Annotated in this window: 45 protein-coding genes (2 of these 45 cut by a window edge); 23 read left to right on the forward strand and 22 right to left on the reverse strand. The window is 49.7% G+C overall.

Annotation, left to right across the window (positions count from 1 at the left end):
• The 10 genes from dnaG to recJ form a co-directional block, all read right to left on the reverse strand.
• Positions 1-1482: the 5' portion of a DNA primase gene (dnaG, locus tag BQ8005_RS14135; RefSeq protein ID WP_075318490.1), read on the reverse strand. Its footprint begins 624 nt before the window's first position; 1482 of the gene's 2106 nt are visible here — the first part of the coding sequence; the start codon lies at positions 1480-1482; the stop codon falls past the left edge of the window.
• A gap of 121 nt (positions 1483-1603) precedes the next feature.
• Positions 1604-2377, reverse strand: a complete 774-nt coding sequence (locus BQ8005_RS14140) for a prephenate dehydrogenase/arogenate dehydrogenase family protein (RefSeq protein ID WP_075318491.1) — start codon at positions 2375-2377, stop codon at positions 1604-1606.
• Positions 2378-2501: 124 nt separating this feature from the next.
• Complete coding sequence (locus tag BQ8005_RS14145) at positions 2502-3569, reverse strand: bifunctional 3-deoxy-7-phosphoheptulonate synthase/chorismate mutase type II (protein WP_075318492.1); 1068 nt, start codon at positions 3567-3569, stop codon at positions 2502-2504.
• 144 nt (positions 3570-3713) lie between these two features.
• Positions 3714-4910, reverse strand: a complete 1197-nt coding sequence (locus BQ8005_RS14150) for a pyridoxal phosphate-dependent aminotransferase (protein WP_075318493.1) — start codon at positions 4908-4910, stop codon at positions 3714-3716.
• The gene (locus BQ8005_RS14155; protein ID WP_021847841.1) at positions 4891-5739 is read right to left on the reverse strand and encodes a prephenate dehydratase; all 849 of its coding nucleotides are present in this window, start codon (positions 5737-5739) and stop codon (positions 4891-4893) included. Before BQ8005_RS14155 ends, BQ8005_RS14150 begins: the two co-directional genes overlap by 20 nt.
• Positions 5740-6014: 275 nt before the next feature.
• Entirely contained in the window at positions 6015-6773 is a 759-nt protein-coding gene (locus BQ8005_RS14160) for an endonuclease/exonuclease/phosphatase family protein (RefSeq protein WP_075318494.1), read from the reverse strand.
• A 14-nt stretch (positions 6774-6787) separates the two neighbouring features.
• The gene (locus BQ8005_RS14165) at positions 6788-7786 is read right to left on the reverse strand and encodes a Gfo/Idh/MocA family protein (RefSeq protein WP_075318495.1); all 999 of its coding nucleotides are present in this window, start codon (positions 7784-7786) and stop codon (positions 6788-6790) included.
• 37 nt (positions 7787-7823) lie between these two features.
• Positions 7824-8783: a tetratricopeptide repeat protein gene (locus BQ8005_RS14170; RefSeq protein WP_075318496.1), complete on the reverse strand. Its 960-nt coding sequence runs from the start codon at positions 8781-8783 to the stop codon at positions 7824-7826.
• 37 nt (positions 8784-8820) lie between these two features.
• Positions 8821-10719 (reverse strand): RecQ family ATP-dependent DNA helicase, encoded by a 1899-nt coding sequence (locus BQ8005_RS14175; protein ID WP_075318497.1) that lies wholly within the window; start codon positions 10717-10719, stop codon positions 8821-8823.
• 36 nt (positions 10720-10755) lie between these two features.
• A complete protein-coding gene (recJ, locus tag BQ8005_RS14180) occupies positions 10756-12471 on the reverse strand; it encodes a single-stranded-DNA-specific exonuclease RecJ (protein WP_075318498.1) in 1716 nt (571 codons plus the stop codon).
• 656 nt (positions 12472-13127) lie between these two features.
• On the opposite strand from recJ, the gene BQ8005_RS14185 reads away from it, so the two are divergent.
• Complete coding sequence (locus BQ8005_RS14185) at positions 13128-13889, forward strand: YaaA family protein (RefSeq protein WP_075318499.1); 762 nt, start codon at positions 13128-13130, stop codon at positions 13887-13889.
• Here BQ8005_RS14185 and BQ8005_RS14190 read toward each other — a convergent pair.
• From BQ8005_RS14190 to BQ8005_RS14200, 3 genes are all read right to left on the reverse strand, one after another.
• A complete protein-coding gene (locus tag BQ8005_RS14190; protein WP_075319275.1) occupies positions 13879-14991 on the reverse strand; it encodes a DUF2027 domain-containing protein in 1113 nt (370 codons plus the stop codon). The genes BQ8005_RS14185 and BQ8005_RS14190 overlap by 11 nt on opposite strands.
• Before the next feature lie 115 nt (positions 14992-15106).
• Complete coding sequence (locus BQ8005_RS14195; RefSeq protein WP_075318500.1) at positions 15107-15802, reverse strand: response regulator transcription factor; 696 nt, start codon at positions 15800-15802, stop codon at positions 15107-15109.
• Positions 15803-15813: 11 nt separating this feature from the next.
• A complete protein-coding gene (locus tag BQ8005_RS14200) occupies positions 15814-17166 on the reverse strand; it encodes a sensor histidine kinase (RefSeq protein ID WP_075318501.1) in 1353 nt (450 codons plus the stop codon).
• Between the two features lie 1214 nt (positions 17167-18380).
• Here BQ8005_RS14200 and BQ8005_RS17430 point away from each other — a divergent pair.
• From BQ8005_RS17430 to BQ8005_RS14220, 3 genes are all read left to right on the forward strand, one after another.
• Positions 18381-18647 carry a hypothetical protein gene (locus BQ8005_RS17430; protein WP_159436259.1) on the forward strand — a complete coding sequence of 89 codons (267 nt, stop codon included), beginning with the start codon at positions 18381-18383 and terminating at the stop codon, positions 18645-18647.
• Between the two features lie 22 nt (positions 18648-18669).
• Complete coding sequence (locus BQ8005_RS14215) at positions 18670-19347, forward strand: hypothetical protein (protein WP_159436260.1); 678 nt, start codon at positions 18670-18672, stop codon at positions 19345-19347.
• 189 nt (positions 19348-19536) lie between these two features.
• A complete protein-coding gene (locus BQ8005_RS14220) occupies positions 19537-19923 on the forward strand; it encodes a magnetosome magnetite crystal formation protein family (protein ID WP_159436261.1) in 387 nt (128 codons plus the stop codon).
• Positions 19924-19943: 20 nt separating this feature from the next.
• On the opposite strand, the gene BQ8005_RS14225 is transcribed toward BQ8005_RS14220, so the two are convergent.
• The gene (locus BQ8005_RS14225; RefSeq protein ID WP_159436262.1) at positions 19944-21320 is read right to left on the reverse strand and encodes a sensor histidine kinase; all 1377 of its coding nucleotides are present in this window, start codon (positions 21318-21320) and stop codon (positions 19944-19946) included.
• 1197 nt (positions 21321-22517) lie between these two features.
• Here BQ8005_RS14225 and BQ8005_RS14230 point away from each other — a divergent pair.
• From BQ8005_RS14230 to BQ8005_RS14285, 10 genes are all read left to right on the forward strand, one after another.
• Positions 22518-23195: a hypothetical protein gene (locus tag BQ8005_RS14230; protein ID WP_075318507.1), complete on the forward strand. Its 678-nt coding sequence runs from the start codon at positions 22518-22520 to the stop codon at positions 23193-23195.
• A gap of 372 nt (positions 23196-23567) precedes the next feature.
• Positions 23568-24086, forward strand: coding sequence for a hypothetical protein (locus BQ8005_RS14240; RefSeq protein ID WP_075318509.1), 519 nt, complete (start codon positions 23568-23570; stop codon positions 24084-24086).
• Positions 24087-24514: 428 nt separating this feature from the next.
• Positions 24515-24835, forward strand: coding sequence for a hypothetical protein (locus BQ8005_RS17725; RefSeq protein WP_075318510.1), 321 nt, complete (start codon positions 24515-24517; stop codon positions 24833-24835).
• A complete protein-coding gene (locus tag BQ8005_RS14250; protein ID WP_075318511.1) occupies positions 24832-25149 on the forward strand; it encodes a hypothetical protein in 318 nt (105 codons plus the stop codon). Before BQ8005_RS17725 ends, BQ8005_RS14250 begins: the two co-directional genes overlap by 4 nt.
• 23 nt (positions 25150-25172) lie before the next feature.
• On the forward strand, positions 25173-26015 hold the full coding sequence (locus BQ8005_RS14255) for a TlpA family protein disulfide reductase (RefSeq protein ID WP_083610577.1): 843 nt from the start codon (positions 25173-25175) through the stop codon (positions 26013-26015).
• Between the two features lie 17 nt (positions 26016-26032).
• On the forward strand, positions 26033-27583 hold the full coding sequence (locus BQ8005_RS14260; RefSeq protein ID WP_075318513.1) for an O-antigen ligase family protein: 1551 nt from the start codon (positions 26033-26035) through the stop codon (positions 27581-27583).
• A 154-nt stretch (positions 27584-27737) separates the two neighbouring features.
• Positions 27738-28505 carry a hypothetical protein gene (locus tag BQ8005_RS14265; RefSeq protein WP_075318514.1) on the forward strand — a complete coding sequence of 256 codons (768 nt, stop codon included), beginning with the start codon at positions 27738-27740 and terminating at the stop codon, positions 28503-28505.
• Between the two features lie 218 nt (positions 28506-28723).
• A complete protein-coding gene (locus BQ8005_RS14275; RefSeq protein ID WP_075318516.1) occupies positions 28724-30811 on the forward strand; it encodes a hypothetical protein in 2088 nt (695 codons plus the stop codon).
• An 18-nt stretch (positions 30812-30829) separates the two neighbouring features.
• Complete coding sequence (locus BQ8005_RS14280; RefSeq protein WP_075318517.1) at positions 30830-31090, forward strand: hypothetical protein; 261 nt, start codon at positions 30830-30832, stop codon at positions 31088-31090.
• 53 nt (positions 31091-31143) lie between these two features.
• A complete protein-coding gene (locus tag BQ8005_RS14285; protein ID WP_075318518.1) occupies positions 31144-31329 on the forward strand; it encodes a PLD nuclease N-terminal domain-containing protein in 186 nt (61 codons plus the stop codon).
• A gap of 131 nt (positions 31330-31460) precedes the next feature.
• Here BQ8005_RS14285 and BQ8005_RS17440 read toward each other — a convergent pair whose 3' ends face one another.
• Positions 31461-31652: a hypothetical protein gene (locus BQ8005_RS17440; protein WP_159436264.1), complete on the reverse strand. Its 192-nt coding sequence runs from the start codon at positions 31650-31652 to the stop codon at positions 31461-31463.
• A 56-nt stretch (positions 31653-31708) separates the two neighbouring features.
• Between BQ8005_RS17440 and galB the strand changes: the two genes are divergently transcribed.
• From galB to BQ8005_RS14305, 3 genes are all read left to right on the forward strand, one after another.
• Positions 31709-34255: a beta-galactosidase GalB gene (galB, locus tag BQ8005_RS14295; protein ID WP_234984056.1), complete on the forward strand. Its 2547-nt coding sequence runs from the start codon at positions 31709-31711 to the stop codon at positions 34253-34255.
• A 72-nt stretch (positions 34256-34327) separates the two neighbouring features.
• On the forward strand, positions 34328-35551 hold the full coding sequence (locus BQ8005_RS14300) for an S-adenosylmethionine:tRNA ribosyltransferase-isomerase (protein WP_075318520.1): 1224 nt from the start codon (positions 34328-34330) through the stop codon (positions 35549-35551).
• 40 nt (positions 35552-35591) lie between these two features.
• The gene (locus BQ8005_RS14305; RefSeq protein ID WP_075318521.1) at positions 35592-36089 is read left to right on the forward strand and encodes an NUDIX hydrolase; all 498 of its coding nucleotides are present in this window, start codon (positions 35592-35594) and stop codon (positions 36087-36089) included.
• 59 nt (positions 36090-36148) lie between these two features.
• Here BQ8005_RS14305 and glmM read toward each other — a convergent pair whose 3' ends face one another.
• The 3 genes from glmM to BQ8005_RS14320 form a co-directional block, all read right to left on the reverse strand.
• A complete protein-coding gene (glmM, locus tag BQ8005_RS14310; RefSeq protein WP_075318522.1) occupies positions 36149-37537 on the reverse strand; it encodes a phosphoglucosamine mutase in 1389 nt (462 codons plus the stop codon).
• Between the two features lie 35 nt (positions 37538-37572).
• A complete protein-coding gene (locus BQ8005_RS14315) occupies positions 37573-38184 on the reverse strand; it encodes a BamK family beta-barrel-assembly machinery protein (protein WP_075318523.1) in 612 nt (203 codons plus the stop codon).
• Positions 38185-38284: 100 nt separating this feature from the next.
• Entirely contained in the window at positions 38285-39322 is a 1038-nt protein-coding gene (locus BQ8005_RS14320) for a DHH family phosphoesterase (protein WP_021847822.1), read from the reverse strand.
• A 466-nt stretch (positions 39323-39788) separates the two neighbouring features.
• Here BQ8005_RS14320 and BQ8005_RS14325 point away from each other — a divergent pair, with 466 nt between their 5' ends.
• The 4 genes from BQ8005_RS14325 to BQ8005_RS14340 all read left to right on the forward strand — a co-directional run bounded on the left by BQ8005_RS14325 (position 39789) and on the right by BQ8005_RS14340 (position 47287).
• The gene (locus BQ8005_RS14325) at positions 39789-41651 is read left to right on the forward strand and encodes a hypothetical protein (protein WP_075318524.1); all 1863 of its coding nucleotides are present in this window, start codon (positions 39789-39791) and stop codon (positions 41649-41651) included.
• Between the two features lie 65 nt (positions 41652-41716).
• Positions 41717-43936 carry a hypothetical protein gene (locus tag BQ8005_RS14330; protein WP_075318525.1) on the forward strand — a complete coding sequence of 740 codons (2220 nt, stop codon included), beginning with the start codon at positions 41717-41719 and terminating at the stop codon, positions 43934-43936.
• 76 nt (positions 43937-44012) lie between these two features.
• Entirely contained in the window at positions 44013-44903 is an 891-nt protein-coding gene (locus tag BQ8005_RS14335) for a hypothetical protein (RefSeq protein WP_075318526.1), read from the forward strand.
• A 98-nt stretch (positions 44904-45001) separates the two neighbouring features.
• Entirely contained in the window at positions 45002-47287 is a 2286-nt protein-coding gene (locus tag BQ8005_RS14340; protein ID WP_159436265.1) for a hypothetical protein, read from the forward strand.
• 120 nt (positions 47288-47407) lie between these two features.
• On the opposite strand, the gene BQ8005_RS14345 is transcribed toward BQ8005_RS14340, so the two are convergent.
• The 3 genes from BQ8005_RS14345 to BQ8005_RS14355 form a co-directional block, all read right to left on the reverse strand.
• A complete protein-coding gene (locus tag BQ8005_RS14345; protein ID WP_075318528.1) occupies positions 47408-48640 on the reverse strand; it encodes a Cof-type HAD-IIB family hydrolase in 1233 nt (410 codons plus the stop codon).
• A 117-nt stretch (positions 48641-48757) separates the two neighbouring features.
• Positions 48758-49528, reverse strand: coding sequence for an ABC transporter ATP-binding protein (locus tag BQ8005_RS14350; RefSeq protein WP_021847816.1), 771 nt, complete (start codon positions 49526-49528; stop codon positions 48758-48760).
• Between the two features lie 12 nt (positions 49529-49540).
• A complete protein-coding gene (locus tag BQ8005_RS14355) occupies positions 49541-50284 on the reverse strand; it encodes an MlaE family ABC transporter permease (RefSeq protein WP_021847815.1) in 744 nt (247 codons plus the stop codon).
• 77 nt (positions 50285-50361) lie between these two features.
• On the opposite strand from BQ8005_RS14355, the gene lptB reads away from it, so the two are divergent.
• Both lptB and BQ8005_RS14365 read left to right on the forward strand, forming a co-directional pair.
• On the forward strand, positions 50362-51117 hold the full coding sequence (lptB, locus tag BQ8005_RS14360; RefSeq protein WP_021847814.1) for an LPS export ABC transporter ATP-binding protein: 756 nt from the start codon (positions 50362-50364) through the stop codon (positions 51115-51117).
• A gap of 62 nt (positions 51118-51179) precedes the next feature.
• Positions 51180-55160: a two-component regulator propeller domain-containing protein gene (locus BQ8005_RS14365; RefSeq protein ID WP_075318529.1), complete on the forward strand. Its 3981-nt coding sequence runs from the start codon at positions 51180-51182 to the stop codon at positions 55158-55160.
• A gap of 211 nt (positions 55161-55371) precedes the next feature.
• On the opposite strand, the gene BQ8005_RS14370 is transcribed toward BQ8005_RS14365, so the two are convergent.
• On the reverse strand, positions 55372-57671 hold the 3' portion of the coding sequence (locus BQ8005_RS14370; protein WP_075318530.1) for a glycoside hydrolase family 2 protein. The gene runs 613 nt beyond the window's last position; only the last 2300 of its 2913 coding nucleotides appear in the window; its start codon lies off the right edge, out of view — the gene reads right to left on this strand; the stop codon is at positions 55372-55374.

A 57671-nucleotide genomic window follows, 5' to 3' on the forward strand; every position in this document is an offset into this window, starting at 1 on the left:
TGTCGGTATAGAAGAATCGTCGGGGAAGGGGGGGGCATAGGTCTCGGGCGGCAGTTCCTCTGTCGTGGGGGCGGGGATGTTGCCTGCCTGTGCTTGTGTATTGTCAGCCTGCTGTGCGGCAGCTGTACTGCGCCGGCGTTCGCGTTCGCGCTGTTCGGCCTTGCGCTCGGCTTCCTTCTCGCGGCGCTTGGCCACTTCGGAGACGAGCAGGCGGTCTTCCACGTGCAGCAGCTGGGCACATTCCTTGATATATACGTCGCGCACAATGGCTTCGGGGATGACGGAGATGCTCTGCACGATGTTGCCTATCAGTTCGGCCCGGCGGATGGGGTCCTGGCCCGCGTCTTCCATCAGCAGGTTGGTCTTGAAGCGGATGAAGTCCGTCTCGTGCTCGCGGATGAAGGCCTGGAACTCCGTGGAGTTGTGCTTGCGGGCATAGGAGTCGGGGTCGTCGCCGTCGGGCAGGAGGCACACCTTGATGTTCATCCCCTCTTCGAGCAGCATGTCGATGCCTCGGAGGGAGGCCTTGATGCCGGCCGCGTCGCCGTCGTAGAGCACCGTCAGGTTGTTGGTGAAGCGGTGTATCATCTTGATCTGCTGCGTGGTGAGCGCTGTGCCCGACGAGGCTACTACGTTCTCTACCCCGCTCTGATGCATGGAGATAACGTCCGTATAGCCTTCGACCAGGTAGCAGCGGTCCTGCTTGACGATGGCCTGCTTGGCCTGATACATGCCGTAGAGCTCGTTGCTCTTGTGATAGATTTCCGATTCAGGCGAGTTGACGTACTTCACCTTGACGCCCTTGGTGGCGGAGGCCAGCACACGTCCGCCGAAGGCTACCACCTTGCCGCTCAGCGTGTGGACGGGGAAGATGACGCGCCCCCAGAAGCGGTCGCGCAGGCGGTGGTCGTCCGTCTCGTAGCAGAGACCGGTCTTCACCAGATATTCCTGCTTGTACCCCTTGGCTAGGGCTTCGCGGGCCATGGCGTCGTGGCTCTCGGTGCAGTAGCCCAGCTGGAACTTCTCGATGATGTCGTCGCGGAAGCCGCGGCTGCGGAAATAGGCCATGCCGACGTTGCGCCCCTCGTCGGTCTGCCGCAGGGTGCGGCGGAAGTAGTCGCAGGCCCACTGGTTGACGACGAACAGGCTCTCGCGCTCGCTTTGCGCGGCCTTCTCTTCACCCGTCAGTTCGCGTTCCTTGATTTCGATGCCGTATTTCTTGGCCAGGAAGCGCAAGGCGTCGGGGTAGCTGAGCTGTTCGTGCTCCATGATGAAGTGGACGGCATTGCCACCCTTGCCGCAGGCGAAGCATTTGCAGAGGCCCTTGGCGGGCGAGACGTAGAACGAGGGCGTCTTGTCGTCGTGGAAGGGGCAGAGGCCCACGTAGTTGACGCCGCGCTTGCGCAGGGTCACGAAGTCCGACACGACATCGTAAATCTGCGCCGCGTCCAATATCCGGTCTATGGTGGCTTGGTCTATCATACGGAGTACAAAGGTACGGGTTATTTCCGAGATTCCGTCCGGTTGGGGCGAATTTAATGCCTTGTTCGACCCCACTCGTGGGGTACAGTTGCATCCCGCGGGTGGGCCGCGACCGGACCCTTTACTTCAGCTTCTCGCGCAGGCGCGTCAGGTACTGCTTCATGCCGTCGGCATCCTTCTTCTCGATGATTTCGAGCAGGTTCTTCAGCTCCGTGCGGATGTTGGCCACCTGGGCGGGCGTGCGGGGGTTGAAGAGGATTTCCTGCAGCAGGTAGTCGTCCTCGTTCAGCAGGCCGCGGGCAATGGCCATGTGCTTCTTGAAGGTGGTGCCCGGCGCGTCCTGGTGCTTCATCACGGCGGCGAAGACGAAGGTCGACACGAAGGGGATGGACAGGGAGTAGGCCACCGTCTCGTCGTGCTCGTCGAACGTGTATTCGAAGATGTTCAGCTTCAGCGTCTGGTAGAGGTCCTTGAAGAAGATGCGGCCCAGGTGGTCACCTTCGGTGATGATGATGGCGTTCTCCGTGCTCAGGTTGTTGAGGCTGGCAAACGTGGGGCCGAACATGGGGTGAGTGGACACGTAGCGGAAGCCGCTTTCCTTGTAGAAGGCCTTCAGACCGGTCTTCACGGAGGCGATGTCGCTCAAGATACAGTCCTTGGGCAGCACGGGCAGCACCTGGCGGAAGGCTTCGAGGGTATATTTTACCGTGGCGGCGTTGATGACCAGCTCGGGTTCAAATTCCTTTATCTCGTCCAGCGTGGTGAAGCGGTAGGTGTTGTAGACGAAGCGCAGCTGGTGCGGGTTGACGTCGAACACGGCCGTCTCGTGCTGGAAACTCAGTACGTCGTTGAAGAAGGAGCCCATCTTTCCGGCTCCGAGGATCAGGATTCTCATGATAAAATGAAGAATTAAGAATGAAGAATTGAAAATGAAGAATTAAAAATGAAGAATGAAGAATTTTTCTGAGGGCGTTCGGGCACCGCGCAGCCCTAATTCTTCATTCTTCGTTCTTCATTCTTCATTTGTTAATGATTTCCATTTGCTGTCTTACACTTTCTTCGTGTATGGCTTCGAACACTTTTTTGATAAAGTCGGCATCCATGCCGCACAAGGCGCCTTGCGAGCCACGCTTCTCCAGAATCTCGTTGTAGCGGCCCGTCTGAAGGATGGTCATGCCGTGCTCCTTCTTGTAGGTACCAATTTCGCGGGCCACGCGCATACGCTTGGCCAACACTTGGATCAGGTCGTCGTCACATTCGTCAATTTGCTTGCGCAGTTCGTTCAGGTTTTCAGTGCTCTGGTTGGTTTCGCGGATGACGAGCAGGTTCAGAATGTAGTCCAGAATGTCAGGCGTCACCTGCTGTGCAGCGTCGCTCCAGGCGCAGTCGGGGTTGCAGTGGCTCTCCACGATGAGGCCGTCGAAGCCCAGGTCCATGGCCTGCTGGCACAGCGGGGCTACCAGCTCACGCTTGCCGCCGATATGGCTCGGGTCGCACAGGATAGGCAGGTTGGGGATGCGGCGGCGCAGCTCGATGGGGATGTGCCATTGCGGCAGGTTACGGTAGATGCGCTTGTCGTAGGCCGAGAAGCCGCGGTGGATGGCTGCCAGCCGTTTCAGTCCGGCCTGGTTGATGCGCTCCAAGGCACCGATCCACAGCTCGAGGTCGGGGTTTACGGGGTTCTTCACCAGCACGGGGATGTCCACGCCCTTCAGCGCATCCGCTATCTCCTGCATGGCAAAGGGGTTGGCTGCCGTGCGTGCACCTATCCACAGGATGTCGATGCCGGCTTTCAGAGCCTCGAACACGTGCTTGGCCGTGGCCACTTCGGTGGATACGTACATGCCCGTCTCCTGCTTCACTTCCTTGAGCCAGGGCAGTCCGTCCACACCCACGCCTTCGAAGCCTCCGGGCTTGGTACGGGGTTTCCAGATGCCGGCGCGGAATATCTTGATACCGCGTGCGGCCAGTTGGCGTGCGGTTTCCATCACTTGTTCTTCAGTCTCGGCGCTGCAGGGGCCTGCAATCACCAGCGGGCGTTTTTCGTCCACGCCCGGAAGCGTAATTTTCTCTAAGTCGAGTTCCATAACGATTGAATTTAGAATGATGAATGAAGTATGAAGAATTTGCTATGTTGGCCTTTTCGTTCTTACGGATTCATCATTGTATGTTCTTATGTTTATTAATTGTTCTGTGGTTTACGAATGATGCGGTTGGGAATTCTTCGTTCCTCATTCTTCATTCTTCATTTTCCTGATTCTCTCCAGCGCCTCTTCTAGCTTCGCGTCCTTGCAGCAGAGCGAGATGCGGATATAGCGTGCGCCGTTCGAACCGAAGATGAAGCCGGGAGTGATAAAGACGTGGGCCTCGTGGAGCACGCGTTCGGTCAGTTCCTCCACGTCCTTGCACGAGTCGGGAATGCGGCCCCAGAGGAACATGCCCACCTGCCGTTCGTCGTAGGTGCACCCCAGCGTGTGCATGATTTCTCCGGCCAGCCGGCGGCGGTTGCGGTAGTTGCGGTTGTTGCCTTCGTACCAGTCGGCGTCGGCCTCGAGGGCGGTGGCGGCGGCCAGCTGCATGGCGCGGAACATGCCGCTGTCGATGTTGCTCTTCACCTTCAGTACCCACCCGACGAACTGCGGGTTCGAGGCCAGCATGCCGATACGCCAGCCCGGCATGTTGTGGCTCTTGCTCATGGAGTTGAACTCGATGCAACACTCTTTGGCGTCCGGCACGCTGAGGATGCTCAGCGGATGGTCGTTCAGGATGAAGCTGTAGGGGTTGTCGTTCACGATGATGATACCTTTCCGGCGGGCGAAGTCCACCAGACGCTCGTAGAGTTCAGGTGTGGCGGGCGCACCTGTCGGCATGTTGGGATAGTTGGTCCACATCAGTTTGACGCGGCTTGTGTCCAAAGCCTCCAGCTGCTCCCAGTCGGGCATCCAGCTGTCTTCCTCCTTCAGGTTGTAGTTCACCACTTCGGCGCCCAGTATTTTGCTTAGGGAGGTGTAGGTGGGGTAGCCCGGATTGGGTACCAGTACCTGCTCGCCTGGGTTTACAAAGGCCAGCGTGACGTGCAGGATACCTTCCTTCGATCCGATGAGCGGTTGTATCTCGGTCTGCGGGTCGAGCTCTACACCATACCAACGCTTGTACCACGCGGCGAAACTCTTGCGCAGTTCGGGGATACCCACGTAGGGCATATATCCGTGACCGTCGGGGTTCTGTGCCGCTTCGCATAAGGTCTCTATGGTTTTGGCCGAGGGAGGCATGTCGGGGCTGCCGATGCCCAGGCTGATGACATCCATGCCCTGTGCGTTCATCTGGGCTACTTCCTTCAGCTTGCGCGAGAAGTAGTATTCGCTGACCGAGGCCAAGCGGTCGGCCGGCTTGTAGTTTGTAGTTTTATTACAGTGTTGATTTTCCATCTTCGTATTCTCCTAATATCTTTAATTCTTTGGTCAGTGGGCTGATGGCGGCAAGCGCCTGTTTGTATCTCAAGAGTTGGTCGAACATGACGTCAACGTAGAACTGGTATTCCCATTCCCGTCCGATGATGGGCAGTGACTGGATTTTGGTCAGGTTGATGCGATAGAATGAGAGAATGGACAGTACTTGCGAAAGGCTCCCCTCGGTGTGGGGCAGGGTGAATACCAGACTGGCCTTGTTGGGTTCGCGGTTGCGGTGGCGGTTCAGTTCGTCCACCTGCCATGGGTCTGCCACTACAAGGAAGCGGGTGAAGTTGTGCTTGTTTGTTTCGATGCCCTCCTGCAAGACCTTCATGCCGTAGAGTTCGGCTGCGGCTTTCGAGCAGATGGCGGCGTGCCCTTTCAGGTGTTCCTTTTTGATGATTTCGGCACTGAGGGCGGTATCTTCGCCTTCCACCACCTTGATATTCGGATGTTGGCTCAGGAATTCGCGGCATTGCATCAGGGCGATGGGGTGCGAGTTGACCTCGGTGATGTCGTCCCAGTCTTCTTCGGGCAGGCAGACGAAACTGTGCGAGATGCGCAGTTTGTGTTCGCCGATAATTTGCGTACCGCTCTGTCGCAGCAGTTCGTTGTTGTAGAGCAGGCTTCCTGCAATGGTGTTCTCGATGGCCAGCATGCCGATGACCTGGCTGTCGTGGCGGATGGACTTGAACACGTCTTCAAACGTAGCGCAGCAGATCAGTTCGATGTCTTCGCCTTCGAAGTACCGGTGTGCTGCAATGTCGTGGAAGGAACCCAGTGTTCCCTGAATGGCTATTCGTTTCATATCGTTGTATTAACAAAAAATCCCGCTTCCAATCAATGGGAGCGGGATCCATATCTTTTATTTCAGTTCTCTATTCAGTTCTTAAGCGTCACTGTCACTTGACACATACAAACTCCCGCTCTACTTTGTGGCTAAAGTAAAAGTAAAAGAAGAAGTAATATGCGTAAGTAAACAGGTTCATATCTTGCTTTTGTTGTTATTTCGTCGGCAAATGTAATGCTTTTCTTTGAAATGCAAACAATATTCTATGTTTTTTTTTGAAAAACGTATCAATTTTACTTTTTCAGTACCTGCACGTCCACTTGTACGGGGCGGTGGTCCGATGCGACGCTCTCCGGCAGGACGCTCTGTTGCAGCACCTTGAATTCGTATCCGTTTGCCGTATACCCGTAGATGTAGTCGATACAGCAGTCGGGACGGTCGGCTGGGAATGTATATGCAGTGGTGTCGTTCAGTGCGGTGAAGTGTCGGCCCAGTTCGAGCTGGGGGAACTCAGTGGGTTGGGAATTCATATCACCTGCCAGCAGGACGGGTTTGTGGTAGCCTTCCACCGCTTTCAGAATGTTCTGTACAGCTGTCAGCTGGTCTTCGGGCGTCAGTGACTGGTGGGTGGCGCAGAACACGTAGTCCTTGAATTCGGCCACAATCATGGTTCGCTGTTCTTCGCGTCCGGGCATAGAGATTTTCTTGTAACTCAATGGCTGTTCCTTGGACAGCAATCCGATGCCGTAGCTGCCTCCCTGAAAGGGAATGGCTGAGGCAAAAAGGCCGTGCATGCCGGTGAGCGTTTCCAGTTCTTTCAGGGCGTAGACGCCATCGTTGCGTTGGGTTATACTGTCCAGTTCCTGAAGGGCTACTACGTCTGGTGCGGCCTGCTTGATAATGTTCGCAATGCGGTTGTAGTCATGTACGTTGTCCAGCCCGATGCAGTTGTGCACGTTGTAGGACATGATGCGCAAGTTTGTTGGATTTTGTCCGCAGGAACATAGTCCACAACACAGGGCGAATGCATAAACCAATAACTGTTTTTTCATGATTGTTTCTGGGTTTATAAGGTTGCTTCGTTGTCTGCAGGGTAGACTACACCCCATTCCTGCCGGAGCTGGTCGAGCAAACGCATGATTGCAAGCGTTTCGGCATGGGGCATGGCTGGAGTTTCCAACAACCCTCTGCGCAAAGCGTCGATAGAAGCCTGTACCTCGTATTCGTAGCCGCTGATTTGGGGCGGGCAGTCGTAAATCTTCACCAACTGGTGGTCTGTATCGTAGATGGCGGCCTGTTGCGGATTGTTGATATTGTCCACTACGATATATCCCTTTTCGCCTGAGATGATGCCCTGGCGGTCGTTAGCACAGTTGGCTGTGACCTGCATCACGGCCATATTGCCGTCGGCATAGCGAAAAGAAATGCTTTCCTGAAGGTCTACACCGTTGGCGTTTTTCACGCAGTGTGACTGGATATCTTCGATGTCAGTACCGAATATCATGCGGGCGAAGTTGATGGGGTATACGCCCAAGTCGAGCAGGGCGCCTCCACACAATTCGGGTTTGGCGATTCGTTCTTTATAAGCGATGGAGTAGCCCAGGCTGGCGGTCAACATGTGTGGACGGCCGATGACTCCGCTAAATACCAGTTCACGAATGGTGTTGGAGAAAGGCATGTAACGTGTCCAGATTGCTTCGGTGATAAATATGTTGTGTTCTTTGGCCAACCGTAACAGTTCTTCAGCCTGACGTGCATTGGCGGTAAAAGCTTTTTCGCACAATACGGCTTTCCCGTTCAGGATACACAGGCGGGCGTGTTCGTGGTGATGAGAGTGGGGAGTGGCAATGTAGACCAAATCTACCTGAGGGTCAGTAGCCAGCTCTTCATACGAGCCGTAAGCCTGTTTGAATCCCCATTCCTTGGCGAAAGCTTTGGCGCGGATTTGTTCGCGTGATGCAACTGCATAGCAGTTCACGTCTTTCATCTGTTGTAGGGTGGCAGCCATCTTGGCGGCGATATGTCCGGTACCCAGGATGGCTACGTTGTTTCGTTCTTTACTCATAGTGTTTGGTTTTGTTCTCTGATAGCGTATGAAGGGGTTAGAGTCCCAAAATATCGGTTTGTCTTCCTCCGGGCTGGTTGTTGTATTCACCGTTGAATGCTTCGCTTTCCTTCGGGTTTAGCTCCAGCTCCTTTTTCATATCTTCTGTGGCTCCTTCTTTGTCACCGTTCAGTAACTTGGCCCGACCACGTTCATGGTACGCTTTAGCGAAGTTGGGATTCAGTTCGATAGCTTCATCAAAGAGGGCGATCGCTTCTGTCATTTTTTTCTGTCCAATATACAGTTGTCCCAGGTACAGATACGCCTGTTCGTTGAACGGATTGTCTTCTGTCACTTTGCGGAAGTCGGCCTCGGCTTCTTCCAGTTGTCCGTTGGCTTCTTTTATGCGGCCGCGGAGCAATAAAGCGTTCTCTTCATCGGGGTCCTGGCCCAATATGGCTTCGATATCTTCTGCGGCTTCTTTGTATTGTTGCATCTTTATCAGCGCTTCGGCACGCAGCAGACGTGCTTCGGTGAAATCGTCTTTTAGCAGGATCGCTTTTGTCAGATGGGCAATGCACATGATCCCGTCACCCTGTCCGTCTGTCGCTTTGCCTAGCAGATAATGTGCCATTGCGTTGCCTTCTTCGATGGCAATGGCTTTTTGGGCAGCTTCAGCCATGGCCGGATAGTCTTCTTGTACAAAACATACATTGGCCAGGTTCAGGAAGGTATTGGTGTGAGTCGGTTCGATTTGCGCCATGCGTTCCAGCAGACGGCGTGCCTCGGCCAGCTGGTTGGTCTGTATATAGACCTGTACCAGATACCCCATGGTCTCGAAATCTTCCTGCAGGGCCAACGCTTCCTGGAAGCATTTGATAGCATAGTCGGCACGTCCCATGCGTTGGGCACGCATACCGTCGTATTTGAATATATCGAAGTTCTTTTGTTTGTTCTTCTGTTGCTCCTCTTCCGGATTTGAGGGCTTTCCTGAGAAAAATGACTTGAAAAATCCCATAGCTGTTTCTGATTAATTGCGGGACAAAAGTAATGAATTATTTTCTGATTTGCAGCATTCCGTTATGGGTAAATATTTGTTTGTCGTCCATCATTTGACGTAAAGTCTCCGCCAGCAGGTCTTTCTCTACAAGAAGCTGGTCGGCTAAGGCGGCCGGTGTAAGGGAATGGCCGCTCAGGCAGTGTAAGACTCTACCAGACAGACTGTCAGCTTGTTTGTCTGTTGTGATTTTGTGTCTGAGTCTGAGGCAGGTGTCACATTGGCTGCAGTCGTGTTCGTTCTGTTCGCCGAAGTAGTGCAGTAGCATGCGGCTGCGGCAGGCCGTATCGTTGGTGACGTATTCGAGCATCGCTTTGATACGTTGCTCGTAGCGTGCTTTCCGTTCTTCGTAGACGGCAGGCGGGATGTTCAGCCGGTTGCTTTCCACACGTTCGCGTGTATAGATGATGTAAGGTGTCTTTTTGCGGGGGATGTAGCTGACAATACGTCGTCGGGAGAGTTCCTTCAGCATTTCGTAGACCTGCCGCTGTGTAAAACCGGTACGTATGGCCAGTGTCTCTTCACTGATGAAGGCATAGTCTGTAAACAGGCCGGTGTAAGAGCGTAGAGCCGCCTGGATGAGGCGGTCCATGTCCTCTCCCAGTTCGCGTAACCTGTACAGTTCCTCACGCCCAACGCTGAAAAGCAGGCGCGAAGCGTTGTCCTGTTCGTCGGTATATTCCAGGTAGCCGGCTTGTGTCAGGATTTTCAGGGCACTGTCTACGGGGACAGGAAAGTATTTGAACTTGCGGCAGAAGTCCTCGATGTCGAACTCCCTTACACAGCCCAGTCCGTCGCCCATGGCCATCTCATAATAATATTGCAGGTGTTCGTAGACGTCGCGAATGTAGTCTTTTTCCGGAAAGTTGTCGGGGATGCGCTTGCGCAGCGTCGTGCTGTCCGATTGGGCGTAAAGGATAATGGCATAAGCTTTTTGTCCGTCGCGGCCTGCACGGCCCGCTTCCTGGAAGTAGGCTTCGATGGAGTCGGGCAGATCCAGGTGAATGACCAGCCGTACGTCGGGCTTGTCGATGCCCATGCCGAAGGCATTGGTGGCTACCATGACGCGGCTTTCGCCCTTTTGCCACCGCTGTTGGCGGATGTCCTTCACGGCGTCGTCCAGTCCGGCGTGGTAGAAGTCGGCAGTGATGCCCTGCTGTTGCAGCCATTCGGTCACCTCCTTGGTACGCCGGCGGTTGCGTACGTAGAGGATGGCACTACCCTCCATGCGTTGCAGGATATGCAGCAATTCGCTGGCTTTGTTTTCCGTTTGTCGCACCACGTAGGCAAGGTTGGTCCGCTCGAAGCTCATACGGAATACGTTCTCCTTGCGGAACTCCAGTCGCTGTTGGATATCCTTTACCACTTCCGGTGTGGCGGTGGCGGTCAGGGCCAGGATAGGTACGTCCGGCAGCAGGTGGCGCACTTCGGCTATCTTCAGGTAGGCCGGGCGGAAGTCGTATCCCCATTGCGAAATGCAGTGGCTCTCGTCTACCGTAATCAGGCTGATTTTCATTCTGGACAGCTTGATGCGGAAGATTTCCGTGTCCAGCCGTTCGGGTGAGATGTAGAGGAACTTGTAGTTGCCGAAGATGGCGTTCTCCAGCGTTGTGATGATGTCCTGGCGGTTCATACCCGAGTAGACAGCCAAGGCCTTGATACCTCTTCGTTTCAGGTTCTGCACTTGGTCTTTCATCAGGGCGATGAGTGGGGTGATGACCAGACACATGCCTTCCTGTGCCAGGGCAGGCACCTGGAAGGTGACGGACTTTCCGCCGCCCGTCGGCATCAGGCCCAGCGTGTCGCGTCCCTCGCCGATGCTGCGGATGATGTCCTCCTGTATGCCGCGGAAGGAGTCGTAGCCCCAGTATTGCTTTAAGATTGCCTGATAGTCCATGACTGCGAAAATCCGTGTCATCCGTGCCTGCTGAAGTCAGTTCGGCTTGATGTCCTCTATCTGGAGCTGCACTTCGCCCCGCTTGTGGGTATTTTCCTCGATGGTGTAGCAGATGTCGAACGAGCGCTTCGTCTTGATGTAGCGCACGTGCGAACTCTGTCCGAAGGCGATGCCGTTCATCACGTTGTTCGACTTGTTGTCCACCAGCTCCAGCTTGATGTGCTCCTGGTCGCGGCCCACCACCTTGCTCGTGCCGTAGTCGTAGACGTTGTGGGTGCAGAACACCGGCTTTGCGTTCTCCGGCCCGAAGGGGTTGAACTTCTTCAGGTCGCTGAAGAACTTGGGCGTGATGTCTCTGAAGTCTATTTCGGCGTCGATGTCGATCACGGCGCTGGTCTGTTCCGGCAGGATGTGCTGCGACACGAATTCCTCGAACCGTTCGGTAAAGGCGGGCACGTTCTCCACCTTCATCGACAGGCCTGCGGCATAGGTGTGGCCGCCGAAGTTTTCGAGCAGGTCGCGGCAGTACTCGATGGCCTTATAGACGTCGAACCCCGACACGGAGCGGGCCGAGCCGGTGGCCATGTCGTTGGTGCGTGTCAGCACCACGGCGGGGCGGTAGTAGATTTCAGTCAGACGTGAGGCTACGATGCCGATGACGCCCTTGTGCCAGGCTTCGTTGTAGAGCACGATGGAGCGGCGGTCGGCCAGTCCCTCCAGCCCTTCCACAATGTGGTTGGCCTCTTCGGTCATGCTCTTGTCAAGGTCCTTGCGTGTCTCGTTGTACTGGTTGATCTGGCTGGCCTTCTCGCGGGCGGTGGAGAAGTCCTTCTCCGTCAGCAGATCCACGGCTTCTTTGCCGTTCTGGATGCGTCCCGAGGCGTTGATGCGCGGCCCTATCTTGAAGACAATGTCGCCGATGGTCAGTTCCTTGTCCGCCAGTCCGCAGACGTCGATGATGGCCTTCAGCCCGATGCTGGGGTTGCTGTTGAGCTGCTTCAGGCCGTGATAGGCCAGGATACGGTTCTCGCCCATGATGGGCACGATGTCCGAGGCGATGCTCACGGCCACCAGGTCGAGCAGGGGAATCAGGTGATGGAACTCGATACCATTGCTCATCGTAAAGGCTTGCATGAATTTGAAGCCAACACCGCAGCCCGACAAGTGTTCGTAGGGATAGGTGTTGTCTTCGCGCTTGGCGTTCAGAATGGCCACGGCAGGTGGCAACACCTCGTCGGGCACGTGGTGGTCACAGATAATGAAGTCGATGCCTTTCTCCCGGGCATACGTAATTTCCTCTACGGCTTTGATGCCGCAGTCCAGCACGATGATGAGTTTCACGCCTGTCTCCACGGCGTAGTCCACTCCTTTGTAGGATACCCCGTAGCCTTCGTTGTAGCGGTCGGGGATGTAATAGTCGATGTTCGAATAGAACTGTTGGATAAACTTGTAGACCAGTGCCACAGCGGTGGTACCGTCTACGTCATAGTCTCCGTAAATCAGAATCCGTTCTTTCTTTCCCATAGCCTTGTTCAGGCGTGCCACGGCCACGTCCATGTCCTTCATCAGGAACGGGTCGTGCAGGTCGGGCAGTTGCGGGCGGAAGAATTTCCGTGCAGCGGCAGCTGTTGTGATGCCGCGTTCGATGAGCAGTTGGCCAAGTATGGGGCTAATGCCCAGCTCCTGCGCCAGTTGCCGGCTTGCTTCTGCCTGTTCGGGTGTTATGGGTTGATAATTCCATTTGTGAGTCATTTTATATATTATTTTTTCTTTTTCCAGTCTCGGGTGTCGGGGCGGGCGAAAAGTGCCTATTTCTCCAACAAGTCGTAAAGGTAGCAAAAACTCTTGAAAGAAGGATGAAAAGAACATAAAATCTTTCTTAACGGGTGGAAATAGAAGGACGGGAACGGTTGGAAGCGGCTAAAAGGCATGCGAGGAGATAAATATGCCTTTCACTCCCTTATGGTTGCTATCTTGCTGCACAACCTGCTGATTTTCAATGCCGCCACAGATGCCACAGATAGTTGCATTAAAATTATTGAGCCAATTAAATAAATAGGCTGCCTTTAAAGGTAGGTCATTTATTTATTTTCACGCGTAATGTTTACACAATCATCTGTGGCATCTGTGGCGGCATTGAAAATCAGCAGCTTGTGCAGCAGGATGATTTGTCCCTGCTTCTCTATATGTTTTCTCGTTTTTCAAAAAAGGGGTGTTGTGTGCCTTGACGACGTGCTTGCTGACCCTCTGACGCCGTGCTTCGTCAGCCCCTCAGGAAGCACTGCATGACACCCTCACGCAGCACTTCGTCAGGACCTCATGCAGCACTTCGTCAGACGGAGTGGGGGAATCGGGTGGGAATTTCAGTGTTTTTATTATTTTTGCCGGAAAATAAAAATGTTTGTCTTATGCTTGCCTTCATATCCTGTGCCAAGACCATGGCTGCCCGCTGCACCCTGCGCGTGCCGCAGCTGACCACACCCTGCTTTGAAGCCGAGGCGTTGCAGAACGCCCTCAGCCTGTCGCAATACTCCGCTGGCGAGCTGGAGACCCTGCTGCGGGTCAACGCGAAGATAGCCGCCGAAAACCGCCTGCGCTACCACGACTTCTGCTCGGAAGAGAACCGCCCGATGCCCGCCATCGGAGCCTATACGGGGGCGGTGTTCAAGCGCATCGCGCCGCGTGACTTCACGGCCGACGACTTCGCCTTCGCGCAGGACCACCTGCTCATCACCTCCTTCCTCTACGGCCTGCTGCGCCCGCTGGACGGCATCCGGCCCTACCGGCTGGAGGGCGACGTCTGCCTGCCCGAACGGGGCGGGCTGTCGATGTTCGACTACTGGAAACCGCTACTGACGGACGTGTTCATCGAAGCCGTCAGGCAGCAGGGCGGCGTGTTGCTCAACCTGGCCAGCGGCGAGATGAAGAATCTCTTCGACTGGCGGCGCGTGGAGCGCGAGGTGCAGGTCGTGACGCCCGAGTTCCAGGTGTGGAAGGGCGACCGGCTGACGACGGTGGTCATCTATGCCAAAATGTGTCGGGGCGAGCTGACGCGCTTCTTCCTGAAGAACCGCCTCACCCGCCCCGAAGAGTTGCGTGGTTTCGAATGGGAGGGTTTCGCGCTCGACGAAAGCCGGAGCACGGACACCCACCTGCTGTTTACTGCCTGATGGTGACCATTGTGGCGCCGAACCCGTATTCCTGGAAGGAGGCATCCTGCGCCTTGCAGGCCGGGTACTTGCGCTTCAGCTCGTCCAGCAGCGCACGGCGCAGCACACCGTCGCCCTTGCCGTGGATGAAGACGATGCGCTGCTCGCGCTTGTTCTTGTATTGCTCCATCACCTCGCGGAACTTGTCCAGCTGGTAGTTCAGCATCTCGCCGTTGGTCATGCCGCGGGTGTCGTCCAGCAGTTCGCCGATGTGCAGGTCCACCTCGATGATGTCATTCTTGCCTCCTCGCTTGGCTACAGTCTGCGGCTTGCGGGGCGCGTTGTCGACAGCCCGTTTCTGTAATAAGGCTTCCTGAATGTCTTCGGCCGACACATATACCTGCTTGGCGGGCTGGTCGTCCTTGACTACGTCGTAGAGCAGGGCCGGTGTCTCGAAGAAGTCGGTCTGTTGGAAGGTATGCAGCTTGTAGAACTTCACCACATCGATGCGCAGCTCCACGCTGACGGCAGGCTTCAGCTGGAAGGAACGGCGGTCCTTGAAGGCCACTAGCTGCACGGCCACGCGCTCCAGGTCGTTGAGCGAAGCCTTCTCGAACTCTTCGAGCAGCAGCTTCGTGTTGGGCTCTATCAGTCCGTGCGAACGTACGGTCCATGCCTTGCCCTCGGCGCCCAGGTAGGTGTAGTAGAGGTAATAGTTGCTGTCGTTTATCAGGTAGCTTTCGAAGGACGTGGTACTCACCGCCTTGCTGTCGGTGGGTACAAAGGCCAGGTGGACGTTGAGCGTGTCGCCGCCCTTCATCTCCGGTTGGCGGTAGACCGACACCTGAGGCTTCTCCACACGGTGCAGCGGCTGTTCGGCCGGTTGCGGTGCGGCCGGGCGGGCCGGCTGTTCCTCGGCCTTCTTCTGTTGGGCCTTGGCGGCCTTCGAGGCGGGAGTCGGTACGTTGTAGTCGTCCGTCTCTATCACCACCACTTCACTGATGTGCATCGGGATGTCGAACCCGTCGGCGTCTTCCACCAACACGATGTCCTTTCCCTGAAATCCGGTGACCTTTCCGCCACCCACTTCGCTCAGAAAGCGAACTTTGTCTCCTATCTTTATCATATCTTTTCTGTTTTAAGTGTAATCCGGCAAGAGGCTGTTTACCCTGTCTGCTTCTCTTCGGGGCAAAGGTACGGCAAACGCGGGGAAAGACAAAGCGGAAACCGAAGTTTCGTCATTCTTCCTGTTCCGGACGGAGTACGTAGCCTTGCTTGGGCAGGAGGGCAATCTCCATTCCGCTGTCTGCTGCCAGGTATTTCCGCAGGTGGCTTATGCAGTTCATCAGGCTCTGTTCATTGGGCGTTTCCGTCTTTTCCCACAAGGTTGCTTCGATGAGTTTTTTCTCTACTGCCTGTTCCCGATAGGCAGCCAGCAGTTTGAGCAGCCTGTATTCCATGTGGCTCAGGCATTTGACGGGTTTCCCGCTCCGGCTGTCAGTCAGTTCCCGTGTGCGGCAGTCCAGCCTCAGTCTGCCTATGGGGATGGATGTATGGCTGGTACGGACGGCATACCGCCGGATGTATCCGGTCAGCTCCTCCATGTCGAACGGTTTCTTCAGATAACTGGTGGCACCGGTCTCCAGTCCTTGCCGGATGGTGGTTCCATCCGTGTACGAGGATACAAAAATCAGGGGCACGTCGGGTAACAGTGCACGCAGCCGGGGCGCCGTTTCGATGCTGCTTTCCGTCCCTATCTGTACGTCCAGAAAGATGATGTCGGGCATGCAGGCGGTCGCTCTGGCCGTCAGTCCCTCCAGCGAGTTCTGGTAGAACACATCATAACCTTCCGCCTGGAGCGCGGTGCCCACCACCTGCCCCAGCAGGAGGTCGTCGTCCACGAACAATACTTTTATTTTTTCTGTCTTTTCCATTTCTTTTATTGTCAGGGTCTGTTTGTCTGTCTGCGGGGCAGGCGTATGCTGAAGGTACTGCCCGTTCCTTCCCGGCTTTCCACCCGGATATCTCCGCCGTGGGCACGGACCACGTAGCGGGCATAGGTCAGGCCGATGCCGTAGCCCTTCTGCGCGCGGCCTTCCTCGCGGGGCACCTGATAATATTCTCCGAAAAGCTTCTTCAGGCATTTGCGGGGGATGCCCCATCCGTTGTCCGTCACGCTGACCGTCACCCATCCTTCAGCGTCCTCTTCGAGTTTCACCGTGATGCGTACGCCTTCGTCCGAATACTTCAGGGCGTTTTCCAGCAGCTGGGCGAAGACGTTGCGCAGGCAGGCCGGGTCTGCCTCCACCTGTCCGTCCGCCAGCCGGTTGTCCGTCTCCAGCGTGTGCCGCTTGGCGGGCAGGCAGGCCCGGGTGTCCGCCGCAGCCTGTGCCAGCAGCGTGGGCAGGTCCGTCGGCTCCTTGTGCAGCACGAGCTTCCTCCGTCCGCCCCTTGCGGCGGTCAGGATGCGTTCGATGTCGTTTCTCAGCCGCTTCAGCCGTTCTTCCGCCTGTTGCAGGAAAGCCTGCTTCTGGCTGTCCTTCTCTTCCTTCTTCAGCCATCCCACGAGGGTGACCACGCCTGCCAGCGGTGTTTTCAGGTCGTGCACGGTGCCGTTCACCGCCGCCTCCCGTTGTTTCAGCAGCAGGTCCTTGCGCAGGATGACGAGGAATTGCCACACCAGGCAGCCCATCACCAGCACGGCCAGCGCGGCGGACAGCAGTACGGCATAAGTCATTTGCCGGAAGATGTCTGCCGAGGGCTTTTCCGAGAAGAGGCGGAGATAGAACCGGTCTTGTGTCCCGATGGGAATCGGAGGGGTGGACAGGCTGTGGGAGGAGGCGAGCAGGGTGGTGTCGCCGGCGTGGTCAAGGATTTGCTGTTTGTCGTAAAGGCAGATGCAATGACGGACTTTCTCTTTCATGCCTTTCTGATAGAGGCTGTCCAGTTTGTCCGCTTGCGGATAACTCCCTTGCTTCAGGAGCAGCATCTGGAAAAGTTGGGTTATTCCTTCGGATATACTATTTATTCTTTTCTTTTTTTTGATGGTAGCGATATCCGTACTGTCTCCCACTAAATTTTTGATTTCATCCGGACGGATGGGCTGGCTATCAGACAACCGTTTCTCATGCAAATCGTTTTTTCTTATTAACACTTCTTTTTCAATGGCTTGTGTGAAGCATGTCTCCATTTGATCTTCAAATTCCGATACGTGGGAGCGATACATCTTCTGAAGCCAGAACAGTTGTAATGCGATAATGGCAAAGATAGCGAGGGTTGTACCTAAAGCGTATTTCATGATATTGGGCAAGTCAGTTGGTTTTGTGGTTCCAAAAGTAGGAATAAGGAATGTAAAAAGCAACGGATGATTCCGTTTTTTTCTAAAACAGTTGAACTATAGCCAAAGCCTAATCAAAATAGTGAATTTTGATTAGGTAAAGATTAGGTTTTAGTTAGGTATTATGTGGAATGAAGGCCCTATATTTGTAACAGTACTAATATTAAAAATAGTTGTAATATGTGACATTGAGAATTTAGTAGGATGGGTTTAAGGCAATGGCTCAAGAGAGGATTGTAGCTCCTTTACCTACATAGGACGGTTTTAATAATTGCTGTTCGTTGTTATTGGCTCTGCATGTGATAGGAGTCTAAATTAAAAAGAAATGAAAATAAGAGTACTATATAATGTGTTTATTGGATTGGCTATACTTTCCGTGTTGCTTATGGTAATTAACAAGCAATCCAATTATGTAATTAATGAATGGTATATCTCAGGGGGTTACATTATGATGTGGTTCTTTCTGTTCCTCTATACTGCAAGCAAAGCGTTTGAAGAAAAAAGGAAGGAAATGAAAGGTTATGTCCCCTGTATCCTTACTTTTTTAGTATTCTTATTGAATGTCGTTTATGCATTTTGTTTGAAGCCTTAATTACAGCTTATTGTTAGGGCACCTGTTTTGCCAGGCTATTCCTTTGTCGTTTCTGATTTCTCTTTATAATATTCCGTTTAAGAAAGTGTATAAATCGTTCTTTGGATAGAAGAGATACTAATCTAGACTTAATCTTTACCTAATCAAAATAGTGAATTTTGATTAGGTGAAGATTAGGTTTTAGTTAGGTGTTATATGGTTGATAGCCTGTATCTTTGTGGAAGTAATCAGAAAACAGAATAATGGTATGAAAAGTGGAATTTGGTACGCATTGCTCATTGCTTGCAATTTGGTCTTGTGTGGTGTTCTTTTTTATAAGAACGTACAGGTGAGTGAGTGTGTAAAACAGAAATTGGAGTTTGGTGATTCCATACAATCATTGAACTCAGAGAATCTGAGGTTACTTGAACATACATCGCTGTTATATACATACGGCGATTTTAACCGGATTGATAATATCCGGTTGAAAAATGAGAAGGGGAAAATATTGTCACTCTCAGAGTTGGTTTCATCGGGTTACAAATTGATTGTTCGGTTTCGGAGAACTCATTGCCTATTGTGCGTGAAAGAATTCAGTGAACTATTGAACAGACATTTACAGAATGCTGAGCAGGTGGTTTATGTCATTGATGAGGAAGTAAGGAAGAACTTGGATTTTTATAAGACCTATCTGAACTTGAACGGATTGATTTGTGTGACCGAAAAGGTGGACGAACGGATAGACAATGAAGGTCGTCCTTATGTGTTTCGTATAGGGGGTGATTTGTCGGTAGACTATTTGTATTTTCCGATGTCTGGTATGTCCATAGTGTCCAATTTGTATATAGAAGAAGTGGTAAAGGAAATATAGTAAACTAATTAAAAAAAAGCGTATGAAAAAAATTGTTTTTTTAACGGTGTCAGTGCTGGTACTGACTGTCAGTATGGTCATAGTTTCTACTTCTTGTTCGCAAGAAGATGAAATTCCGGTGGTAAATGTAGATCCGGAATTGAATGCCTTTTTCTCCACAAAGGAATATCTGGACTTCCAACGGGATAATTCCTTTATAACGGAGAATATGCTTTTGGATAAGGTGTATGTGGCAACTTTTCCGCGTGATATGAAGCAATATGTAATTCCTGTGATGGTGAACGGACATCTGAAGGGAAAACTGAATGTGTTTTCAAAGAATGGAGGAAAGGTTTACCATAGCCTTTACGAGGATTGGAGCGGCATGTCCGAAGAAACCGGAGGCTTGGTGAAAATCTCTGCCGCGGATGGACAGTATATATCCACGTTGAAATATACGAAGATAGGAGGAAGCAAATTTGAAGTGGTGATACAAGATGTGGCTTCTCCGGTAGGTGGCACAAAGCCGAAAACGCGGGTGGAATTTCCGGATCCAGATACGACGGGATATGCAGATTGTGTTGCACAATGTTATGCAGTTGCTAAAGAAAGTTGTGATAGTGATACGGGGTGCAAATTTATCTGTGATTTGTTAGATGCAATAGGAAAGTCGTGTGCAACTTTGTCAATAATGGCTGCTTGTGCAATTTATTGTGCTTAATAGAAACTAGTCGAGAATGACTCCTTTATCACTTTTTTTTTTCATAATAAAAAACGGAATAGTAAAGCTGAAAAGTATTGTAATAGAATAGAGTTTATATGGAATAAGGAACCAGAACTATTGGTTATCAGTACTCTACAACCTTAATTCGATATAATGTTTATATTCACTTTGAAAATTGTAATAATTATGAATACTAGTCTTGTCAAATTGTATGTAAGTGTGTTGATAGGTGCTTTTTTCCCGTTGGGAACTGTTATAGCTCCTTTCTTGTATTACTCGTTGGCCAAAACGAACGGTGCCGATGAACAGGTTGCTGAACTGCGGAAACACCTGAAGGATATTGTCAATTTCCAGATTCAGCTGTATCTCTTTGTCTTCATTTATATGGTTGTGTTTTGGTATCTCCAAATCTCATCCTATAACGAAAGGCAACATTTCGATGCCGGATGGATGTATGTGCCGGTGGTCCTGTATGTGATTTTTGCGATTTTGTATCCCCTGTTCATTGCCGTACATCTTAAGATTGGTAAACCGGGAAAACGGTATTATTACTCTTTAGTCAGATTCTTTTAGACCTGACTATTTCGTTGTTATCACCTTTTTGTCTGTTTGCGGGGCAGGCGTATGCTGAAGGTGCTGCCCGTTCCTTCCCGGCTTTCCACCCGGATGTCTCCGCCGTGGGCACGGACCACGTAGCGGGCATAGGTCAGGCCGATGCCGTAGCCCTTCTGTGCGCGGCCTTCCTCTCGGGGCACCTGATAATATTCCCCGAAAAGCTTCTTCAGGCATTTGCGGGGGATGCCCCATCCGTTGTCCGTCACGCTGACCGTCACCCATCCTTCAGCGTCCTCTTCGAGTTTCACCGTGATGCGTACGCCTTCGTCCGAATACTTCAGGGCGTTTTCCAGCAGCTGGGCGAAGACGTTGCGCAGGCAGGCCGGGTCTGCCTCCACCTGTCCGTCCGCCAGCCGGTTGTCCGTCTCCAGCGTGTGCCGCTTGGCGGGCAGGCAGGCCCGGGTGTCCGCCGCAGCCTGTGCCAGCAGCGTGGGCAGGTCCGTCGGCTCCTTGTGCAGCACGAGCTTCCTCCGTCCGCCCCTTGCGGCGGTCAGGATGCGTTCGATGTCGTTTCTCAGCCGCTTCAGCCGTTCTTCCGCCTGTTGCAGGAAGGCCTGCTTCTGGTTGTCCTTCTCTTTCTTCTTCAGCCATCCCACGAGGGCAACCACGCCTGCCAGCGGCGTTTTCAGGTCGTGCACGGTGCCGTTCACCGCCGCCTCCCGTTGTTTCAGCAGCAGGTCCTTGCGCAGGATGACGAGGAATTGCCACACCAGGCAGCCCATCACCAGCACGGCCAGCGCGGCGGACAGCAGTACGGCATAAGTCATTTGCCGGAAGATGCCTGCCGAGGGCTTTTCCGAGAAGAGGCGGAGATAGAACCGGTCTTGTGTCCCGATGGGAATCGGAGGGGTGGACAGGCTGTGGGAGGAGGCGAGCAGGGTGGTGTCGCCGAAGCGGTTGACGGTATTCCCTGAGCCGTCTTGCAGGAGAATACATCTGTTCAGTCCTGCATGTTCCGGATGTCTTTCCTGTAGCAGACTGTCTATTGCGGGCAGGACTGGAAGCATACCCCGTTTCAGTAAAGCGTCCTGTTGCAGTTGTCCTATCAGTTCCGCCATGCTTCCGGCTACGTTCTTTGCTTTCAGTCGTTTGTAGTCCAGTGTATCTCCTTTGTGTGACGCTGCTTCTTCCGGAGTCATGTCGGCTTTGCTTTTTACGTAGAAACGGGGACGTTCGGGGTAGGCGAAAGAAGCGTTGCGGATGCCGGCTTCATCCATAATGGCTTCTTCAAAGCTTTGTTGCAGCGTGATTTGCCACTTCTCCAAATGTACCTTATACATTTCCCAAGTCCAAAAAAACTGGGCTGCCAGGATGATCAATATGGCGATTGTAGTAAAGATTGCGCTTTTTTTCATGCATTCATGGATTTTTTCATTAGATGCCTTGTTGAATAATGCGAATGTAGCAGAAATGTGCTTATAGAATACGATAACGGGTAGGAATATATCGTTTTTTAACATATATACTTTATTAATAGTTTCTGCTTGTCTCTTGTGATGAATCAGGTGAAAGATGCTTGTGAATCTTGCTTATCGGCAGTTAAGGGGGGAGTTCTCTTTCCGTTTAGCTCCTTTAACTCGGAATCGTATGAATCAACATGAAGGATGGTGAAGTTTCACGGGAACGGATTGAATGTGAGTGCGTTGCGTTGAAAGCAAGATATGGGCTGGTCGGGTGTCGGCGTAGAGACGCTTACGGTGTATCTCCGTGTGGAGTTTCACGCCTTCACCCCATCTTTCACCAAAACCATTTCATTGACAGCTGTTTAGGGGCTGTGAAACCGTGAAGGAGAAGGAGTACATCAAACAGACTTTTACCACAGATTATCCGAATCTGACAATCAGAGTTTCAGAAACAATCTGTGTGAATCCGAGTAATCTGTGGTGAGTTCTGATGCGTCCCCGTTTCCCCAGCCCAAGCCACCCGTTCAAGCTGGGAAAAGCAATGCTTTAAGCCGGACAAAGCATCGGTTTAAGCCGGACAAACGGTTGCTTTGCCCAGCCTGAACAACTACCTACATGACGACGCCAACTACCTACATTAGCCCGATAATATCCATAGTTAGTGAAATAACATTCCTAGTTAGCCTACACAAGATGGTATCTTGTGCACCCAAAGCGTGCTTGTTATCAGAGGGAACAAGCATGCTTCTCTTCATTATCTGACGCCGTGCTTCGTCAGGTTCTCATGTTGTATCTTGTTTGGGTGTAAGGACGTACCCTCTTGGGAGGTCACGTTGTATCTCGTCGGGCGCGGTGGCGACCTAATCAAAACCTAATCAAAAAAGTGATTTTTGATTAGGTGAAAATTAGGTTTTAGTTAGGGATTGTATCATTGATAGTCTTTACATTTGTGATAGTATTAACATTTAAAGATAATATCATTATGAGAAAGAAATTTTTAGCCCTGCGGGCAATCGGTAACATGGTCATGTATAGCTTGGCCTTGATTTGGGTTCTTATAGATGGTGAGTGGTATTGGATAGAAGGGGTGATGTAGGGATAATATTTTGTGTCATTAAAGTTTTATGTTGGATTAATAAATGAATTAAAATGAAAATATTAAATTTATTAATTGTAGTTTCTCTGTCTTTAATACAATTTTCTTGCCAGAATAATTCTTATAATGAATTGGCTGAGGACATTGAAAAAGCTCCATTGGTTGAAGTGGAAGAGGTGTGTTTGCAAGATTCAACCTCTTTTTTTCGGTTACAAAAATTTCTGGCAGATAATGATTTGAAGACAAAATCCTTATCGGAACTCTCCTTTGATATGGAATCAACAAAGGAGTTTCACATTAAAGGGACTGATATAAATTTCTACCTTGTTCCAGAAAATAGTTATGATATTTCGAAGTCAATGAATTATTCTTCCTGCTATATTGTTCAAGAAAAGCAGATTGTAGGCTTTTTAATTAAAGAGAATTTTGCGGAAAATGGAATAAAGGAAATAACGTATTATGATTTAAATCATAACCCTATAATACAGATAATAATGAACAATGAGAAAAAGAAGATTCAAACGAAGAGTTTTAGTATGCAGAAAAGAATTGTTACAAGATCTGAGTCATTTTCTGATAAAGGAGATTGTGTTGCAAAATGTATAGATTCTGTGTATACAGATAATGGATGGATGAGTGTGATTCTTTTTTGTGCAACAGCTTATTGTCCTAGTATTGTTGCTGGTGTTGCATTATGGTGCCTTGAGACATGTAATGAAATAATGGGGTAATATGAAAAACTTGCTATTACATTATGTAATCCTGTTGTTACCGTTTGGAATTTTACTATTATTGTTTGATTTCATTTCTTCTTATGTTTTTATTTTGTGTCTCTTTTTGTGGGCATTTGTTTATGTTCCTTTATTAAATGGTCGAAGATTATACAAAAAGGGAGTGATAAATAAAATGAAATGGATTCCATTTTTATACCTACGTCCAAAATGGTTTATAGAAGTTTATTTTAGACGTTAGATAATGTTTTCCCAATTTAAATACAGGTTTTATTAATAGCTTTAATTTGATTTGGAAATATACCCCTTTTACAAATCGGTTTTGTTTAGACTATGTAGAACCTGTTTTGTACTATTGTAATAATGGGTCGTATGAAAGGTATAAAGATTGTAATAATTATATTTTTGTTTCCTGGTTTATCCGGATGTCAGCATCGATTGGTACCTGTCTTGAAAGAATATATGGGGAAAGAGGTGCCGATACTGCAATGTCTTGATACATCAATATATGATAAATATAAGGTTGATTCTTTAGATTTTTATTTAATGGTTCATTGGGTTGATTCTACAAACTGTACTAAATGTCAATTACGTTTGGATTCTTGGATGTACCTATTAACGGATATGAATAAGTTATCAAGAAAAAAGGTAAAACTTCTATTCTTGACTTCTTTATATAATTTAGATAAGGTTAAAAAAGAAATAGTGCATACACCATTTTTCGTGGAAAAAATTGATTCTTCTCTTTTTACGAAGATTGGAGGAATGCTGGAGTATAGGGAACTGAATACTTTTCTCATAGATGAAAGACAAATTATAAGAATGATTGGAAATCCGATTAGAAGTCAAGCGATGAGAGATAATTATTTCCGTGTTATATTGGATCAATAAATATTGTATAAATGAGATATGTTTATATATGACTCTTCTGTCTTTTTCCAAGGTGGGAAAACTTTCGTTATGTGTTTTCTTGTGTATCCTTGCCGAAAATTTTTGGCAACAGCATGGACTATAGCAGTGGGAGAACCCACCCCTACGGGGGAAATCGTGGCATCTGTTTTAACAGTACTTTATGCTGGGGTTTGGTTGTATGAGGTTATTGTTTGTAGAGATACAGATGAGGAAGATTATTGTTATGAACGTTTTGAGGATTGTGTTTCGCCAATTCCAGATGGTTGTTCTCAATGTCTGCAATATTGTTTAGTAAATGGATATTGGCCCAGTTATTCAACCCATCAATGTTCTTAATCTTTAATCAATAGTTTGTCAAGGTCTCCTATTGTCTAAAAAGGAAACCTTAGTATTTAATATTATCAATTATGGAAGGTGTCAGAATAAGCAAAGATACGCATAGCTTGTATATTCCTACGGAAAATGAGTATTTCTTCCTTCATGTCTTTTGGTCAAAAGAAAGGCAAGGGCTTACTGCATATACTTGTGATAGGACCCAAGGCAAGAAGCGGATTTGGTTGAAAGGTCAAGACTTTCCTTTGGACGGAAAGTTGGAAATAAATGTTTGTGAAGTGACGAAGGAGTCGGTTCCCTTGGAGGTGATGGAGCATAAACTCCCCGTCAGACGTACGAAGTTGGAGATGTTTCACGAATTGGAAAAAGATTTGAAGGAGAAAGGGTTGTTATGAAAGGATTGAAAATCATGTTGAACGATACGATAACCTATGCGGGGATAGCGGATGGACTGGTGTCTGTCATTTTGACGAACAAGGAAGGGCCTTTGACTTTGTCGATAGGCGGTATGGAAGCTGATAGTCGGACTCATCATGTTTGGATGAACAAGGAGATTTGTCAAGGAGACCGGATAAGCATTAGTGGTATAGAGATGGATGAATGTCTGCTTTCTCCCTCGGAACTGAAGGTGTATCCTTTGTCTGATGAGGAGTTGCTGAAATGTTATGATCGGTTGAAGCAGGAGTTGGAAGACGAAGGCGTTTTGTAATTACTATTTATTATAAGGCAACAATGTTACGAGGAAAATATAAGTTAATCTGTTTTTTTGTTGCCGCCGTTTTGTTGGATATGGCGGTGGCTGTCTTTCGTATGTTCTCCATTTCATTGTGGTTATGGATCGTACCTGCCCTTTATTTTGTTCTGACAGCTTGGGCATTGGCTCGTGTGAAGACAATCAAGCCGTTGCATCTGTTTCTCACCATTCTTCTCGGATTGAATCTGATGGACTTGTGTATCCGGATTGTAGACTTTGAAGAAACATTGATTACCATCTGGTGTCCGGTTATGGGGAGCCTGGGAGCCTTGACTGCTTATCTTTATGTAAAGTTTGGGTTGAAAGTATGGCCGGTTTTGGGTATGAGCGCTTTTGTCTGGATATATGCTGCGTCGGCAGGGCAAGACCGTTGGGCGGAATATTTGTCTTTTGGCAGGTATCCGGTTAAGGCGGGCATTTCGGATGATGCCATTTATTCTACGGCTCAGGACAGTATATTTATAAAGGATTTGGAATACCGATACGTGGTGTTGGAGTTTTGGAGTTCTTCTTGCGGGGTATGTTTTAAGAAATTCCCCATGCTGCAACAGCTGCATGACGATTACCGGAGCCGGAATGATGTGTTGGTGGCAAGTGTCTTTGTGCGCTACCGGAGTAACGAAGTATTGGAAACGGGGAAAGATATCATACGGAAGGAAGGGTATACTTTCCCTGTCTATGCCGTCCACCGGAATTCTTCTCTGATGTCGCATGCCGACATCAGGGGATTTCCTACTGTTCTGATACTGGACCGAAACAAAACGGTGATTTTCAAAGGCAGCCCTGACAGGGCTGTGGAAAAGATGAAGACATTGGAATAAATGTTGATTTTAGGCTTATGATGCGCTGGCTCCTCTTTTTCCTCACGGCGGCGGGAACGCTGTTCTTCAATTCCTCCCGGTTCGTAGACCCTTGGCTGGTTCCCAAATGGGGGATACTGGTGGCGGGTATGGTCGTTTGGGGACTGGTGACGGCTGTCCACTGGGTGTATCCTTTCGACCGGTGTCCCGTCCGATTCCGCTCGTGGGTGGAAGGCGGGCTGGTGGCGTTGGTCGGAGTGGAGGCGTGCTACGGCCTCTTCCGGGCGTTTGCGCCGGGAGGCGGCGGGGTAGCCTCCCTAACAGGCACGCTGGACAATGCCGCCGGCTTTGCGGCCTGCCTCTGTGTGGGGTTCCCATTCTGCCTTCGCCTGATGGGCGGGACGGGTTGGCGGCGCTATGCGGGAGTGGCGGCGGCCACGGTGGTGCTTGTGGCTGTGGCGCTTTCGGCTTCCCGGGCGGGTATCCTTAGCCTGCTGGCCGTGTCGGCGGTATGGGCGTGGAAGCGGTTGCGCTTTTCTCCGCGGGTCAAGGGGACGACCCTGGCGGTACTCCTCCTCTTGCTGGCCGGGTTGCTCTATGGGGTGAAGAAAGATTCGGCGGACGGGCGGCTGCTCATCTGGCGTTGCTCGCTGGAGATGATGAAGGACCGCCTGTTGCAGGGCTGGGGCCTCGGCGGTTTCGAGGCGCATTACATGGACTATCAGGCCGCCTACTTTGAGCGGCATCCCGGCAGCCGCTATGCGCCTTTGGCGGATACGGTGCAATATCCTTTCAGTGAATACTTGAATATCGGTGTCGCGTTCGGAGTGGTGGGCTGGCTGGCCGTCGTTGCCTGGCTTGTCTGCCTGGGGCGCGCTTATGTGCGGTGGCCCACAGTGGAGAAGGAGTCCGGTTTGCTGGTCTGGCTGGCGGTGGTTGTCTTTGCCGCCTTCTCCTATCCGCTGATGTATCCGTTTGTCTGGCTGATGCTGGCCTATGCCTCCGTCCGGTTGCTGGAAGATGTCGGGACGGTCCGTCCCCTCCTCCTCCAGGCTGGGGCGGTGTGTTTGCTGGCCACCTGTGGCTGGGTGGGAAGCTGGACCTACCGCCGCATGAAGGCCGAACTGGTGTGGGCGGAGGCGGTCGACGCCTCGTCATTGGGGCAGGCAGACCGGGCGATGGAAAAGTACCGGCGTGCGTATTCCGTACTTTGGGCAGACCGCTACTTCCTGTACAACTATGCGGCGGAACTGCACCGCCACGGGCAGCAGGACGAAGCGCTCCGGGTGGCCGGTGCATGCCGCCGCCGTTGGGCGGACTATGACCTGGAACTGCTGTTGGCCGAGCTGTACGAGCAGCGGGGCGAGGATGTCCGGGCGGAGGCGCACTACCGGCGAGCCTCCCTCATGTGTCCCAACCGTTTTGTCCCTCTGCACCGCCTGGTGCTCTTGCTGGACAGAACCGGGCGGGCGGATGAGGCTGTGCGGCTGGCCCGGCAACTTGTGGAAAAACCGGTGAAAGTCCCTTCGTTCCAAGTGGATTGGATTAAGAAGGAGATGAATAATTATATAGTCAAGCAATGTGAGTGATTATTGATTGTCGAACTTAAAGTTGAGTGTAATGGAACCACCAGAAAATAATTTATGAATTCTATTTTGAATCAATAGGATTTATTGATTTAAACCAAATGTTGATTATTGACATTGTGCTTGATATGAATTGTTTAATTAAAATGTGTTTGTTATGAGATTGAATTTTGTAGTATTATTATTTACCTTGTTTACATGTTTACTTTATAGTTGCAATAATGATGAATTAGAGATTGAAAAAGAGTATACTTTTTCTAATCGTTTTTCTGAAATTAATGATTTTAAAGAAAGTAATTTGTTTACAGAAGAATACAGAAAAACTTTTGGAGCATTGATTTCTAGAATTGATGAAATTAATTTAAAGAAAAATGAGGCTGACATACTTTCTCTTGTAACCAATTATCAGAGAGTATTAACTTCTACTCCTACTGATTCGGCTGACGCTAATAAAGAATTGATTCGGATTTTTAATTCAATTTATTCTGTTGGTGAACAGAAAGAGTTGAATACATTATTTGATCAAATGAAAAGATTGGAAAGAGGGTTGATTGATGATGGAAAAGTTTTGTCATTTGATGCTCATGAACAAAATCTTTTTATGGGTAGTTTGGCTTTGGAATTTCCAAGAGTGAAAAAAGGATTGAAAATGGCCGGAAATAAAATGGTACGAACGCGGTCAGAAATTGATGTCTCTGATTGTATTAATGCCTGTGAGGATTCTTATTATTGGGAATTAATGAGTATAGCAGTAGATATTTTTTGCTATGGTATAGGTGCCATATATACTGCATGTCAAAGTTTGGGAAGTTTGACAATTCCTGCTTTGATAGCACTAATTGTTGGAGTGTCACAATCATCGATAGATATTGATATTGCTACTGCTCAGTATAATCTGTGCGTAAAAGAATGTAATGGACGATGATGTATGTAGAGTCGTTTTTCCATGAATATGGAATTTGTATCTTCTTGATATTATTAGCCCTATATAACATAAAGAATATTATAAAGGGAAAAAATCGAAAAGAGAAAGCCATACATGTAATTATATCATTTACATTGGTTTTGGTGGCTATTGGATTTGTATATATCCATTTACTGATTGACAGATATAAAAAAGGTCTATAATTCGTTTTTGGAATAATGAAGAAGTGGATTCTTATCTTCTCGGTTATCCTGCTGGCGTGCGGAGCGGCGGTGTATGTCAGCCTGCCGCCTCTTCCGCCCGAAGCGGAGGGCAACCGCCGGAACCTGTGGGCGGTGCTGTTGCACTACCGTTGGGTGGACCGCGACCGCCAGAAGCTGGAAGCGGCCCGCTTTCTGATAGACAACATGCCCTATCATCGGGGAAAGGGGCGGCTGGTGCACGTGCCGGAAGAGATGAAGCGGTGGAGGAGGGAGGCGGACAGCCTGTATGCCTCCGTGCGGCTTGCGGGGATGGAGGAGAAGGACTGGCAGGACAGCCTGAAAAGAATGCGGACGAAACGGCTGGCTTTGTTGAAGGATTCGGTGATGCAGGAAGCGGCGATAGACGACGGATGGTTTGACGACATCCAATGCTTGTCGTACCGCTTTCTGGTGGATCATATCGACAACGCGTTCCGGATGTGGCGGCGGTCGGTGTTTGCCCGGAACCTGACCTTCGAGGAGTTCAAGGAATATCTGCTGCCCTATCGTTCGGTGGCGGAATACGGATTCCACGTTTCGGGCAGGGAATGGCAGGAATGGTTCGGCAAATATGTACCCGTGGACGGAACGGCTGCCTTGCGGGAGGCGGTACGGGGATACAACCAGGCCGCAAACAACGTGCAGGGGCTGAACGGGAGCAACAGGCGGGAAGTACCGGCGGGGCAATATGATTTCTATGCCGGCGGCAAACTGGATTGCGTGGATATTGCCCATTATGGCTGCAACATCCTGCGGGCATGCGGTCTGCCGGTGGTTGTGGAGTTCAACATGAGTTACCTTTCCCTGCCGGGGCGGCACTACCATTGCGACGTGTGGTACGACGCGAAAGAGGAATGGCGTACGTTCAATGCGCAAAGTGCCTTGCCCGGCGACCGCGATTGGGCGTTCAGCCAGGTGACCAATGTGTACCGCATGACTTATGGGGCACGGAAGGATACACCCTACTTCCTGAAGAATCCGGGAGAGCGGGTACCCGAGCTGCTGGATGACCCTTGCATTGAGGACGTGACATCGAACTTGCGGGAGACCGTGACGCTCACCGTGCCTTGCCGGGTTCCGGCGGCCAACCGGCTGGCCTATCTGGCCACGTTCCACAAGGAGAGCGGTGGCCTGATAGCCGTGACGTGGGGTACGGAGGAGGCGGGCCGCGACTCGGTGACGTTCAGGCATGTGCTGCCGGATGTCCTTTACTTTCCGGTGTACTATGCGGCGGACGGGGTGAAGGCGGCAGGTGAACCTTTCTATGTGAAGATAAAAGACAAGCGGGCGGAAGTCCACACCCTGCCGGGAATACAGACGGGCGTACAGGAGCGGGAGACTCTCGTCCTGCGGCGCAAGTATCCCCGCAAGCCCAATATGGTGAAGGTGGCGAACGAGCTGGTAGGCGGTCGTTTCCTGGGAGCGAACCGGAAGGACTTCAGCGACGCGGTGACACTGTATGAAATCAAGGAACCGCCCTCACCCTATTTTCAGGACTATCCGTTGAAGCGGACGGGACGGTTCCGCTACTATCGTTTCCAGGCTCCGAAAGAGCGTCCGAGGGCCAATATCTCCATGCTGGAGTGGATTGCGTCTTCCGGGCGTGGGTATGCGAATGTGCTACCGGCCACACGGCCGGATATGCTGCGGCCTGCGGACACGGTTCGCCTGGCGGAGGAACAGCGTTGGGTGAAGTTGCTGGATGCACCCTGGAAGGATATGGTTTGGAAAGCGGAATATGACGGCAACAGACAGACGGCACCCGGGGCTTATCCGAACATTACACTTTGGCTGAAAGAGCCGCAAGTGGTTTCACGAGTCCGGTTCGCTCCTCTGAATGCCGATAACGGCATCCACGGAGGCGATTGGTATCGGTTGCACTACTGGGAGGAAGATGGCTGGCAATCCGTCGGGACCGTTCAGGCCGATTATGAGTATGTGGTGTTCGACAACGTACCGGCCCATAAACTGTATTGGCTGGAAAACCTGACCACGGGGCAGGAGGAGATGCCGTTTGTCATGGAGAACGGCGAACAACGGTTTCTGTATGGCGACATTATCTGAATTTTAAAATAAAGAACGATGAAGAATCTGTTTCAAAATCCGTTTAAGAACAAATGGAATATCATAGACGGGATGATGGTATTGGTTTTGTCTACATCCATGGCTGTGATCAGTTACTGGGGTGATCCGTACCATTGCTCATTCTTGCTTCTTATCATGATATACGGCTGTTACATCAGCCTGTTTGTCGCAAACAGGTTTATCCGGACAGGATGCATGGTGCTGCTTCTGCTGCTTACATTTTATTGGTATTTCAGCGGTTTTCTCCGTTCGGCATGAGATGATATAAACCGATTATGAACGATTGTTTAAACTTTTAATCTGTCGATATTATGAGTGATTATGTGGTTGTAGTACTGGTGGTACTGATTGTTTGCACCGACATATTGGCCCTTAGGCATATCATGCGGTCGGATGCGGACAGTGGCATGAAAGTGGTTTATGCGCTGATTGTCCTCTTGTTGCCTGTCATAGGATTGTCTATTTATTATGGTACACAGAATAGAGGGAATAGATAAATGGAATCTGATATGGAATACGCTGTTATCGGATTGATTATAGGGATACCTTTGATAGCATGGCTGTTGTATACGGGAGTACAAGACGTGCGGAGGTTGTATAGGGAACGGTCTTATGGGAAGACATTTCTTTATGTGTTTTTCCGTGTGGGATTGATTGCCTGTTTACTTTTGTCCATCCTGTCTTTGTTTGGAGTCAAGTTGTTGGCGGATGTCCTGAAGTAGGTCGTTAGTTGTTTTGACTTTATTGTCTGGCTGATGCCCGCTTGTCTGTGGATGGAGTTGGACGATTTTATCTCATGTTGTATATGGATAATTCTCATTTAATCCTTATTTTTGCAACTACACTGAAAAATATGACTAAAGAGAAATAGACAACATGAAGAAACAGGAGAAAATGGGATGGGCCGGCGTTTGTTTGCTGTGCCTGCTTACGTGGCTGGGTTGTAGCCCGGCCGGAGAATCGGGAAAGATGGTACGTTCGGGACAGGTGGATGTTGTGTCGCTGAACGAAGGATGGACGTTTGCCCGCTATGGGCTGCAGGCCGACGGGACGTTGCGCGAAGAGCCGGAAGGCATGTATGCGACCGGTTGGGACGATTCGTCCTGGCGGAAGTTGGATGTGCCCCATGATTTTGCCATCGAAGGGCCGTTCCGTATGGACCTGTCCGGAAACACGGGCCGCTTGCCCTATCAGGGAATCGGCTGGTACAGGAAAAGTTTTGTGCTGGATTCGACGGATGCGGACAAACGTATCTATGTGGACTTTGACGGCGTAATGGCCTACGCACAGGTGTGGCTGAACGGGCAGTACGTGGGCGGTTGGCCCTATGGATACAATTCGTTCCGGCTGGACCTGACGCCTTATGTACGTACGGGTGGCGAGAACCTGCTGGCCGTGCGTACCGATACGGAGAAATGGGAGTCGCGCTGGTATCCGGGAGCGGGTATCTACCGCAATGTCTGGCTGGTGAAGACGGGGCAGGTACAGGTGAAGCATTGGAGCGCACGCATGCGTACAGCCTGCCTGACGGAAAGCACAGCCCGGCTGGACCTGTCGCTTGAGGTGGAGAACCACCTGGACAAGGATGTGGAGGCCGTGGTGAAGGGCGAGGTATACGAACTGGACAGCACGGACTGCTTCGGCCGCAGGGTGTTGCGCCTTCCTGCACAGGAAGTCCGTCTGTCGGCCCGTTCGGCACAGGCCGTGAAGCTGGAAGATGAGCTGGATGACTACAAACGGTGGGACATCGGTTCGCCCAACCGGTATGTGGCCCGTCTGACGGTTTCGGTCGGAGGGCAGGTAACGGACCGTTACGATGTGCCTTTCGGTATCCGCGAAACGGAATTCTCCCGTCAGGGATTCTTCCTGAACGGCCGTAAGGTGGCTTTGCAGGGAGTTTGCCTGCATCACGACCTGGGTGCTTTGGGTGCCGCCTTCAACCTGAGTGCCCAGGAGCGCCAGTTGCGCATCATGCAGGAGATGGGCTGTAACGCCATCCGTACTTCGCACAATCCGCCTGCACCCGAACTGCTTGACTTGGCAGACAAGATGGGCCTGCTAGTGATGGACGAGGCTTTCGATGCCTGGGCGCACGGCAAACGGGCCTGGGACTACAACAAACTGTACAACGAGTGGCATGAGAAGGATCTGCAGGCCATGGTGCGCCGTGACTGGAATCATCCGTCGGTCATCATCTGGTCCATCGGTAATGAGGTAATGGAGCAAAGGGATGTGGAAATGACCCGTCACCTGGCCGGTATCGTCAGGGAGCTGGACGACACGCGTCCCGTGACGGCAGGCTATAACAATCCGGACGGCGGGCGCGACTCGAACGCTGCCCGTGAACTGGATCTGATGGGAGTCAACTATTTCTTCGGCCAGCAGGCCCGTTGGGACGAGGACGAACGCTACAAGGATATGCCTACGGTCGGTACGGAAACGTCGTCCTGCGTCAGTACCCGTGGTGTCTACTTTATGGGCGACACCTTGCGGAAAGATTTCCAGATATCGTCCTACGACCTGGATTCTCCCGGATGGGGCTGTTCTCCCGACAGACAGTTTGCCACGAATGCCCGCTTCCCGCATCTGCTGGGCGAATTCGTCTGGACCGGATTCGACTATCTGGGCGAGCCGACACCCTATAATTCGGACAACACCAACCTGCTGAACTTCCGGACGGATCCGTCGAAGCAGGAGGAACTGAAGAAGAAACTGGAGGAACTGGCTCGTATACAGCCGCCTTCGCGCAGCAGCTATTTCGGCATTGTCGACCTGGCCGGCTTCCCCAAGGACCGCTATTACCTGTACCAGTCCCACTGGAGACCAGAGTTACCGATGGCCCATATCCTTCCCCATTGGAACTGGCCGGACCGCATCGGACAGGTTGTTCCGGTACATGTCTACACCTCGGGTACCGAGGCCGAACTCTTTGTGAACGGCAAGAGCTGGGGCCGCCGGTCGAAGAGGGAAGGACAGGACTTCCGGCTTGTGTGGGACAGCGTTGTCTACCAGCCGGGAAGCGTTCGGGTAGTGGCTTACAAAAATGGCCAGAAGTGGGCTGAGGACGAGGTGCAGACAACGGGAGAGGCACGGAAGATCCGTCTGGAGGCCGACCGCAACAGCCTGGATGCGGGCAGTCGTGAACTGGCTTTCGTGACGGTCCGCCTGACAGACGAAGAGGGCCGGACGGTACCTACCGCCTGTTGCCCGCTGAAGTTTGAGGTGGAAGGAGCCGGTGAACTGGTGGCTACCGACAACGGCGATCCCATTTCGTTCACTCCCTTCCAGAGTGCGGAGCGGGAAGCGTTCAACGGATTGGCACTGGCTATAGTCCGTGCCCGGAAGGGAGCTGCGGGTGAAATCCGTGTCCGCGTTTCGGGCGAAGGTCTGGAGCCTGCTGTGTTGCAGCTGGAGGCGCGATGACGATTTGCCGGGGGAATAGGGAAACCTTTGCCAAATAATCCGTACCTTTGCATCCGAAAGGAACGAATGATTATGAAACAAGATCCCAGACATATCCGCATCAGCGAATTCAATTATCCGCTGCCCGACGAACGTATCGCCAAGTTTCCCCTGCCTGTGCGCGACCAGTCCAAACTGCTGGTTTACCGTCACGGCGAAGTGACCGAAGACCGTTTCACTTCCCTGCCCGATTATCTGCCGGCGGGCAGCCTGATGGTGTTCAACAACACCAAGGTCATCCAGGCCCGCCTGCACTTCCGCAAGGAGACGGGGGCCTTGATTGAGGTGTTCTGCCTGGAACCCATCGAGCCGAACGACTATGCGCTGAATTTCCAGCAGACGGAACATGCCGCTTGGCTCTGCATGATAGGTAACCTGAAGAAATGGAAAGAAGGCCCCCTGCGTCGCGCGATGACAGTGAAGGGACGTCCGCTGACACTGACCGCCGAACGGGGAGAATGCCGCGGCACCAGTCACTGGGTGGATTTCCGCTGGGATAACCCCGAGGTGACCTTTGCCGATATTCTCGAGGTGTTCGGCGAACTGCCTATCCCGCCCTACCTGAACCGCGAGACGCAGGAGAGCGACAAGACGACCTATCAGACGGTCTATTCCAAGATAAAAGGCTCCGTGGCCGCACCCACTGCCGGACTGCATTTCACGCCGCGCGTGCTCGATGCCCTGCGCACGAAAGGAGTCGATTTGGAGGAACTGACGCTGCACGTGGGAGCCGGTACTTTCAAGCCCGTGAAGAGCGAGGAAATCGAGGGGCACGAGATGCATACGGAATACATCTCCGTGTCGTGCGGTACGATCGACAAGTTGATAGCCCATGACGGACAGGCCATAGCGGTGGGTACTACTTCGGTACGTACGCTCGAGAGTCTTTACCACATCGGGGTCACTCTGCTGAAGAACCCTGATGCCACGGAAGACGAATTGCACGTCCGCCAGTGGCAGCCCTACGACATGGAGGGCGAGGCCCCGACATCGGTTGCTGCTTTGACCGCAGTTCGCAACTATCTGGATCGCCACGGCATGGAAGCCCTGCACACCAGTACGCAGATCATCATTGCTCCGGGCTACGACTACCGCATTGTCAAGGCGATGGTAACCAATTTCCACCAGCCGCAAAGTACGCTGCTGCTGCTCGTATCGGCCTTTGTACACGGTGACTGGCACACCATTTATGACTACGCTTTGGCCCATGACTTCCGCTTCCTGAGCTATGGCGACTCGTCGCTGCTGATACCGTAATATTCACCACGGAGGACACAGCGTATAAAAAATACAAGTTATGAACCAAGACAACAACCAAGAAATGTTTCCCCTCGTCGATGAAGAGGGCAATATCACCGGTGCCGCCACACGTGGCGAGTGCCATAACGGCAGCAAGCTGCTGCATCCCGTCGTCCACCTGCACGTGTTCAACTCGCGTGGTGAACTCTATTTGCAAAAGCGTCCCGAATGGAAAGACATACAGCCCGGCAAGTGGGATACGGCCGTAGGCGGTCATGTCGATTTGGGCGAGAGTGTGGAGCAAGCCCTCCGCCGCGAGGTGCGCGAGGAGCTGGGCATTACCGACTTCACGCCCCAACAGGTGACACACTACGTCTTCGAGTCGGCCCGCGAGCGTGAACTGGTCTTCACCTACAAGACGGTGTACGACGGCCCTGTCACTCCCAGTGACGAACTGGACGGCGGCCGCTTCTGGCCCATCGAGGAAATCCGTGCCAATCTGGGCAAGGGCGTCTTTACACCCAACTTCGAGGGAGAAGTGGAGAAAGTGATTTAAATGAAGAATGAAGAATCACCCGAAAGGTAATTCTTCATTCTTCATTATCAGTTCTTCATTTATTTCGCCAGTTCAGCAATTACTTTCATAATCTGCTGGCCGATTTCTTCGGCTTCTTCTTGCGTATGGGCTTCGCTATATACACGGATAATCGGTTCCGTGTTGCTCTTGCGCAGGTGTACCCACTTTTCGGGGAAGTCAATCTTCACACCGTCGATGTCGTTGATTTCCTCGTTCTTGTAGATTTCCTTCACCTTGGCCAGAATGGCATCTACGTCAGTGTCGGGCGTCAGGTCCACACGGTTTTTGGCCATGAAGTAAGCGGGATAGGTGGCACGCAGTTCGCTCACCCTCTTGCCTTCGTGTGCTAGATGGCTCAGGAAGAGGGCGATACCTACCAATGCATCGCGTCCGTAGTGGCTGGCGGGATAGATGACGCCGCCGTTGCCTTCGCCACCGATAACGGCACCCACTTCCTTCATCTTTGTGGTGACGTTCACTTCGCCCACAGCCGATGCAAAGTATTCCTGTCCGTACTTACGGGTTACGTCGCGCAGGGCGCGGGTAGAGCTCAGGTTAGACACGGTGCTACCCGGGGTATGCTTCAGAATATAATCTGCTACACTGACCAGTGTATATTCTTCGCCGTACATGCGTCCGTCTTCGCAGATAATGGCCAGACGGTCAACGTCGGGGTCAACTACAAAAGCTACATCGTTCTTGCCGGCCTTCATCAGGTTCATGATGTCGCCCAGGTTCTTTTCCAGCGGTTCGGGGTTGTGCTGGAAGTTGCCGGTCGGTTCACAGTAGAGCTTCTCTACATGCTTTACGCCTAGTGCTTCGAACAGCTGGGGCAGGATGATGCCGCCCACGGAGTTCACGCAGTCGATGGCTACGTGGAAGTCGGCCTTGCGGATGGCCTCTACGTCAACGAGGTCGAGCGCCAGTACGCTGTCAATATGCTTTTGATTGTAGGTCAGGTCCTTGCGGTAAGTGCCCAGTTTATCTACTTCGGCGTATTCGAAGGCTTCGGCTTCGGCGATGCGGAGCACTTCGTTGCCTTCTTCCTTGTTCAGGAACTCGCCTTTTTCGTTCAGCAGCTTCAGGGCGTTCCACTGTTTGGGGTTGTGCGAAGCGGTGAGGATGATACCACCACTGGCACCTTCCATCGTAACGGCCAGTTCAGTGGTCGGTGTGGAAGCCAGGTCGATGTCGACAACGTCCCATCCCATACCCATCAGGGTACCTACCACTACGTTCTTCACCATTTCGCCGGAGAGACGGGCGTCACGGCCTACTACGATCTTGTTGCTTTTTACAGTACACGTTTTGCGGATGAGTGTAGCATAAGCAGATGTGAATTTCACGATGTCAAGCGGGTTGAGCCCCTCGCCTGCATGGCCGCCGATGGTTCCGCGGATTCCAGAGATAGATTTGATTAGAGTCATAGATTATTGTTTTTAAGAGTTGATTGAATGCTTTCTTATCGCCAGAACTGGTATTTCTTGATGTCATAATAGAAGGGATATACATTCTGCATGGCTGCCTGGTGTCCCATTTTGGACGGGACGATGAGGCGAACGTGGGCTCTGTTGCGGATGTAGGGCATCGGTACCAGCCAACCGGCGGGAACTGCCGTATATCCGTACCATGAATACATGAGACTGCTATTCGTATTAAAAATGCCGGCAATGGATGATGAAGTGGCCGAATATCGGAATTCTTCCGTTAAATAAGGAAATGACAAGTTGCTTATAGTGGTATCCTGATCTAAAAGACTATATTCCATAAAGCGTATCAGAATAACTTCGTTGTTTCGGACGGTGTCGGCCAAATTGTCCGAACCTTTGTCTACAATCTGCATATATACACCACTTGCCAATTGGACAAACTCGTTTTTTTCGACGTCGGTAACCGAATCGTTGTCGAAGAATTCAGTCTGACTGATGACTTTTATTCCTTCCTTGTTAATGAAATCAGCGATGGCGTCATCTTCTTCTTCCAACATCTCCGCGTATGTCTTCGTATCATCACATGCCTGGAAACTGAAACCTACAGCCAGCAATATAAAAAAGAGTAATAAGAGTTTTTTCATTTAATATAAGTTTGTATTTTCGTACAAAAGTATCTGATTTCCTTGAATATTGAAAAATGCGGGAATAAAGTTCGTATCTTTTAACCTTTGCACTCCGTTTTTATCCTTTGGCTGTGAGCAGAGGCTTATACTTCTCCAGCGCCTGCTCGAAGACTTTTTGTGCTTCTTCCATCGTGCCGTAAAACTCACCTCCCGAGGCATTCAGATGTCCGCCTCCGCCAAAGAACTCAGCAGCCAGTTGGTTACAAGGGAATTTCCCTACCGATCGGAGGGAAATTTTGATCATAGGCTTTTCGGTATCTTCGCGCAGGAAGCATGAAAAGATGACGTTTTTAATGCTGAGCGGGATGTTGACGAACCCTTCGCTGTCACCTCGGATATAGTTGAATTGCTTCTGCTCTTTTTCGGTGAGCGATATCATGGCGGCATGGTATTCGGGATATACTTTCATTTGTGTCAGTACATGTCCCATGAGGCGCAGGCGACTTTCGGAATAGGTGTTGAATACTTTGCGGTATATGGCATCCTTGTCTATCCCCTTAGAAAGCAGTTCGCTGATAATAAAGTAGATTTCACGATTGTTGGAATTGTAGGTAAATCCACCCGTATCGGTCATCATTCCTGTATAAATACACTCTGCTCCCTGTTTGGTGATGTCACTGAAGTATCCCATGCGACAGATCAGACGAAAAACAAGTTCGGATGTAGAGGATATTTCCGGATGAGAAATGACGATTTTACAGAAGTCCTCGGGATGCAGGTGATGGTCTATCAGAATTTTGCGTGCAGGGGAATTCTTGACAGCTTCGGCCATCGCATCGATACGGCTCAAGGCGTTGAAGTCTAGACAGCAGATGACGTCTGCTTCCGCAATGAGCTTGTCGGCAAATTCTTTATAACGGTCGTATTGCAGAATATCTTTACTGCCAGGCATCCATCGCAGAAAATCGGGGAAAGCGTTCGGTACAATCACATTAGCAGTCTTATCCTGCGAGTTCAGGAAGTGCCACAATCCCAGCGAAGAGCCGATGGCATCGCCGTCGGGACCCACGTGCGACACAATCACCATCTTGTCCGCACGGTCCAGCCATTTGGCAAAATGATCGATATTCGCTTGTTCAATAACTTTCGTCAACATGTTCTTTCCGTTTTACTTCGAAGTGGCAAAAGTACAAATAAAGTTTGGAAGGACAGGCACGCCGAACGAAATATTTCCCAACTCGCCTGCGAACAACACTTGCACGGTTCAATGGCTCCGGCAGAAAGGCCTGAACCTAAGAGAAACGAAAGTAAAGAATTTGTGTATAAAAGTTAAATGCTATAGTTCCCCAAAACATTTTTCTTCCATTTCCGTTTAATGACAGTGAAAACCCGCCGGAAAGCTTCGGTCAGACACATAGAAAACGTCGAAGTCGCAAATGTACAATGAACAATTCGACTCAAACGACGTTATAGCATACAAAAGCGCAATATGCCTTCACCCCAACCGGCGAGACACATCGCGCTTTTTTCATGGCTGAAGCCGAAAAAGAACAACTGGTAAATAAATCAGGATAACAAACGTATAACAGGTATTAGAGAGAACTACAACTTACAGAGACAGGATGAAAAAGATTGTTTGGATAACATTTTTATGCAGTCTGGCCTTTATCTCCTGCCAACAGGATGAATGGGCAGATTCCTTACAGACGGAGGCGGGTACACCTACCGTCCGACTGCGGAGCGACTGCTACGAGAACGACGGTGCCCACACTCGCCAAACTACCGAAACCGATGCCCCTTACGACCGGGTAGAATTCTACGTAGTCGGTGAAGACGGCGCTATAGCCAGCGGCCTGAAGGGCATCTACAACCACCAAAACCAGGAAATCAAAATCGAAGGCCTGAAGGAAGGCGAATACGAACTGCTGATTCTTGCCATCAAAGGCAATCTGCTCGACGACGGGGCCACCATTCACCCCTTGAAGCAGAAAACCGACCAATGGATCAGCTTCCCGTCCGACCTGCAGAAACCTCTCGAAGCCGAATATTTCTATTCGAAGACCCCTTTCAGCGTCAGCCGCGAGGCCGTTGCCGGAGGTCACGAATACATCGTGCATCTGCCCGCCGAAATCGTGCAGAAGCGCATCATGGGGCGTCTCGACCTCGACCTGCTCTACAACAACGACGATGTGCGTACTGCCGCAACGCAGAAGACACTGTCGTTTTACACCGGTACCTTCTATACAGCCTTCACCGGCGACGGAGGATATGCCGGACAAAGCAACGGGCAGACCGATCCCATCGAGCTGAACGACCAGAATACCTACTGGTTTATGCCTACCACTGCAGATGCGCAGATCAATGCCGAAATCGGCCTCACTACCACCCACTATCGGGGTGGTGAGCGCCAATGCAGCTACCTGTTCGGTGTAGACGCCATAAGCCCTAACCGCATCGAACAGGTATACGCACGGATGGAGCATCCCGACGACTATCAGGGCACCATGTACATCACCCGACAGGCTTACAACGAAGGCAATCATGCTAAGATACTGCAAGACGGAGAGTCCAAAACCATCTATGCCGACCCTGCACAACGGAGATTCAACACAGCACACCCACTGCAAATCAAGGTGAACGATGCCGGCCAGCTTCATGCTCGCTTCTATTCGCCTCGCGATCTGAAACGGGTGCTCATCAAGGTGCAAGTTCCGTCCGTCAGCAACGAGTATTTCGATTTGGCCTACTTCGACTCCATACCGGCTTTTGCCGACTTCTTTCACGAAGTTGCCATTAGCAGCCGTAACGGCATGTACCGCACCGAGTCGGGCAAACTGATCGAAATCGGCAATCTGACACCTACACAGCTCGCTGAAGCCCAATACAAGATAGAGTCCGACGACCCATATTGGGCCAAGATAAAATCCATCGTACACGGTTGGGACATCTACTTCAGCCTTTACGGAGGCGACCCCGACCTGCCAAACGGAGGCCCGGTAGGCAACTGGATGGGCATACGTCCCGTACATTGCCGCGAGGTAGTGGCCATGTTTATCAACTTCACTTACATGATCGACATGGACGAACACGAAGAAATCCTCAGAGCCAACGAAGACATTCTATATGGCAACGGTGGTGTAGACGACAAGGTGACAGCTGATCAAGTACTCTCTCAGATGCGTAGAGAACGCACCCTGCAAGTAGGATTGGTATACTCGGGCAACGGTGTTATCGGGCTAGGTGGAGGTATTATATTCGGAGCCTATCAAAACGCTTGGCTTACACACTACAATAACACCTACGCCTGCGAAATTATGTTCCACGAGTTGGGACACGTGATGGGATACAACCACAGCAGTGCGTTTACCTACGGTCCTTGGGCACAGCAGCTGATGAACAACTTCTACGTCAACAATCTGCACAAGTTCCCTATCGACTCACCGTCGTACCTCAACAGCCGGAACAACCCGACCCTGTATCCCTGATGGCAAAGGTCTACACTGCACCATAGCCGTGTACACGTACTTATTAAAACTTAAAACAACGAACAATGAAATACAATTTTATTGCTTGCTGCCTCTTTGCGTCCCTACTGGGAGCCGGATGCACTGCCGAAACCGAATTTTCCGATACACCCGCCGCAGGACAGTTATCTGTGATTCTGCAACCTGCCGGACTACAAGGTACTGCCGCTACCACCGACGACAAACGGATGAACGACGTAAAAGCTTTCCGTTTCGATGGTGGGCAGTTGCAGGAAATTTACGGTCCGCTGGTGCCCAGCGATGACGGCCGCTGCTATCTGAATCTGGCCGACAATCGCGGAACCCTCTACTTCCTGGCCAATGCTTCGCAAGTAACAGCCTTGGAAGCACTGGTGCCCGACGCTACTACCCTCGATGACTTTCTTGCCTTCTCAGCTTCGACCAGCGATATGACGGAACACGGACTGTTGATGAGCGGTCGGGAGGAACTGGGCAGTCAGTCAGCGTCGGAACTGACCGTTGCCATGACACGCAGTGTTGCCCGCATCGACCTCGAATCGACCGACCAAGGTGTAGAAGTGCTGCAAGTCAGTATCGACGGTCTGGTCGACGAAGGCTACCTCAACCCGCAGGCAACCGCCACACCTCCTCAGAATGCCGCGACCACCCGTTTCGACAAGCAGTATTGTACTCCCCTGTCCAATGCGCGCGAAACTGTCTTTTACCTCTGCGAGCAGCAGGGCACTGACATACAGGCCGAAGTATTGGTGCGTTTCCGAAATGCGTTGCACAAGATGAAGGCTTCCCTACCCACCACCATCCGACGCAACACGGTCTACACCATCCATGTGTACGGACGCGGAGGTGACGTAACGATGAACATCAGCAATGGCGACTGGGAACAAGGTGATACCTCCGGTTCTGAAACCCAAATCAAAGCAAGGGTTAACATCGAAGACTCTGCCTTGCCGGCCAACGTTAAAGTAAACAGTACCTGCGACAGTGTCTTCATTCCCTATACCGAGAACAATTTCAACCTTGTTCTCGATGCCGAACCGGGAGCAACAGTCACAGTTGACGGACGCATCACCGGAGTCAATGTACAGGCTACAGCCAGCCGTAACCTTGAACCGATAGCTCGCCTTGCAGTAAGCAATGTTCACCGTTTGCCCGGTACCATACGCGAGTACATCTATGCCGATGTATACAAAGAGCAGATCCATAAAGGGCGCATCGTGCTTGTTTTCTTACCTAGTCCTATCCAGCTCGAAGGCAGCATTATTTTCGATGAAGACGGTATATGTAACTTTGACCGATACGTAGACGGAGAACTGGGACGTCTCACTCTGCCCGATGGTAAAATAGCTACAGTAGAAACGGACAACGGACAGACACCGTGGATAAAACTGGCCGAGAATGCCGGCAGTTATCGCATACTGGGCGGATGGAAACCCAATGATCCCGAAGCCGACGGACGCATGCAGGAAGCTCGCCTGGTCATTACCGACAGCGACGGAAGTAACCGCGAGGTTTATCCCATACGGCGCAGAAACTGGGGACTCCCCGTTGTCAACATCGGCGGAACCTGGTGGTGTAAATACAATTTGCGGGGCAACGTCAAGAGTTTCGACGATCAGATCAGCATAGCCGACGACCAGGCAGCAGGAACCGGCGTATTGGACCGCTTGACCACCTGCAGTGATGATGAACTGCTATCCCTAATGGGTGGACAATATCAGGGAGGCAATCCTGATGAACTGTCACTGAGCCACAACGGAACAGCATTCTATCATGAAGGGATGAAAGGCTCCGCACAAAATTGGGGGCAAATACCTGCCACGCAAATGGCACCCGACGGCTATCAGTTGCCGACATTCGACGATTATGCTTTCTTCGTGTGGGGCACCAACTGCAATATCGGAGGTGTAGGTACACGAACCCACCAGAACAGTCAGGGACAAACCATTACCGTGAACATTGTAGAACGTGAGGCCCGATTTTTGGAAGTGTCTTATGGCACCATAGCTTTTTACGACTTCGAGTATGAAGGTAATCACTGGACATTGTACGGACTTGGACATCAATGGAATACCACTGACGGAAACATCGCACAGATGTCCATCATTATGGCCATTACCGGAAACACGTCGAACAGTTGGTATATGGAAGGCTATGCCCAAGCCAGCCGTCCGGGACAGAACTGGTTCAAATTTACAGCACAAAACTCTATCAAAACCCGTACAGTACGCTGTATTAAGAGTCCGGTAGAATACATATACAACTAATATAATGATAGGTTCAGCTTACAACTGACATCATGTAGTTTATACTTTTATATTAACTTAAACTAAACAGACGATTATGGATTTGAAGTTTATGAAGGCTATGACCTTTGCAGTATGCACCACATTTGTGATGACGTCTTGTACGAACGATGCAGAAGAGAATCTGCCGTCCGGCAACTCGGGTACTACAATCATCAATGCCCGACTGGCCGCCTACGAAAGCCTGATTCAGGCTGCTGATGGCGAAAATGACATAACCGATGTAAAAGCTTTCCTGTTCAGAAACGGAAAAATGGCAAAAATATACGAACTGGGAGCTCCTGAATCTGAAAGTTACAACCTGCAGATAGACAGCCGTTCGGGCAACCTTTACCTGCTGGCCTACACGGGCGGAACCATCCCCACCGAAGGTCTGGAAGAAACTGAACTGGATGAAACTAACTGGAAGCAAAGCATCATCAACATGCCTGCCCAAACAGAACACTTCTTCACCGGAATGCTGGCTTTGGAAAGTACCGAAAACCAGACAAATACAGCTTCGGTATCGCTGAAGCGCGGAATGGCACGTTTCGACCTGGCTGTAGAATCGATCGAGGAAGTATCGGTAAAGAATGTCACTGTACGCAATCTGGCCAATTCGGCTTACCTGTTCCCGCAAGAAAGCATCCAGTCGCCGTCCAACGCCAATCGCAAGGATACAACCGTGGTATTTCAGCAACCCATTACTGACGGCAAATTAGGAATGCTCTATGTATACGAGCAGGAGAACCAAAGTATAGAAATCAGTGCGACAGTCGTTATCGGCGGTAAAGAGAAAATACTGACTAAAGCCGTCGATGGGCCGCTGAAGAGAAATACCGTCTACACTATTACCGTACGTCAGGATCGCCTCGACATCAAGCTGAACGTATCGTACGACGAATGGGAAGAAGGTACGAACACCGACTTGACGCCTTACAGACGGTGACGCTAAATGCCAGTTGTAAGTTTTGAGTTTAAACGCAAAACTAAAGAAACCAGAGACTTAGAGACTTAAAAACTCGGGAACGTAAAAGCTTAAAATTTATGAACATCCAAAGATATATTGCACGGACAACTGTCCTGCTGGCAACCCTGCTGATGCTGAATGCCTGTTCGGACGAACATACCAACGAATACTTTGCCGACAACAGCCATACCTTGCTTCGGGTTAGTCTCAGCCATTTCAGCGCCGAAGGACAAGCACAGCCCGTATCCGGTGAGAATCGCATCGAACGTATGGATGCCTACCTCTTCGAAGATGGTATACTAACCGAATATCATCCCCAACTGATAGCCGAAAGCGAGAACAGTTACAAACTTGATCTGCAACGTCGGGCTGGTGCGTTGTACGTGCTGGCCAATGCAGAAACCGGTCTGGTGCCCGAAATAGGTTTGTTGACCGAAGTGGACTTCTGTCAACAAACCCTTACGGTCGCGGATGGACATGTACAACCATTTCTGACCGGACAGATCAAACTGACCGGACAGGCCGTCAGTTCCATTCCCCTGACACTGAAGCACGGAACGGCCCGACTCGATTTCCGTGCCCGCGTAGCAGGCAGTTTCAGCGTACACCAGTTTGGGGTAAGAAGTGCGGCGAAACAGACGTTTGTCCTTCCGCAAACCGACATACAAACACCGCCGGGGGCCGAAAAAGAAGACATCCTGCTAACCTTTGACCAAGGACTGAAACAGGACTCGGCAGCCATCATGTATCTGTACGAGCAGTTCAATCCCGACCTTAAAGTCTACGTTAAAGCCGAGATGGACGGAACTACCTACGAAATGGAGCAGTCCTTACCCGAAGTACTGAAACGCAACACAATCTATACCATAACCCTACGCAAGGACCTGAGTGGGGCACACCTCGTGGTTGAGGAATGGGCCAAGGGCGAAGATACCGAGCTCATCCCCAGTCTGGACAGCCGGCTCACCGTGGACCGGTCTGCCTCACAACTGCCCGACGACGTACAGGTGGCCGACGGAGGAAGTACACTCATTTTCCCGTACAACGCTACCGAAGTACTGCTGGCCGTAGACTGTGATGACGAACTGGAGATGCTCCCCCTCGAAGGCTATCCGCTGACCGTAGAGCCCGTGACACAGGTACGCGGAATCGAAGGTAAGAACCTGTTTCGGATACGCAAATTACTCTATCCGCCGGGTCATGCCAGCGATGAAGCCAGTCTGCAGTTCCACCGAAAAGGACTAGACAACTCTTATCCCGAAGACCACATTCGCTTGGTGTTACAAGCCAACCCGACGCAAATGGAAGGATTGCTGGATTTTGATTTGCAAAATTATGCCCACCGTTTCGACCATTACATCGATAACGAACTGGCAACAATCACCCTGCCCGAAGGAAAAGAAATCTTTGCCGAATTTACCGAAGGTGAAGACCCGTGGATGAAAATCGCTCCACAAGAGGAAGGCAGCAACGTCTATCGTGTACTGGCCGGCTGGAAGCCCAACGATCCTACTGCCAACGGACGGGTGCAGGAAGCACGAATCGTCATCCGCAACAAAGCCGACGGCTCGGCACGCGAGGCATATACCGTGTCGCGCCGCAATTACGGACTGCCTGTTACCTGGCTGCACGGTGTATGGTGGTGCAAGTATAATGCCCGTGGCAACTCAAAATCGTTCGACGACCAGATCCTTTCGTCCGACGACCCTGCCGTAAAAGTCGGGACCACGGTATTCAACTACCTGCGCGACTGTACTATCGACGAGTTCTACGACCTTTGGGGCTGGGCTTATCAGGGAGGACGCACACAGGGCATGCAAGTAGTAGTGCAAGACAGCGTCGCTGTACTTGACGGATTCACCACATCGGGTAATACACACATGAACAAACTGGAGCCCACCACCCTTGCCCCCGACGGCTACGAGGTGCCCAGCATGGAAGAATTCAACCGTATGTTCGATGCTACCGACTATATATGGGTTATGTGGAACGGAACCCATACCCTGAAGAATCCCTGGGAAGGGCACAGCAAGATACAGCGCGAACAGCGCCGGCGGAACGATCTCGTAATCGACGAACTGGCTCTGAGCGACCTCATCTACATAGCCATGAAGAGTCCCGACTTCACGCAATACGAGCCTGTTGTGTGGTATGGACCGTCTGCCCAATGGAATACATCGGGCATCTATCACGGCCACTACAACAACATACTGTTTACCGTATATTCGCCCACAGGCAGCGGTTGGTATTTCAACGGCAGCATGGCCGGCTTGTATCTGACGCAAAACGGTGCCGGAGTGCACGATACCCGCATTCTGCGCTTCAAAAAGTCGCCCGTGGAGTACATCTACGGTGAAGAGTAAGGAGTTATCCTGATTCCCTTCATTTTTTCCCAGTTAGGAAAAAATAATTTTCTAACTGGAGACTAATTTTTTTCTAACTGGGAAAAACGGCTGTTCTGCAAGTTTCGCACTCGGCCTCTTTCAACGCTTCTTCATCACGCTGTTCACCACACGGACGGTAGAGACAAGCTTGTTGGTTGAAGTAAAGACATCCACGTTCCAGACGTGCGAAGAGCGTCCTTTGTGAACGATGGTGCCCACGGCCCGCACCGTATCGCCTTCGAGTGCCGACGAAATGTGATTGCCGCTCACCTGCATCCCTACGACTATCTCGTCGGGTTGACATAGAATCATGGAACCAAGTCCGGCTACAGTTTCGGCAAGCGCTAATGTGGCTCCACCATGAAGGATGCCAAAGGGTTGACGGGTACGGTGGTCTACTGGCATGGTAGCTTCTACGCGGTCTTCGGCTATATAGGTGTATTGGATACCCAGATTTCCCATCAGCGCGTGGCTTCCTTGGGCATTCAGTTGGTCGAGAGGTATCTTGGTAGCGCGAATGTCGGCTAAAATCAGTTTTTCTACAGCTTGGGCCACTCCGTCGTTTTCGTTGGTATCTGTCGTATAGTCGGCGCAGATTTTCACAGAATCCACGGAATTCCCCATTGCAACGCCCATGCCAGCCAGTTGGATCATGGCAACGTCGCATACACCGTCCCCAATGGCCATCACTTCATCGCGTGTCACTCCCAATTGCTCCATCAAGACAGCCAGCGTATTGGCTTTGTCTACAGAACAGGGGACTACTTCCAGGAAATAGTCTTCCGAACGGAAAACATCCAATACTCCATCGAGACGTTTTTTCCAGTGGCTTTCAAGGCCGATCAACGCATCTGCGTCATCGCTCACTAACATACACTTGCACGGGGCAAAGTCTATAGCAGTAGAGAATTCGCTTTCTTCAATGATTTCCAGGCCGTTCAGCTCTGCCTCTTCTTTGACATGCGTGTTATCCGGCGTATTGGTCAACAGGGTATTGTCGTGGTATGTAAACAGAGCAAAATTGTTCTTGACAGCCTTCTTTTCAATATAGGGCAGCATCTCCGGATTAATTCTGCGCTCAAACAAGACTTGCCCGTTGCGTGCATCGATAATCTGACAACCATTGTAAGACAATATGAAACCACCGTAGAGGCCTAATTCCAGTGTTTTGGCTATCGACATCAGTCCGTAGGTCGGCCTGCCTGATGCCAATACAATACGTACTCCCATTTGCTGTACTTTCAGCAATGCGGACAGTGTACGTTTACTAATGGCTTTCTCTTCGTTGAGAAGTGTTCCGTCCACATCCAGAACCAAAAGTTTATATTTCATAGCTGCAAAATTTGATGTCCTTCAAAGATAACCCGATTGTTTGAGCTTTCCGATTATTGGGGCATTAAAAAATGCAAAATGCGCTATCGCATACAACTTCCGGTTTGTTCGGATAGTTTATCCTTCCATATTCCGTATTTCTACTTCTTTTACTTTGCGGAACAGATCGGAGGCAAAAATGAAGTTGTTCAGACGTTCGTTACTTGAGGTAAAGATGTCGTCTTTGCTGCCTTCCCATTCTTTGTGTCCTTCGTATATGAAGATGATATTTTCGCCAATACCCATGACGGAATTCATATCGTGCGTATTGATGAGTGTTGTCATGTTGTACTCGCGGGTGATGTCCTGTATCAGTCCGTCGATGACGAGCGAAGTCTTGGGGTCGAGACCGGAGTTAGGTTCATCGCAGAATAGATATTGTGGGTTGAGAGCGATGGCACGGGCAATAGCTACACGTTTCTGCATGCCACCGCTGATCTCGCCGGGATATTTGTCTTTGGCTTCAACCAGATTTACACGATCCAGGCAGAACATGGCGCGGCGTGTACGGTCGCGCAATGTATCGTTACTGAACATGTTTAGTGGAAACATGACATTCTCCAATACCGTCATGGAGTCGAACAGGGCAGCACTTTGGAAAATCATGCCCATTTCGCGACGCAGGGCCTTCTTTTCTTTCTTATCCATGATCAGAAAATTACGGTTGTCATACAACAGTTCCCCTTTTTCAGGTGTCAGCAGACCTACTATACATTTCATCAATACCGTTTTTCCCGATCCACTCTGTCCGATAATCAGATTGGTCTTTCCGTTTTCAAAAGTTGCGCTGATATCAGTCAGCACATCTTTTCCTTCAAATGACTTGCAGAGACTTTTCAGTTCTATCATGGTCTGAAATGTTTATTTGGTCAGTAATTGGGTAAGTATAAGGTCGGCAAAAAGAATTAGTACGCTGCTTGTTACCACAGCGTCGGTCGATGCCTTGCCTACTTCGATCGATCCACCGTCTACCGTATAGCCGAAGAAGGCCGATACACTGGCGATGATGAAAGCAAAAAACAGTGATTTGATGATACTGCACCATACGTACCATTCGACGAACATGTATTGAAGTCCGTACTCCAAGTCTGTAGCGGTCATGATTCCTCCAAACCAGCAGGTGCCGAAAGCACCGATGATACCTGCGAACGTGCTGAAGATTACGAGTAATGGAATGATGGTGACCATGGCGATTATCTTTGGCAGGATAAGATAGCAGGCGGAATTTACTCCCATAATCTCCAGGGCATCAATCTGCTGGGTAACACGCATCGTTCCTAATTCTGATGCAATGTTCGATCCGACCTTTCCGGCCAATATTAGACACATGATACTGGATGAAAATTCGAGTAACAGGATTTCTCGTGTTACGTAACCTACGGTCCATCGGGGCATCCATGGACTTTCGATGTTGTATTTGATTTGTATCGTGATGACAGCGCCGATAAAGAACGATATCAGCAGTACGATGCCGATGGAGTTTACTCCAAGTTGCTCCATCTCGTTACGGTATTGGCGGAAGAACATGCGCATACGTTCGGGACGGGAAAAAGTTCGACCCATCAGCATGATATATCTTCCTACGGTTCTAAGTGCCTTAAACATAATTGGTCAAGTATTTGCCTGCAAATGTACGGCTTTATCTTTTATTTTTGCTACATTTGCGGCAAATTAACGCAAGTATGGAAGATAGTAAAATGGTTCTTCGCACGGAAGATTTGGTGAAAAAGTACGGAAAGCGTACAGTGGTAAGCCACGTTTCGTTTAATGTCAAACAAGGAGAGATCGTTGGTCTGTTGGGCCCTAATGGAGCGGGAAAAACGACCTCGTTCTATATGACTGTAGGTCTGATCACTCCGAATGAGGGACGTATTTTTTTGGACGATCTGGATATTACAGATTATCCTGTGTATAAGCGTGCTCAGACCGGTATCGGCTATTTGGCACAGGAAGCATCTGTTTTTCGTCAGATGAGCGTGGAAGACAATATTGCTTCTGTACTTGAAATGACCAATAAACCGCTGGATTACCAGAAAGACAAGCTGGAAAGTCTGATTGCAGAGTTCCGACTTCAGAAGGTGCGTAAAAATAAAGGTAATCAGCTTTCGGGTGGTGAACGTCGACGTACGGAGATTGCCCGTTGTCTGGCCATTGATCCTAAGTTTATCATGCTCGACGAACCGTTTGCCGGTGTAGACCCTATTGCCGTAGAAGATATCCAGCAGATTGTATGGAGGTTGAAAGACAAGAATATCGGTATCTTGATTACCGACCACAACGTGCAGGAGACACTCAGTATCACCAGCCGTGCCTATTTGCTTTTCGAGGGTAAGATCTTGTTTCAGGGAACTCCGGAAGAATTGGCTGAAAACCAGATCGTACGTGAAAAATATTTGAGTAACAGTTTCGTGTTGCGTCGTAAAGACTTTATGGTATAAGTAATATACTTGTCCATTAATGGCAGGTTTAGTTGGGCTCTGTAGAGCTGTTATGTAATGCTATGAAGAAACTTTGGTTGTTTATCTTATTTTTGATTATATCCCGGATGCTATGTGGAAATGTCTATTTCAAGCATTTGGGTAAGGCTGACGGACTTTCTCAGATTTCTGTCGTTTCCATTTGTCAGGACGAATTGGGGCGTATGTGGTTTGGTACGCTTGAGGGATTGAGTTGTTATGATGGAAATGAGATGGTTGTATATAAACCTTCTGTAGCAAAGGAATACAGTTTTCTGGGAAACGAAGTCCATAAAATGGTAAGTGGTCAGGGAAATATTTTCTTTACCTCTGATAGCGAACTGATTCGTTATGATTTGCGTAAAGAGGCATTTTATGATTTGCATCTTAAAGCTTCGTGCCTTTATTCGGATGGAAGTGATGTCTGGGCTGCTGCTCATGATAGCATTTATCGTTGGAATCCGGTAGAAGAGAATTTTTCATTTGTATATCACATGGAATTGGGACAATCGGTTACCAGCTTTTATGTGGGGAAAGACCGTAGTCTTTGGGTAGGAACATTGACCGGATTATATTACATTGCAGAACCTGGAACACAACAACCAGTTTGTGTGATTCCAAATGTAAATATCTATTCTTTGTATTATGATAGTCAGGGAGCTATGTGGGTCGCAGCCTTCCGCAAAGGAATGTATAAGGTAGAATCGATCTCTGGCAATCAATGGACCGTGAAAAAAGATTTTGTGTTTTCCAGTAATGATATTCGTTGCTTTGTAGAAGATGATGAAGGGAGTGTATGGATTGGAACCTTCAATGGTTTGAATAAAATAGATCGGAATGGAGAGGTTACATGCTATCGTAAAGATATGACTCCCGGGGCATTGAAGCATTCTTCTATTTTTTCATTGTATAAAGATCGGCAGGGTACCATTTGGGTGGGAACATATTATGGAGGAGTTCATTATTTTCATCCGGAAGTAGATCTGTTCAGGCATTATTCTGAAAATGACGGTAGACAAGATGGGGTGAGTTTTCCTTATGTGGGCAATATGGTGGAAGATAAGCGGGGAGACGTGTGGATTTGTACAGAAGGTGGAGGATTGAATCGCTGGGACAGGAAAACAGATACATTTACTCATTATCTGTCAGGGAAAAAACAATCCCCGTATTTCCCTAATTTGAAGTGTATAGAATATGACGAACAGAATGATTGTCTTTATATCGGCACGCATAAGCAGGGTTTTTTACGCTTTGATATAGCTTCGGCTACGGTTAAACATTATGCAGACTATGGTCGTACCAGTGATTCTTTTAACGAAGTAATCATGCAAGGGGACAGTTTGTATTTACTGTCAATGAAGGGTATATTTGTGAAAAAAGGCTATGATGGTACTCTTGAACGTCCTTTCCCAAAGATTCCTGAAACGTTGCGTGAAGGAGTCGCTATGTTTATAGACTCTGAACGTTTTATATGGCTTTCTCGTCGGAATGAACTTGTTCGCATCAATATGTCGTCTCCGGGCGAAAAATATATTTATCCGTTGGGGCAGAAGGGACTTGGAAAGTTTATGGTAACAAGGATGACAGAGTCGTCTGACGGTACTTTGTTTTTTGGAACGATAGGTTCTGGATTGTATCGATATAATAAAGAATCGGACAGTTTTGAACATTGTCCGATGGCGGGTGCAGATTATATCTATAACATGCGGTTCCACATGTCAGGCTATCTGATTTTATTGACGGATCGTGGTATCCTTTGTTATCATCCTCAGACAACGGATATGAAAATATTAGATGCGGAGAATCAATTGCATCTGTCTGCAGTAAACGATGGTTGTGGACTGCTTGTTTGCCATGACGGGGAAGTGCTGGTTGGTGGTTCGGAAGGTATGACCCGATTTTCTTTTTCTTCTTTATTCGATACCTTGCCGGAACATAACTTGTTTTTTTCGTCGTTATCAGTCAATGGAAAAATAGTGTCAGCTCGGAAAGAGGAAAAAATATTGCCGGTAGCATTGCCTTTCGTTTCTCAATTGAATTTATCGTACGATGAGAATAATATTACCATTTCGTTTGCTTCGAATAGTTATATAGATAATTCAGACCGGAAAATTTATGAATATATATTAGAAGGGTTTGATAAGAAATGGAATACGACTTATGGGAATACATTGGTCTATACAAATTTGGATCCGGGCAAATATAGACTGAAGGTTCGTGAGAAACAACTGAGTGAACGTGATAAAATTCATTCCATTGAGTTACCTGTGATAGTCCATTCACCTTGGTGGGCTACGTGGTGGGCTTATTCTCTATATGCTCTTTTATTTTTAAGCATAGTCAGTACGCTTGTTCGTAATTGGATGGCACGTGTACATTTACGAGCTTCTCTGGCGCAGGAAAAATTGGAAAAGGAGAAAAATGAAGAGTTGATTCAGGCTAAACTCCAGTTCTTTGCCAATATCTCTCATGAATTCCGTACTCCGTTGACGCTGATCATTTCACAGCTGGAAGCTTTGTTGCAGACTTCGGGGCTTTCTCCGTTTATACGCACTCGCTTACAGAAGATCTATAAAAATACGTTTCAGTTCCGTGAATTGATTTCCGAGTTGTTGGATTTTAGAAAAATGGAGCGTGGCAAGTTGACTTTGCATGTGGCCCAATCTAATATAGTAGCTTTTATAAGTCGCCTCTGTGATGACTTTCAGCAGCAGGCTCAGCTGCAACATATCCATTTGGATTTTCATTCGGAAACGGATACGGTAATGGGTTGGTTTGACAGCCGTCAGTTAAGAAAAGTTTTTTCTAATTTATTGTCTAATGCCTTGAAATATACGCCCGCCAATGGAAAAGTGGAAGTCCAAATCATAGAAGCGACTGAACAAATTGAAATTAAAGTTCTGGATAGTGGAGAAGGAATACCCAAAGAAGCTTTACCTTTTATTTTCGATCGTTTCTATCAGGTGGATGCTGAGGTCTCTTCTCCCGGTAGCGGTATTGGCCTTGCTTTGGCTAAGGGAATCGTAGAACTTCATCATGGATCTATTGGTGTACAGAGTGCTTTGGGGTATGGTAGTGTCTTTACAGTGACTTTGCCAAAAGAGAATCCGTTCCTTCAAGATGACAATGTGGTTTGGGATGCGGCTGAAGGAGAAATGTCGGATGTTCTGCCCGCTTTCTCTGAAATGTCCGGTACTGATACGGAAACAGTACCTGTAAGTGACATTCCTAAATCGGACAATGATGCAAAAGATTGTGTATTGTTGGTAGAGGATAATGAAGACCTGTTACAGATACTGATGGATTTGCTTTCACCGCTTTATCGGGTTATTATTGCATTGGATGGCAAAGCCGGGCTTGATAAAGTAATAGAGGAGCATCCGGATTTGGTTGTAAGTGATGTAATGATGCCTGTCATGTCAGGAACGGAAATGTGCATGAAGATAAAGAGTAACTTTGATTTGTGTCATATACCGGTTATTTTGCTGACAGCGATGACATCCGACAATAATAAGATGGAGGGATTGCAATGTGGAGCGGATGATTACATAGAAAAGCCTTTCAACAACAAACTGCTTTTGGGTCGGATTGCCAACTTGTTGCGTAATCGGAAATTGCTGAAAAAGAAATTTTCCACTGTGACACCGTCCTCTGCCGATACAAATGATGCCGGTATGCCGACTTTGGCATTGACTCCGATTGATGCCGACTTTTTGACACGCTTGGATGATGTGGTGAAGACGCATCTGGCTGAACCCGATTTTGATGTCAATCAATTGGCCCGTGAGTTAGGAGTCAGCCGCAGTTCGCTTTACAATAAGTTGAAGGCTCTTAGCTTCGTAACTCCGAATGAGTATATTCTGAATGTACGTCTGAAGGCTGCTGCCGATTTGCTAAAGAAAAATCCAGAAATGCAGATTACAGAGATTGCCTATCAGGTCGGTTTTAATTCTTTGCGTTATTTCCGCCATTGTTTCAAAGCATCTTTCAATCAGACGCCGCAGGAATACAGACAAAGCGAATGAGAGGGACTGATATTTCAAGTCCCTCTTTACAATCGCCAAGTTCATAGTTATGGATGTCAAGTCCATGTTTACGTTCGTCAAGTGAATGTTTACGTGGCATCATCCATATATTCTTTCTTTAAAAGAATGTTTTGTCAATGCTTTCATTCCTTCACACCTCTGTAAGGGATTGGAAATCAGGCTGATGTTGTGAAAGAGTGATCTTTCACGCCTAATTTGCAAGTTTCACAAGCTGATAAACGATGAAATATACTCCTTCTCTTTTGTTCTTAAAACGGAAGCTTTCAACAGGAGTTACGTTTCCGTTCCCTTTGACATCTATATTTTTTATAGTTTTCTTTTCTACGGTTTTGCCTTGTTCATTTTTTAGTTCAATAATCAAGTTTGCTTTGCAAGGAGCATCCAGGTTAAAGATAACAGGTTGTATCTGATCTTGTGGACCGTATACGACATCGACATTATTACTTGCGGCCCACATTCGTCCGAATGCCTGTTTGTTGACATAATAAGCCAGCTTAGGTACACCGAATGCGTCTAACAGAGGCTTCTGGTAAGTAAACATATTAGCACCTGATTCCAAGCTACACCATGAGAATCCATCATAGCCTAAAAGAATTTGCTTTTTCATAGACTCCCATGCCGAGAACGCTTGGAAAGCCTGGCTGATTTTCCATTCTTCAGCATCCAGTTTCCTGCCGATACTATTCTCTTCGTACTCCCATTCGTAGGATTGCACTTTGTACCAAGGTTCCTTTTGTGCTAGTTCCCAGTTGGGCTGTGCGGCCGATTCTTCATGTTCAAAATTGAAAAATGCTTTATCATTGGCATTGATGCAGGAGGCCGCCCATCGGTAAGGAGCTTTGCGCAATTCGCTCCATGTCGCTCCGTATCCGGTATAAGCATCCTGGTTACCTCTGGTCATTAGTTTTTCCATGATTACAGGATTGGGAGAGATGGGGTTGCCTTTGTAGTCCATGCTGCCGTCATAGTTACCATAATGTGTATGTCCCCAGAAGGAAGTCGGAGAAATAAGCCTGCTCGTATCGGCCTGGCTGATCGTTTTATAAATCAGGTTCATGTAGTCGTGTGAATCTGAGATATCATGCTTTTTGAAACGGTTAGGATGGTTTCCGGCTTCCCACATGACAATGGATGGATGATTATAAACTTGTCTGATGTATTTGGGATATCCTTTGAAGTCTACGTTCCAGGCTTCTCCTTCTCTGACCCATCCGGCTGTTTGCCATAACAGGTAGACACCCAATTGGTCAGCATATTCTGCATAGCGCGGGTCATTAATACCATCGATTGTATCTTTTTCTGCATGTACATGGATACGCAGCATGTTTCCATTCATTTTCTTTATCTGCAACAGGTCTTGGATAATGGTTTCGTCAGATACACAACGGTTGGTTTTGGCTATTGTTTCGATGGGATATCTGTAACCCAGGATCTGGGCTCCATTCAACATTTCTACCTGATTGTTTATATAGAGTTTTCCTCTCTCCTGTGTTATAGTACGGATACCTGTTGTTGTGACATAATCGTCGATAACTTTGCCTGTTTTATCTTTTAGAATGACTTCCACTTTATACAAGTTGGGATGGTTGGGATGCCATAACAATGCATCAGGGATACTCAAAGGGATCGAAATCTTATTATCGATAGATGGTCTGATTTGGATTTCCTTTTGAATACTGGCTACTACTTCTCCTTCTTTCGGATACCAGGGGTAATAGTTTATTTCTATGCTTCCTTTATAATATTCTACTCCGTTATATTGAATCGTAATCAGATTGGACTGTACGGCTTCTTTTTCGTGAATGGTCGAAGTATGAACAAGTGCGTCTTTAATCATGCATCTGCTTGTCAGAATCAATTCTGTCCTTCCCAGTAACCAGCCTGTATAGGGGTCGGAGGGTGAGTGAAGCATTCGGTGGCGTGCTTTGTATGGCTTGACACGTACAGCGATCAGATTCTCCTGATGGGGAATCATGTATTCGGTGACATCCAATTGGTAGGGGTGTCTGTCGTTGATGACAATGACGGGTTGTCCGTTTATCCACACTTCACCTCCTGGATCCAGAGTCTCCAAGTTCAGAATGGCGCGTTCGCAATTGTCAATATGTACTTTCTTTCTGAGGTAGTAACTCTCTTCTTTTTCTGCCAGTCCGCCATGTACAGAGGGTAATTTTACTTCTGTCCATTGGGTATCGTCGTACTCTGGGCTATACCATTCCTTTATGGGAACGATGGGGTCGAAGTCTTCATCCCATACCAGCGAGGTGTAGAAGGGCGTGTGTGCATTGGCTGCATCCTGTACGAACGAATACAGTTGTAGGTTGTCCATATAGGTTGTTCCACTGGTAGAGGTGAATGACGTTTGGTTGATTATGGGAGTGAGGTTGGCATCAAGAGGACATTCCAAAGTGAGTGTTGAATCGAGTGTGACAAAGAATCGTTTGTTGTCAAAATCTCCATATATTTCCAGCATGTACTGGGATTTGCCTT

Source organism: Bacteroides togonis, from assembly GCF_900130135.1.
In the GTDB taxonomy this organism is placed as follows: domain Bacteria; phylum Bacteroidota; class Bacteroidia; order Bacteroidales; family Bacteroidaceae; genus Bacteroides; species Bacteroides pullorum.

Coding starts and splice junctions, on each gene's coding strand:
- BQ8005_RS14140 (WP_075318491.1), bottom strand. CDS start 2,377: ATGAGAATCCTGATCCTCGGAGCCGGAAAGATGGGCTCCTTCTTCAAC.
- BQ8005_RS14145 (WP_075318492.1), bottom strand. CDS start 3,569: ATGGAACTCGACTTAGAGAAAATTACGCTTCCGGGCGTGGACGAAAAA.
- BQ8005_RS14150 (WP_075318493.1), bottom strand. CDS start 4,910: ATGGAAAATCAACACTGTAATAAAACTACAAACTACAAGCCGGCCGAC.
- BQ8005_RS14155 (WP_021847841.1), bottom strand. CDS start 5,739: ATGAAACGAATAGCCATTCAGGGAACACTGGGTTCCTTCCACGACATT.
- BQ8005_RS14160 (WP_075318494.1), bottom strand. CDS start 6,773: ATGAAAAAACAGTTATTGGTTTATGCATTCGCCCTGTGTTGTGGACTA.
- BQ8005_RS14165 (WP_075318495.1), bottom strand. CDS start 7,786: ATGAGTAAAGAACGAAACAACGTAGCCATCCTGGGTACCGGACATATC.
- BQ8005_RS14170 (WP_075318496.1), bottom strand. CDS start 8,783: ATGGGATTTTTCAAGTCATTTTTCTCAGGAAAGCCCTCAAATCCGGAA.
- BQ8005_RS14175 (WP_075318497.1), bottom strand. CDS start 10,719: ATGGACTATCAGGCAATCTTAAAGCAATACTGGGGCTACGACTCCTTC.
- recJ (WP_075318498.1), bottom strand. CDS start 12,471: ATGACTCACAAATGGAATTATCAACCCATAACACCCGAACAGGCAGAA.
- BQ8005_RS14185 (WP_075318499.1), top strand. CDS start 13,128: ATGCTTGCCTTCATATCCTGTGCCAAGACCATGGCTGCCCGCTGCACC.
- BQ8005_RS14195 (WP_075318500.1), bottom strand. CDS start 15,802: ATGGAAAAGACAGAAAAAATAAAAGTATTGTTCGTGGACGACGACCTC.
- BQ8005_RS14200 (WP_075318501.1), bottom strand. CDS start 17,166: ATGAAATACGCTTTAGGTACAACCCTCGCTATCTTTGCCATTATCGCA.
- BQ8005_RS14215 (WP_159436260.1), top strand. CDS start 18,670: ATGAAAAAAATTGTTTTTTTAACGGTGTCAGTGCTGGTACTGACTGTC.
- BQ8005_RS14220 (WP_159436261.1), top strand. CDS start 19,537: ATGAATACTAGTCTTGTCAAATTGTATGTAAGTGTGTTGATAGGTGCT.
- BQ8005_RS14225 (WP_159436262.1), bottom strand. CDS start 21,320: ATGAAAAAAAGCGCAATCTTTACTACAATCGCCATATTGATCATCCTG.
- BQ8005_RS14230 (WP_075318507.1), top strand. CDS start 22,518: ATGAAAATATTAAATTTATTAATTGTAGTTTCTCTGTCTTTAATACAA.
- BQ8005_RS14240 (WP_075318509.1), top strand. CDS start 23,568: ATGAAAGGTATAAAGATTGTAATAATTATATTTTTGTTTCCTGGTTTA.
- BQ8005_RS17725 (WP_075318510.1), top strand. CDS start 24,515: ATGGAAGGTGTCAGAATAAGCAAAGATACGCATAGCTTGTATATTCCT.
- BQ8005_RS14250 (WP_075318511.1), top strand. CDS start 24,832: ATGAAAGGATTGAAAATCATGTTGAACGATACGATAACCTATGCGGGG.
- BQ8005_RS14255 (WP_083610577.1), top strand. CDS start 25,173: ATGTTACGAGGAAAATATAAGTTAATCTGTTTTTTTGTTGCCGCCGTT.
- BQ8005_RS14260 (WP_075318513.1), top strand. CDS start 26,033: ATGATGCGCTGGCTCCTCTTTTTCCTCACGGCGGCGGGAACGCTGTTC.
- BQ8005_RS14265 (WP_075318514.1), top strand. CDS start 27,738: ATGAGATTGAATTTTGTAGTATTATTATTTACCTTGTTTACATGTTTA.
- BQ8005_RS14275 (WP_075318516.1), top strand. CDS start 28,724: ATGAAGAAGTGGATTCTTATCTTCTCGGTTATCCTGCTGGCGTGCGGA.
- BQ8005_RS14280 (WP_075318517.1), top strand. CDS start 30,830: ATGAAGAATCTGTTTCAAAATCCGTTTAAGAACAAATGGAATATCATA.
- BQ8005_RS14285 (WP_075318518.1), top strand. CDS start 31,144: ATGAGTGATTATGTGGTTGTAGTACTGGTGGTACTGATTGTTTGCACC.
- BQ8005_RS17440 (WP_159436264.1), bottom strand. CDS start 31,652: ATGAGAATTATCCATATACAACATGAGATAAAATCGTCCAACTCCATC.
- galB (WP_234984056.1), top strand. CDS start 31,709: ATGAAGAAACAGGAGAAAATGGGATGGGCCGGCGTTTGTTTGCTGTGC.
- BQ8005_RS14300 (WP_075318520.1), top strand. CDS start 34,328: ATGAAACAAGATCCCAGACATATCCGCATCAGCGAATTCAATTATCCG.
- BQ8005_RS14305 (WP_075318521.1), top strand. CDS start 35,592: ATGAACCAAGACAACAACCAAGAAATGTTTCCCCTCGTCGATGAAGAG.
- glmM (WP_075318522.1), bottom strand. CDS start 37,537: ATGACTCTAATCAAATCTATCTCTGGAATCCGCGGAACCATCGGCGGC.
- BQ8005_RS14315 (WP_075318523.1), bottom strand. CDS start 38,184: ATGAAAAAACTCTTATTACTCTTTTTTATATTGCTGGCTGTAGGTTTC.
- BQ8005_RS14320 (WP_021847822.1), bottom strand. CDS start 39,322: ATGTTGACGAAAGTTATTGAACAAGCGAATATCGATCATTTTGCCAAA.
- BQ8005_RS14325 (WP_075318524.1), top strand. CDS start 39,789: ATGAAAAAGATTGTTTGGATAACATTTTTATGCAGTCTGGCCTTTATC.
- BQ8005_RS14330 (WP_075318525.1), top strand. CDS start 41,717: ATGAAATACAATTTTATTGCTTGCTGCCTCTTTGCGTCCCTACTGGGA.
- BQ8005_RS14335 (WP_075318526.1), top strand. CDS start 44,013: ATGGATTTGAAGTTTATGAAGGCTATGACCTTTGCAGTATGCACCACA.
- BQ8005_RS14340 (WP_159436265.1), top strand. CDS start 45,002: ATGAACATCCAAAGATATATTGCACGGACAACTGTCCTGCTGGCAACC.
- BQ8005_RS14345 (WP_075318528.1), bottom strand. CDS start 48,640: ATGAAATATAAACTTTTGGTTCTGGATGTGGACGGAACACTTCTCAAC.
- BQ8005_RS14350 (WP_021847816.1), bottom strand. CDS start 49,528: ATGATAGAACTGAAAAGTCTCTGCAAGTCATTTGAAGGAAAAGATGTG.
- BQ8005_RS14355 (WP_021847815.1), bottom strand. CDS start 50,284: ATGTTTAAGGCACTTAGAACCGTAGGAAGATATATCATGCTGATGGGT.
- lptB (WP_021847814.1), top strand. CDS start 50,362: ATGGAAGATAGTAAAATGGTTCTTCGCACGGAAGATTTGGTGAAAAAG.
- BQ8005_RS14365 (WP_075318529.1), top strand. CDS start 51,180: ATGAAGAAACTTTGGTTGTTTATCTTATTTTTGATTATATCCCGGATG.